The 55,419-nt window shown below is 66.6% G+C and carries 57 protein-coding genes and 1 tRNA gene (2 of these 58 running past the window's edge); 39 read left to right on the forward strand and 19 right to left on the reverse strand.

The annotated features are described in order from the left end of the window. Positions 1-71 carry the end of a transcription elongation factor GreA gene (gene greA, locus ACTFO6_RS09280; protein WP_439934178.1) on the forward strand. It extends 406 nt beyond the left edge of the window, so the window shows 71 of its 477 coding nt (coding positions 407-477); its start codon lies off the left edge, out of view; the stop codon is at positions 69-71. Here the strand turns inward: greA and ACTFO6_RS09285 are convergent. Then, entirely contained in the window at positions 62-442 is a 381-nt protein-coding gene (locus tag ACTFO6_RS09285) for a YhbY family RNA-binding protein (protein ID WP_439934179.1), read from the reverse strand. The genes greA and ACTFO6_RS09285 overlap by 10 nt on opposite strands. Positions 443-484: 42 nt before the next feature. Here ACTFO6_RS09285 and ACTFO6_RS09290 point away from each other — a divergent pair, with 42 nt between their 5' ends. The 26 genes from ACTFO6_RS09290 to ACTFO6_RS09415 all read left to right on the forward strand — a co-directional run bounded on the left by ACTFO6_RS09290 (position 485) and on the right by ACTFO6_RS09415 (position 26,442). After that, entirely contained in the window at positions 485-1,132 is a 648-nt protein-coding gene (locus tag ACTFO6_RS09290) for an RlmE family RNA methyltransferase (protein WP_439934180.1), read from the forward strand. A 60-nt stretch (positions 1,133-1,192) separates the two neighbouring features. Further along, positions 1,193-3,088, forward strand: a complete 1,896-nt coding sequence (gene ftsH, locus ACTFO6_RS09295; protein WP_439934181.1) for an ATP-dependent zinc metalloprotease FtsH — start codon at positions 1,193-1,195, stop codon at positions 3,086-3,088. Positions 3,089-3,179: 91 nt separating this feature from the next. Next, positions 3,180-4,013, forward strand: a complete 834-nt coding sequence (gene folP / locus ACTFO6_RS09300; RefSeq protein ID WP_439934182.1) for a dihydropteroate synthase — start codon at positions 3,180-3,182, stop codon at positions 4,011-4,013. Positions 4,014-4,234: 221 nt separating this feature from the next. After that, positions 4,235-5,590 (forward strand): phosphoglucosamine mutase, encoded by a 1,356-nt coding sequence (glmM, locus tag ACTFO6_RS09305; protein ID WP_439934183.1) that lies wholly within the window; start codon positions 4,235-4,237, stop codon positions 5,588-5,590. Between the two features lie 154 nt (positions 5,591-5,744). Beyond that, positions 5,745-6,752 carry a PstS family phosphate ABC transporter substrate-binding protein gene (locus ACTFO6_RS09310; RefSeq protein WP_439934184.1) on the forward strand — a complete coding sequence of 336 codons (1,008 nt, stop codon included), beginning with the start codon at positions 5,745-5,747 and terminating at the stop codon, positions 6,750-6,752. Positions 6,753-6,905: 153 nt separating this feature from the next. Then, positions 6,906-7,793: a phosphate ABC transporter permease subunit PstC gene (gene pstC / locus ACTFO6_RS09315; protein ID WP_439934290.1), complete on the forward strand. Its 888-nt coding sequence runs from the start codon at positions 6,906-6,908 to the stop codon at positions 7,791-7,793. Continuing rightward, positions 7,793-8,725 carry a phosphate ABC transporter permease PstA gene (gene pstA / locus ACTFO6_RS09320; RefSeq protein WP_439934185.1) on the forward strand — a complete coding sequence of 311 codons (933 nt, stop codon included), beginning with the start codon at positions 7,793-7,795 and terminating at the stop codon, positions 8,723-8,725. The genes pstC and pstA overlap by 1 nt, the downstream gene beginning before the upstream one ends. Before the next feature lie 17 nt (positions 8,726-8,742). Further along, positions 8,743-9,534, forward strand: a complete 792-nt coding sequence (gene pstB / locus ACTFO6_RS09325) for a phosphate ABC transporter ATP-binding protein PstB (RefSeq protein ID WP_439934186.1) — start codon at positions 8,743-8,745, stop codon at positions 9,532-9,534. Positions 9,535-9,727: 193 nt separating this feature from the next. Then, positions 9,728-10,483 carry a triose-phosphate isomerase gene (gene tpiA, locus ACTFO6_RS09330; protein ID WP_439934187.1) on the forward strand — a complete coding sequence of 252 codons (756 nt, stop codon included), beginning with the start codon at positions 9,728-9,730 and terminating at the stop codon, positions 10,481-10,483. 11 nt (positions 10,484-10,494) lie between these two features. Then, positions 10,495-10,842, forward strand: coding sequence for a preprotein translocase subunit SecG (gene secG / locus ACTFO6_RS09335; RefSeq protein ID WP_439934188.1), 348 nt, complete (start codon positions 10,495-10,497; stop codon positions 10,840-10,842). Between the two features lie 84 nt (positions 10,843-10,926). Beyond that, positions 10,927-11,011 (forward strand) — tRNA-Leu (locus tag ACTFO6_RS09340). 134 nt (positions 11,012-11,145) lie between these two features. After that, positions 11,146-11,514 carry an NADH-quinone oxidoreductase subunit A gene (locus ACTFO6_RS09345; RefSeq protein ID WP_439934189.1) on the forward strand — a complete coding sequence of 123 codons (369 nt, stop codon included), beginning with the start codon at positions 11,146-11,148 and terminating at the stop codon, positions 11,512-11,514. An 83-nt stretch (positions 11,515-11,597) separates the two neighbouring features. Further along, the gene (locus ACTFO6_RS09350) at positions 11,598-12,074 is read left to right on the forward strand and encodes a NuoB/complex I 20 kDa subunit family protein (protein ID WP_439934190.1); all 477 of its coding nucleotides are present in this window, start codon (positions 11,598-11,600) and stop codon (positions 12,072-12,074) included. 4 nt (positions 12,075-12,078) lie between these two features. After that, on the forward strand, positions 12,079-12,714 hold the full coding sequence (locus tag ACTFO6_RS09355) for an NADH-quinone oxidoreductase subunit C (RefSeq protein WP_439934191.1): 636 nt from the start codon (positions 12,079-12,081) through the stop codon (positions 12,712-12,714). A gap of 77 nt (positions 12,715-12,791) precedes the next feature. After that, positions 12,792-14,045 carry an NADH-quinone oxidoreductase subunit D gene (locus ACTFO6_RS09360; RefSeq protein WP_439934192.1) on the forward strand — a complete coding sequence of 418 codons (1,254 nt, stop codon included), beginning with the start codon at positions 12,792-12,794 and terminating at the stop codon, positions 14,043-14,045. A 22-nt stretch (positions 14,046-14,067) separates the two neighbouring features. Further along, positions 14,068-14,547, forward strand: coding sequence for an NADH-quinone oxidoreductase subunit NuoE (gene nuoE / locus ACTFO6_RS09365; protein WP_439934291.1), 480 nt, complete (start codon positions 14,068-14,070; stop codon positions 14,545-14,547). Next, positions 14,544-15,857, forward strand: coding sequence for an NADH-quinone oxidoreductase subunit NuoF (gene nuoF / locus ACTFO6_RS09370; protein WP_439934193.1), 1,314 nt, complete (start codon positions 14,544-14,546; stop codon positions 15,855-15,857). Before nuoE ends, nuoF begins: the two co-directional genes overlap by 4 nt. 31 nt (positions 15,858-15,888) lie before the next feature. Continuing rightward, positions 15,889-18,264 carry an NADH-quinone oxidoreductase subunit NuoG gene (gene nuoG, locus ACTFO6_RS09375; protein ID WP_439934292.1) on the forward strand — a complete coding sequence of 792 codons (2,376 nt, stop codon included), beginning with the start codon at positions 15,889-15,891 and terminating at the stop codon, positions 18,262-18,264. Positions 18,265-18,282: 18 nt separating this feature from the next. Next, the gene (nuoH, locus tag ACTFO6_RS09380; RefSeq protein ID WP_439934194.1) at positions 18,283-19,308 is read left to right on the forward strand and encodes an NADH-quinone oxidoreductase subunit NuoH; all 1,026 of its coding nucleotides are present in this window, start codon (positions 18,283-18,285) and stop codon (positions 19,306-19,308) included. A gap of 20 nt (positions 19,309-19,328) precedes the next feature. Beyond that, positions 19,329-19,817: an NADH-quinone oxidoreductase subunit NuoI gene (nuoI, locus tag ACTFO6_RS09385; protein WP_439934293.1), complete on the forward strand. Its 489-nt coding sequence runs from the start codon at positions 19,329-19,331 to the stop codon at positions 19,815-19,817. A 28-nt stretch (positions 19,818-19,845) separates the two neighbouring features. After that, complete coding sequence (locus tag ACTFO6_RS09390; protein ID WP_439934195.1) at positions 19,846-20,454, forward strand: NADH-quinone oxidoreductase subunit J; 609 nt, start codon at positions 19,846-19,848, stop codon at positions 20,452-20,454. A 60-nt stretch (positions 20,455-20,514) separates the two neighbouring features. Continuing rightward, positions 20,515-20,820, forward strand: a complete 306-nt coding sequence (gene nuoK, locus ACTFO6_RS09395) for an NADH-quinone oxidoreductase subunit NuoK (protein WP_439934196.1) — start codon at positions 20,515-20,517, stop codon at positions 20,818-20,820. A gap of 7 nt (positions 20,821-20,827) precedes the next feature. Next, positions 20,828-22,849, forward strand: coding sequence for an NADH-quinone oxidoreductase subunit L (gene nuoL, locus ACTFO6_RS09400; RefSeq protein WP_439934197.1), 2,022 nt, complete (start codon positions 20,828-20,830; stop codon positions 22,847-22,849). Positions 22,850-22,888: 39 nt separating this feature from the next. Then, positions 22,889-24,373: an NADH-quinone oxidoreductase subunit M gene (locus ACTFO6_RS09405; RefSeq protein ID WP_439934198.1), complete on the forward strand. Its 1,485-nt coding sequence runs from the start codon at positions 22,889-22,891 to the stop codon at positions 24,371-24,373. A gap of 12 nt (positions 24,374-24,385) precedes the next feature. Next, positions 24,386-25,831, forward strand: coding sequence for an NADH-quinone oxidoreductase subunit NuoN (gene nuoN / locus ACTFO6_RS09410; RefSeq protein ID WP_439934199.1), 1,446 nt, complete (start codon positions 24,386-24,388; stop codon positions 25,829-25,831). 38 nt (positions 25,832-25,869) lie between these two features. After that, positions 25,870-26,442, forward strand: a complete 573-nt coding sequence (locus ACTFO6_RS09415; protein ID WP_439934200.1) for an NUDIX domain-containing protein — start codon at positions 25,870-25,872, stop codon at positions 26,440-26,442. 18 nt (positions 26,443-26,460) lie between these two features. Here ACTFO6_RS09415 and ACTFO6_RS09420 read toward each other — a convergent pair whose 3' ends face one another. Both ACTFO6_RS09420 and ACTFO6_RS09425 read right to left on the reverse strand, forming a co-directional pair. Further along, on the reverse strand, positions 26,461-28,398 hold the full coding sequence (locus tag ACTFO6_RS09420; protein WP_439934201.1) for a putative bifunctional diguanylate cyclase/phosphodiesterase: 1,938 nt from the start codon (positions 28,396-28,398) through the stop codon (positions 26,461-26,463). Between the two features lie 54 nt (positions 28,399-28,452). Further along, positions 28,453-29,382: a crotonase/enoyl-CoA hydratase family protein gene (locus tag ACTFO6_RS09425; RefSeq protein ID WP_439934202.1), complete on the reverse strand. Its 930-nt coding sequence runs from the start codon at positions 29,380-29,382 to the stop codon at positions 28,453-28,455. 386 nt (positions 29,383-29,768) lie between these two features. On the opposite strand from ACTFO6_RS09425, the gene htpG reads away from it, so the two are divergent. Continuing rightward, positions 29,769-31,703, forward strand: coding sequence for a molecular chaperone HtpG (gene htpG / locus ACTFO6_RS09430; RefSeq protein WP_439934203.1), 1,935 nt, complete (start codon positions 29,769-29,771; stop codon positions 31,701-31,703). A 57-nt stretch (positions 31,704-31,760) separates the two neighbouring features. Here htpG and ACTFO6_RS09435 read toward each other — a convergent pair whose 3' ends face one another. From ACTFO6_RS09435 to ppa, 13 genes are all read right to left on the reverse strand, one after another. Then, the gene (locus tag ACTFO6_RS09435) at positions 31,761-32,567 is read right to left on the reverse strand and encodes a DUF2189 domain-containing protein (RefSeq protein WP_439934204.1); all 807 of its coding nucleotides are present in this window, start codon (positions 32,565-32,567) and stop codon (positions 31,761-31,763) included. Between the two features lie 21 nt (positions 32,568-32,588). Continuing rightward, positions 32,589-33,170 (reverse strand): histidine phosphatase family protein, encoded by a 582-nt coding sequence (locus ACTFO6_RS09440; RefSeq protein ID WP_439934205.1) that lies wholly within the window; start codon positions 33,168-33,170, stop codon positions 32,589-32,591. Between the two features lie 31 nt (positions 33,171-33,201). Further along, positions 33,202-34,197, reverse strand: coding sequence for a Vgb family protein (locus tag ACTFO6_RS09445; protein WP_439934206.1), 996 nt, complete (start codon positions 34,195-34,197; stop codon positions 33,202-33,204). A 15-nt stretch (positions 34,198-34,212) separates the two neighbouring features. After that, a complete protein-coding gene (locus tag ACTFO6_RS09450; protein ID WP_439934207.1) occupies positions 34,213-35,163 on the reverse strand; it encodes a zinc metalloprotease HtpX in 951 nt (316 codons plus the stop codon). Between the two features lie 98 nt (positions 35,164-35,261). Then, positions 35,262-36,065 carry an enoyl-CoA hydratase gene (locus tag ACTFO6_RS09455; protein ID WP_439934208.1) on the reverse strand — a complete coding sequence of 268 codons (804 nt, stop codon included), beginning with the start codon at positions 36,063-36,065 and terminating at the stop codon, positions 35,262-35,264. A gap of 90 nt (positions 36,066-36,155) precedes the next feature. Next, positions 36,156-36,536, reverse strand: a complete 381-nt coding sequence (locus ACTFO6_RS09460; RefSeq protein ID WP_439934209.1) for a DUF1850 domain-containing protein — start codon at positions 36,534-36,536, stop codon at positions 36,156-36,158. A 6-nt stretch (positions 36,537-36,542) separates the two neighbouring features. Next, on the reverse strand, positions 36,543-36,848 hold the full coding sequence (locus ACTFO6_RS09465; protein WP_439934210.1) for a hypothetical protein: 306 nt from the start codon (positions 36,846-36,848) through the stop codon (positions 36,543-36,545). Between the two features lie 221 nt (positions 36,849-37,069). Beyond that, positions 37,070-37,981 (reverse strand): CoB--CoM heterodisulfide reductase iron-sulfur subunit B family protein, encoded by a 912-nt coding sequence (locus tag ACTFO6_RS09470; protein WP_439934211.1) that lies wholly within the window; start codon positions 37,979-37,981, stop codon positions 37,070-37,072. A 10-nt stretch (positions 37,982-37,991) separates the two neighbouring features. Beyond that, positions 37,992-38,615 carry a 4Fe-4S dicluster domain-containing protein gene (locus ACTFO6_RS09475; protein ID WP_439934212.1) on the reverse strand — a complete coding sequence of 208 codons (624 nt, stop codon included), beginning with the start codon at positions 38,613-38,615 and terminating at the stop codon, positions 37,992-37,994. Positions 38,616-38,702: 87 nt separating this feature from the next. Further along, a complete protein-coding gene (locus ACTFO6_RS09480) occupies positions 38,703-40,925 on the reverse strand; it encodes a hydrogenase iron-sulfur subunit (protein WP_439934213.1) in 2,223 nt (740 codons plus the stop codon). A 20-nt stretch (positions 40,926-40,945) separates the two neighbouring features. Beyond that, entirely contained in the window at positions 40,946-42,226 is a 1,281-nt protein-coding gene (locus ACTFO6_RS09485; protein WP_439934214.1) for a CoB--CoM heterodisulfide reductase iron-sulfur subunit A family protein, read from the reverse strand. Between the two features lie 158 nt (positions 42,227-42,384). Further along, positions 42,385-42,900, reverse strand: coding sequence for a metallophosphoesterase family protein (locus ACTFO6_RS09490; RefSeq protein WP_439934215.1), 516 nt, complete (start codon positions 42,898-42,900; stop codon positions 42,385-42,387). 45 nt (positions 42,901-42,945) lie between these two features. Next, the gene (ppa, locus tag ACTFO6_RS09495) at positions 42,946-43,494 is read right to left on the reverse strand and encodes an inorganic diphosphatase (RefSeq protein ID WP_439934216.1); all 549 of its coding nucleotides are present in this window, start codon (positions 43,492-43,494) and stop codon (positions 42,946-42,948) included. Between the two features lie 70 nt (positions 43,495-43,564). Between ppa and ACTFO6_RS09500 the strand changes: the two genes are divergently transcribed. Genes ACTFO6_RS09500 through ACTFO6_RS09510 form a run of 3 tightly spaced genes read left to right on the forward strand, consistent with a single transcriptional unit; the run spans position 43,565 to position 45,686 of the window. Beyond that, on the forward strand, positions 43,565-44,386 hold the full coding sequence (locus tag ACTFO6_RS09500) for an alpha/beta hydrolase (protein ID WP_439934294.1): 822 nt from the start codon (positions 43,565-43,567) through the stop codon (positions 44,384-44,386). A 19-nt stretch (positions 44,387-44,405) separates the two neighbouring features. Next, a complete protein-coding gene (rssA, locus tag ACTFO6_RS09505; protein ID WP_439934217.1) occupies positions 44,406-45,314 on the forward strand; it encodes a patatin-like phospholipase RssA in 909 nt (302 codons plus the stop codon). A 51-nt stretch (positions 45,315-45,365) separates the two neighbouring features. Continuing rightward, a complete protein-coding gene (locus tag ACTFO6_RS09510; protein WP_439934218.1) occupies positions 45,366-45,686 on the forward strand; it encodes a hypothetical protein in 321 nt (106 codons plus the stop codon). A 10-nt stretch (positions 45,687-45,696) separates the two neighbouring features. On the opposite strand, the gene ACTFO6_RS09515 is transcribed toward ACTFO6_RS09510, so the two are convergent. Next, positions 45,697-46,806 carry an NAD(P)/FAD-dependent oxidoreductase gene (locus tag ACTFO6_RS09515; protein WP_439934219.1) on the reverse strand — a complete coding sequence of 370 codons (1,110 nt, stop codon included), beginning with the start codon at positions 46,804-46,806 and terminating at the stop codon, positions 45,697-45,699. A gap of 84 nt (positions 46,807-46,890) precedes the next feature. On the opposite strand from ACTFO6_RS09515, the gene ACTFO6_RS09520 reads away from it, so the two are divergent. From ACTFO6_RS09520 to ACTFO6_RS09530, 3 genes are all read left to right on the forward strand, one after another. Beyond that, positions 46,891-47,571: a hypothetical protein gene (locus ACTFO6_RS09520; RefSeq protein WP_439934220.1), complete on the forward strand. Its 681-nt coding sequence runs from the start codon at positions 46,891-46,893 to the stop codon at positions 47,569-47,571. After that, complete coding sequence (locus ACTFO6_RS09525) at positions 47,568-48,311, forward strand: DUF72 domain-containing protein (protein ID WP_439934221.1); 744 nt, start codon at positions 47,568-47,570, stop codon at positions 48,309-48,311. Before ACTFO6_RS09520 ends, ACTFO6_RS09525 begins: the two co-directional genes overlap by 4 nt. Positions 48,312-48,384: 73 nt before the next feature. Beyond that, positions 48,385-48,666, forward strand: a complete 282-nt coding sequence (locus ACTFO6_RS09530; protein WP_333843773.1) for a hypothetical protein — start codon at positions 48,385-48,387, stop codon at positions 48,664-48,666. A gap of 21 nt (positions 48,667-48,687) precedes the next feature. On the opposite strand, the gene ACTFO6_RS09535 is transcribed toward ACTFO6_RS09530, so the two are convergent. After that, positions 48,688-49,515, reverse strand: a complete 828-nt coding sequence (locus ACTFO6_RS09535; protein ID WP_439934222.1) for a phosphodiesterase — start codon at positions 49,513-49,515, stop codon at positions 48,688-48,690. 150 nt (positions 49,516-49,665) lie between these two features. On the opposite strand from ACTFO6_RS09535, the gene ACTFO6_RS09540 reads away from it, so the two are divergent. The 5 genes from ACTFO6_RS09540 (at position 49,666) to ACTFO6_RS09560 (ending at position 52,992) form a co-directional block, all read left to right on the forward strand. Then, positions 49,666-50,307 carry a tetratricopeptide repeat protein gene (locus ACTFO6_RS09540; protein ID WP_439934223.1) on the forward strand — a complete coding sequence of 214 codons (642 nt, stop codon included), beginning with the start codon at positions 49,666-49,668 and terminating at the stop codon, positions 50,305-50,307. A gap of 40 nt (positions 50,308-50,347) precedes the next feature. Next, positions 50,348-50,803 (forward strand): D-aminoacyl-tRNA deacylase, encoded by a 456-nt coding sequence (gene dtd, locus ACTFO6_RS09545; RefSeq protein WP_439934224.1) that lies wholly within the window; start codon positions 50,348-50,350, stop codon positions 50,801-50,803. 166 nt (positions 50,804-50,969) lie between these two features. Further along, positions 50,970-51,368 (forward strand): adenosylmethionine decarboxylase, encoded by a 399-nt coding sequence (gene speD / locus ACTFO6_RS09550; protein ID WP_439934225.1) that lies wholly within the window; start codon positions 50,970-50,972, stop codon positions 51,366-51,368. 24 nt (positions 51,369-51,392) lie between these two features. Then, entirely contained in the window at positions 51,393-52,346 is a 954-nt protein-coding gene (speE, locus tag ACTFO6_RS09555) for a polyamine aminopropyltransferase (RefSeq protein WP_439934226.1), read from the forward strand. Between the two features lie 16 nt (positions 52,347-52,362). Beyond that, positions 52,363-52,992 (forward strand): YbhB/YbcL family Raf kinase inhibitor-like protein, encoded by a 630-nt coding sequence (locus ACTFO6_RS09560; RefSeq protein ID WP_439934227.1) that lies wholly within the window; start codon positions 52,363-52,365, stop codon positions 52,990-52,992. A 6-nt stretch (positions 52,993-52,998) separates the two neighbouring features. Here ACTFO6_RS09560 and ACTFO6_RS09565 read toward each other — a convergent pair whose 3' ends face one another. Next, on the reverse strand, positions 52,999-55,419 hold the 3' portion of the coding sequence (locus tag ACTFO6_RS09565) for a winged helix-turn-helix transcriptional regulator (RefSeq protein ID WP_439934228.1). The gene runs 1,275 nt beyond the window's last position; the window shows 2,421 of its 3,696 coding nt (coding positions 1,276-3,696); its start codon lies off the right edge, out of view; the stop codon is at positions 52,999-53,001.

Consider the following 55,419-nt stretch of genomic DNA (forward strand, 5'->3'; position numbering starts at 1 on the left):
GAGACGTGGCGGAAGTCCTGGCTCCCGGGGGAATCCGGGAATACGAGATCCTGGACGTGCGCTACGTCTGAGGCGTTTTCCCCTTGCCCGGGAGCCTTCCGCTCCGGGAAGGCGCGCGGCGGGCCCGCGGCACCCGTCGAGGGTTTTTCCCCGGGGCGGCGGGCGGCGCTTGCGGCTTGGGCCGGTAGAGCACCAGCATCCTGCCGATCTGCTGGACCAGGCTGGCGCCCAAGGCGGCGCCCAGGGCCGCAGCCGAGGTGGCCCGCTCCCGCCGGTCCCCCGCGGCGAGGCGCACCTTGATGAGCCCGTGGCTCGCGAGCTGCCGGTCGATTTCCGCCACCACAGCCGCCGAGAGCCCGGCCTCGCCCGTGAGCACCACCGGCTTGAGCTTATGGGCCCGGGCCTTGAGCGAGCGCCGCTCGGCGGGGGTAAGCTCTGGCATGACGCTTTCTTTTCTTTCGCCGAAGGTGCGCGATCTTAGCCCATGGCCCGCTCCAAGACCAGCAAGGCGTGGATGCAGAAGCACGTGTCCGACCCCTATGTCCGGCGGGCCCGGGCCGAAGGCTACCGTTCGCGGGCGGCTTACAAGCTCCTGGAACTCAACCGGCGGGACCGCCTGCTAAGGCCCGGGCTCACGGTGGTGGACCTGGGGGCGGCCCCCGGGGGCTGGAGCCAGGTGGCGGCCGCCCGGGTGGGGGCCGCGGGCCGGGTGCTGGCCGTGGATCTTTTGGAGATGGTCCCGATCCGGGGCGTGGAGTTCATTCTCGGGGATTTCCGCGCCCCGGCGACCCTGGATCGGCTCGCTGGCGCCCTGGGCGGCCGCCCGGCGGACCTTGTGCTCTCGGACATGGCCCCCAACATAAGCGGTATGGCCGAAGTGGATCAGGCCCGCAGCCTGGAGCTGGCCCAGGCGGCGGTAGAATTCTGCGAGGGCCATCTGAAACCGGGCGGCACCCTCTTAGTCAAAGTGTTTCAGGGGGCTGGGTTCGAGGAATTCGCGGCGGGGTTGCGGCGGCGGTTCTCGAAGGTGGCCGTTCGCAAACCCGGCGCGTCCCGCAACCGCTCGGCGGAAGTGTACCTGCTGGCGAGGGGTTTCGGCGGGCTCTTGCGAACCACGGAAGGGGGCATTTAGGGTTAAAATAGCGCTTGGGGCCCGGAGATGGGCCCTTAAGCATCTTTTTCAGGAGCAGCTTTGAACAATCTCGTCAAGAACATCGCCATCTGGCTGGTCATTGCCCTGGTGCTGATGACCGTGTTCAACCAGTTCAGCACCCGCCAGCAGCCCCAGGCCCAGATGAACTACTCCCAGTTCATCGAGGAGGTGAAGGCGGGGCACATCGCCAAGGTGACCATCGAGGGGCGCACCCTCAAGGGGGTGAAGACCGACGGCAAGCGCTTCGTCACCTATTCCCCCTCCGACCCGTGGATGGTGAGCGATCTGCTCAAAAACGGCGTGATCATCGAGGCCAAGCCCGAGGAGGAGCCGTCGCTGCTCATGAATATCTTCGTCTCCTGGTTTCCCATGCTGCTCCTCATCGGCGTGTGGATTTTCTTCATGCGCCAGATGCAGGGCGGCGGCCGGGGCGGGGCTTTCTCCTTCGGCAAGAGCCGGGCGCGGATGCTGGATGAATCCCAGAACACCGTCACCTTTGCCGATGTCGCGGGCTGCGAGGAGGCGAAGGAGGAGGTGGCGGAGCTGGTGGAGTTCCTGCGCGACCCGGGCAAGTTCCAGAAGCTGGGCGGGCGCATTCCCCGCGGGGTGCTCATGGTGGGCAACCCGGGCACCGGCAAGACCCTGCTCGCCAAGGCGATCGCCGGCGAGGCCAAGGTGCCCTTCTTCAGCATCTCGGGCTCCGACTTCGTTGAGATGTTCGTCGGCGTGGGCGCCGCCCGGGTGCGCGACATGTTCGAGCAGGCGAAGAAGCACGCTCCCTGTATCGTGTTCATCGACGAGATCGACGCGGTGGGGCGCCAGCGGGGTGCCGGCTTGGGCGGCGGCAATGACGAGCGGGAACAGACCCTGAACCAGTTACTGGTGGAGATGGACGGTTTCGAGTCCACTTCCGGCGTGATCGTGATCGCGGCCACCAACCGGCCCGACGTGCTGGACCCGGCCCTGCTCAGGCCCGGTCGCTTCGACCGGCAGGTGGTAGTACCCCTGCCCGACATCCGCGGGCGCGAGCAGATCCTGATGGTGCACATGCGCAAGGTGCCGGTGGCGCCGGACGTGCGCCCCGACGTGATCGCCCGGGGCACGCCGGGCTTTTCGGGCGCGGACCTCGCCAACCTGGTGAACGAGGCGGCCCTCTTTGCGGCGCGGGCCAACAAGCGGCTCGTGGACATGGAGGATTTCGAGCGGGCCAAGGACAAGATCATGATGGGTGCCGAGCGGCGCTCCATGGTCATGCCCGAGCACGAGCGCAGAAACACCGCCTACCACGAGGCCGGCCACGCGGTGGTGGCCAAGCTCCTGCCCAAGACCGACCCGGTGCACAAGGTGACCATCATCCCGCGGGGGCGGGCGCTGGGGGTGACCATGCAATTGCCGGAAGAGGACCGCTACAGCTACGACCGGGAGTACATCCTCAACAAGATCGCCGTGCTCTTCGGCGGCCGCATCGCCGAGGAAATCTTCATGAACCAGATGACCACGGGGGCGTCCGACGACTTCCGCAAGGCTACCGACATGGCTCGGCGCATGGTCACCGAGTGGGGCATGAGCGAGGTGATGGGTCCCATGGTGTATGGCGAGAACGAGGGTGAGGTGTTTCTCGGCCGCTCCATCACGACTCACAAGAACGTGTCCGAGGCCACCATGCAGAAGGTGGACCAGGAAATCCGGCGCATCATCGACCAGCAGTACGCTTTGGCGCGGCGGCTGATCGAGGAGAACCGGGACAAGGTGGAGCTGATGGCTAAGGCGCTCCTCGAGTGGGAAACCATCGACGCCGACCAGATCAACGACATCATGGAAGGCCGCCCGCCGCGGCCGCCCAAGCCGGCCGTGGCCCCGGCGCCCGCGGCCCCCGCGTCCCACGATAACAAGCCCAGCGCTTCTCCCACCACCCGGCCGGCCCAGGAGACCTGAGCGCCGGGAAGCGACGGCTGCCAAGGAGGGAAGGTGGCATGAACTCGAGCCTCCAGCCCGGTTCCTCCTTCCTCCCGCCGCTCTCCTCCCTATGAACCGGTCTTTGCGCTGCGGCGGGTTCACCCTGGACCTTTCGCGCCCCCTGGTCATGGGGGTGGTCAACGTCACCCCCGACTCTTTTTCCGACGGCGGTCGATACCTGTCGGCCCAGGCCGCCATCGATCACGCCCGCCGACTGGTGGAGGAGGGGGCCGATCTCCTGGACATCGGCGGGGAGTCTTCCCGGCCGGGAGCCGAACCGGTGCCGGTGGAAGAGGAGTTGCGGCGGGTGATGCCGGTGCTGGAGGCGGTGGTGGCCCTGGGGGTGCCGGTGTCGGTGGATACCATGAAGCCCCAGGTCATGCGCGCCGCGATCGGCGTCGGCGCGGCCATGGTGAACGACATCCTGGCGCTGCGGGCCCCGGGGGCGCTGGAGGCAGTGGCGGGAAGCGACGTGGCGGTGTGTCTCATGCACATGCAGGGCGAGCCGCGCACCATGCAGGTGAACCCTACCTACGGGGACGTGGTGCGGGAGGTGCGGGACTTCCTGGCCGAACGGGTGGCGGCCGCCGAGGCGGCGGGCATCGAACGCAGCCGCATCGTAGTGGATCCCGGCTTCGGCTTCGGCAAGGACCGCTCCCACAACCTGGCTCTATTCCGCAACCTGCCGGTGTTCGCCGCCCTGGGCGTCCCGGTGCTGGTGGGGCTGTCGCGCAAGTCGGTGCTGGGCAGGCTCACCGGCCGGGACGTGAACGAGCGCCTGGCCGCGAGCCTCGCCGCCGCGGTCCTGGCGGTGGAGCGGGGCGCCCACATCGTGCGGGTCCATGACGTGGCCGCCACCCGGGACGCCCTGGCGGTCCTGGCGGCCGTTGCCGGCGCTGCCTGAAAAAGTGGCATCCGCAGCCGCCTTTCCCTTACCTCCCCATCATTTCCCGCCCGGTCTTGAAGGGACGCCCCGGGCCCAGCCGGCATGAATTCCGGGCCAGGCCGGGATGGGGCGGACCGGCCCTTGCGCCTGACGGCGGCTCGCCGGGAAGTCAGGCGATTGTTCCCGGAAGGCGGGTAGAGTAGATTGATGCCGTTCGTCAGTCACGGGCGGCGCGGCGTATGAAAAGAAAGTATTTCGGAACGGACGGAATACGGGGACGGGTCGGGGAGGCGCCCATCACCCCCGATTTCGTGATGCGGCTGGGCTACGCGGCGGGAAGAACGCTTCTCGCCCGCTCTTCCCTCCCCAAGGGGGAGCGGCCGGCGGTGCTGATCGGCAAGGACACCCGCATTTCCGGCTACATGCTGGAGGCTGCCCTGGAGGCGGGCTTCTCGGCCGCGGGAGTGGACGTGATGCTCTCCGGCCCCATGCCCACGCCGGCGGTGGCCTACCTCACCCGGGCCTTGCGCTTGCAGGCTGGGGTGGTGATCAGCGCCTCCCACAATCCCTACGATGACAACGGCATCAAGTTCTTTTCCGCCGACGGCTTCAAGCTCGCCGACGAGACCGAAGAAGCGATCGAGGCCGCCCTGGAGGAGCCCCTGGACACCATGCCTTCGGCGGGCCTGGGAAAGGCGCGGCGGGTGAACGACGCGGCCGGGCGCTACATCGAGTTTTGCAAAAGCACCTTCCCCTCCCGGCTCGACTTGCGGGGGATGCGGCTGGTGGTGGATTGCGCCCACGGCGCCACCTACCACGTCGCCCCCCACGTGTTCCATGAGTTGGGGGCCGACGTGGTGGCCATCGGCGCCGATCCGGACGGCCTGAACATCAACCAGGAGGCCGGTGCCTTGTACCCCCAGGCCCTCCAGCGGGCGATCCGCGACCAGGGGGCGGACCTGGGGATCGCGTTCGACGGAGACGGGGATCGGGTGGTGATGGCGGACGCGGAAGGGCGACTCTACGACGGGGATCAGCTCCTCTACGTGATCGCCCTGTTGCGCCGGGCGCTGGGGACCCTGGACGGGGGCGTGGCGGGCACCCTCATGACCAACTACGCCCTGGAGCGGGCCTTTGCCGAGCGCGGCGTTCCCTTCAAGCGGGCGAAGGTGGGGGACCGCTACGTGCTGGAGCTCTTGCTGCGGGAAGGGTGGGAGCTGGGGGGCGAGAATTCCGGCCACATCATCTGCCTGGACAAGCACACCACCGGCGACGGCATCGTCTCCGCCCTGCAGGTGCTGCACGCGATTCGCGGGCGGGGACAAAGCTTGGCCGAGCTGACCCGGGAGCTCCTCCTCTATCCCCAGGTCTTGGTCAACGTGCGAGTGGAGCGGGGGTTCGATTTCCGCCGCGACCCCCGGGTCCAGTCGGCGGTGGCGGAAACCGAGCGGCTGCTGAACGGGGACGGCCGGGTGCTGCTGCGGGCCTCCGGCACCGAACCCGTCATCCGGGTCATGGTGGAGGGCCGCTCCCGGGAGCAGGTGGCCCGGCTCGCCCAGAACCTGGCCGACGCGGTGCGGGAAGCGGCGGGCTGAAGCCCCCCCATCATAAAAATTAAATTTAAATTCAATAGCTTATATACACACCCGGGCGCTGGACGCTACGGCCTTCCGTTTGTCACGAAACTGTAACCGGGCAGGCGTAGGATTCGGTTTGCACGTTTACGTAACCAGACGAGGAGAACGATTCATGCATATAGCGACAGGGTACAAATGGCTCGGTGCGGCGGCGTTTCTGGCCGGCTCCTTCGGCGCGATGCCCTTCGCCCATGCCGACATCGTGAAGGTCGACGGCTCCAGCACGGTCTACCCCATCACGGAGGCGGTGGCCGAAGAGTTTCAAAAGTCCACCAAGGGCAAGTACAAGGTGACCGTCGGCATCTCCGGCACCGGCGGCGGCTTCAAGAAGTTCTGCCGCGGGGAGACCGACATCTCGAACGCCTCCCGTCCCATCCTTAAGAGTGAGATGGAGCAGTGCCAGAAGAGCGGCATTCGGTACATCGAACTACCGGTTGCCTTCGACGCCCTCACAGTGATCATCAACCCGAAGAACACCTGGGCCGAAGAGCTGACCGTAGGGGAGCTGAGGAAGATGTATCACCCGGATTCCCAGGGCAAGGTAACCAGCTGGAAGCAGGTTCGCGAGAGCTTTCCCGACGCGCCCCTCAAACTGGCCGGCGCCGGGGCGGACTCGGGCACCTTCGATTACTTCACCGAGGCGGTCAACGGAAAGGCGAAGGCCAGTCGGGGCGATTACCTGGCAACGGAAGATGACAATGTGACGGTGCAGTTCGTCAGCCGCGATGTGAACGCCATCGGTTACCTGGGGCTTGCCTACTACGTGGAGAACAAGGACAAGTTGAAGGCGGTCAAGATCAAAATGGACGAAAAGAGCCCGGCGGTCGCTCCCTCCATCGAGACGGTCAACAAGGGCACTTACCAGCCCCTCTCCCGTCCGATCTTCATCTACGTGAGCGAGAAGTCGCTGGCGAAGCCCGAGGTCCGGCAATTCGTCGAGTTCTACCTGACCCACGCCGGCAAGCTCGCCAAGGAGGTGGGCTACGTGGATCTTCCCAAGGCGGCCTACGAGCTGGCCATGCAAAACTTCAAGAACAGGAAGCTGGGGACCGCGTTCGGCGGCGAAGCCGAAGTGGGGGTGGCGGTGGAAGATCTCCTCAAGCGCGAAGCCAAGCTGTAACTGCCAGTGACAAAAAGCCGGGGGAGCATCCCCCGGCTTTTTACTACCCCGCGCCGTCTGCCATAATAACGACTTCGCTTGTCATCCCCCATGAGCACCGTGGTCCCCGCGACGTCAGAACAGACGGCTGCTGCCCTGGCGAACAATCGCCTGATGCACCGGCGCTTCCGGAACATCAAGGAGCGACTTATCGAATCCGCGCTCTTCCTGGCGGCGTTCTCGGCTGTTGTGACCACCATTGCCATCGTAGTCATCCTGGTCTACGAATCGATCGGCTTCTTCGAGCAGGTTTCCATCGTTGAATTCCTGACTGATACCCAATGGACGCCGCTTTTCACCGAGAAACACTTCGGGATCCTCCCCCTGCTCTCGGGGACGCTGGTGGTGGCGGGCGTGGCGCTGGCGGTGGCGGTTCCCCTCGGGATCGTGATCGCGCTTTACTTGAGCGAGTTCGCGCCGCATTCGGTGCGGGAGGTGGTAAAGCCTTTTCTCGAGATGCTCGAGGGCGTGCCGACCGTGGTGTATGGTTATTTCGCCTTGCTGTTCGTGACGCCGCTGCTGCAGAAGTTCATCCCCGACCTGCAGGGGTTCAACATGCTCGGCCCCGGCATCGTGATCGGGATCATGATCATCCCTTACGTCTCGTCGGTGTCCGAGGACGCCATGCGGGCCGTGCCCATGGCCATGCGCGAGGGCAGCTTCGCCATGGGGGCGACGCGACTGCAAACGGCCCTGCGCGTCGTGCTGCCGGCGGCCGCCTCCGGAGTAGTTGCCGCATTCGTGCTCGGCATATCGCGGGCGGTCGGGGAGACCATGGTAGTCGCCATCGCCGCCGGGCAGCAGCCCAACTTCACCTGGAATCCGATGGAGCCGGCGGCGACGCTGACCGCCTACATCGTGCAGGTTAGCCTTGGCGATCTCCCCCACGGTTCTCTTGAATACCAGACCATCTTCGCCGCCGGGCTGACGCTGATCGTGCTGACACTCGGGTTCAACGTGCTTGGACACCTTTTGCGCCAACGTTTCCGCGAGGCCTACTGATGGCGCATCCGCACCCGCGAGACCTGGAAGCCATCCGCCGGATGATCGGCCGCCGCAAGCTGGGAGATCATCTGTTTGTGCTGCTCGGAATCCTGGCGACCATGGTGGGCGTGCTGACCCTGTTGGCGCTGTTCATCGATTTGCTGATCGACGGGGTGCCAAGGATTTCCTGGGATTTTCTTACCAGCTTTCCGTCGCGCCGGGCCGGGCAGGCCGGCATCCTTTCGGCATGGGTCGGCACCTCCCTGGTGATGCTGGTCACTTTGTTCGCCGCGGTCCCTCTCGGCGTCGCAGCAGGAATCTATCTAGAGGAATACGCGCCCAAGAACTGGATCACGGCCCTGATCGAGATCAACGTGACCAACCTGGCCGGAGTCCCGTCCATCGTCTACGGCTTGCTCGCGCTGGGGCTCTTCGTTTACGCGCTGGGATTCGGGCAGAGTATCCTGTCTGCCGGACTGACCCTCGCCCTGCTGATTCTTCCCGTGGTCATCGTGGCCACCCGCGAAGCGATCCGCTCCGTCCCGCAAGCCATCCGGGAGGCGGCCTACGCAGTGGGCGCCACCAAGTGGCAGGTGGTGTCGGACCATGTCCTGCCGTATTCGTCGGCGGGGATTCTCACCGGCGTGATCATCGGGCTCGCCCGGGCGATCGGGGAGACCGCGCCGGTCATCACCATCGGTGCGCTCACCTTCATCGCCTTCCTGCCCCCATCGCCCATCTCTAGCGAGCCGCCGTTCATCAATTTCGAGTGGCTGTTTTCCCCATTCACCGTCCTTCCGATCCAGATGTTCAACTGGGTGACGAGACCGGAATCCGCGTTCCTGGTGAACGCGGCGGCCGCCGGCGTCGTGCTCATCGTCATGACCTTGCTCATGAACGCCCTGGCGATCTATCTGCGCTACCGGATCCGCCAGAAGATCAAGTGGTAAGCAGGAGGAACGCCCCGATGACGGTCATGACTCCGCCCCCCGCCGGCACCCCGATCAAGGCCGAGGTGCGGAATTTCAACTTCTACTACGGCACCTATCACGCCCTCAAGAACATCAACATGCCGATCGCCGAGTACCAGATCACAGCGCTGATCGGCCCATCCGGCTGCGGCAAGTCCACTTTCCTGCGGTCGTTCAACCGCATGCACGACCTCTACCCCGGAAACCGGTACGAAGGCGAGATCCACCTGCACCCGGACAACGTGAACATCCTGAGCCCCAAGGTGGACCCCATCGAGGTGCGGATGCGCATCAGCATGGTGTTCCAGAAGCCCAATCCCTTTCCCAAGTCGATCTACGAAAACGTCGCTTACGGCCTGAGGGTGAGGGGCGTACGGCAGAAGGCGGTGCTGGACGAGAAGGTGGAAGAGGCGCTGCGCAGTGCGGCCCTGTGGGAGGAGGTGAAGGACCGCCTGGACGATCTGGCCTTCAACCTCTCCGGCGGCCAGCAGCAGCGCCTGTGCATCGCTCGGGCCCTGGCCACGAACCCGGAGCTGCTTTTGTTCGACGAGCCCACCTCCGCCCTGGACCCCATCGCCACCGCCAGCATCGAAGAGCTGACCGCCGAGCTTAAAAGAAAGGTCACGATCCTCATCGTCACCCACAACATGCAGCAGGCGGCCCGCATTTCCGACTATACCGCCTACATGTACCTGGGCGAGCTGATCGAGTTCGGCCCGACCGACGAGCTGTTCATCAAGCCCAAGAACAAGCAGACCGAGGACTACATCACGGGCCGGTTCGGCTGAACCGGTCGCCCACGCTCCGCAGCGGGAGGTCACTCCCCTACGGCATCCCGGCGGCGCCGCCGAGGCATGCGCCGACCTGTCCCGATCTCGGGAGAAGAACTTTGGGGACCGCGGACGGCGACCTCCCGGCTTTTCGGTTGACCCTATATAGCTGAGCGGGTAACATTTCTTAGTTTTAAGGGATCGGGTCCGAATGCGCCGAAAGCTCGTTGCAGGCAACTGGAAAATGCACGGAAGCCTGGCCGAGAACCGGTCGCTGCTGACGGCCGTCGTGCCTGCGACCCGAGGGCTCAACCGGGTCGACGTGGCCGTCTGTGTTCCGTTCCCCTACCTCCAGCAGGCCCAAGAGCTGCTGTCTGGGACCCACATATTGTGGGGGGCGCAGGATGCCAGCCGGCACGCGAAGGGGGCTTTCACCGGCGAGGTTTCGGCCCGGATGATCGCCGAGTTTGGTGCCCGCTACGTGATCGTCGGTCACTCGGAGCGCCGCACCTACCACGGCGAATCGGACGCCCTGGTGGCGGCCAAGGGCGAGGCGGTGCTGAAAGCTGGGTTGACCCCCATCGTCTGCCTGGGGGAGAGGCTGGAGGAGCGGGAGCGAGGTGAGACCGAAGCGGTGGTGGCCCGCCAGCTCGAGGCGGTGATGGACAGCTTGGGCGTCGCGGCCTTGAGCGGTTGCGTCCTGGCCTACGAGCCCGTGTGGGCGATCGGCACCGGCAGGACGGCGACACCCGAGCAGGCCCAGGAGGTCCACGCCTACCTGCGTCGCCGAGTGGCGGAGCGTGACGGCGCGGTGGCCGCCGGCCTCATCATCTTGTACGGCGGCAGCGTGAAGGGCTCGAACGCCCGGGCCTTGTTCTCCATGCCGGACATCGACGGAGGGTTGATCGGCGGCGCGTCCCTGGTGAGCGAGGAATTCGTTGCCATCTGCCGGGCTGCCCAGGCGTAGAGAGGTAAAGCGTGAAAATCTTGATCCTGGTCATTCACGTGCTCGCCGCGGCGGGTATCATCGGGCTGGTTTTGCTCCAGCACGGCAAGGGCGCGGACATGGGCGCGGCGTTCGGTAGCGGTGCTTCGGGCAGCCTCTTCGGCGCCACCGGTTCGGCCAATTTTTTGAGCCGCAGCACCGCGCTCCTGGCGGTGGTTTTCTTTCTGACCAGCATGGGGCTTGCCTATCTCAGCGGTCAGAAGGCCGAACGCCAGGGCGTGATGGCCGACCAGCCGATGCAGAGCAAGCCGGTGGCGCCGCCGTCCGAGGTGCCGGCGCCGGGCACGGAGGCGTCCAAGGCGAAGGAGATACCGAAATAGGGGTCGCCGGTGGCGAGCAACAGTGCCGGTTGCCGGGATTCCTGGCCCGGGCGGGTCCCCATCCAGCCTACGAATAACAATGTCGCCGACGTGGTGAAATTGGTAGACACGCCGTCTTGAGGGGGCGGTGGCGAAAGCCGTGTGAGTTCGAGTCTCACCGTCGGCACCACAGGTTTCTCCCCGGCGTTCCTCGGAACTTCCCGGGTGCGGGCGCGGCTCTAAATTGATGCTGTGGTGCTCTGCGGCCTTGCCGCCGGACGGTAGGGCGCGCCGGGCCCGTGCGGCGGCGAGAAGCGGAAGCGGATGCTCGAAAACTATTTTCCGATCTTGATGTTCATCCTGGTGGGGCTCGCGGTGGGCGTGCTGCCCATCGCCCTAGGCTGGTTCGCCAGCACGGCCCTCGGCGTCAACCGCCCGGACAGCGAGAAGCTCTCTCCCTACGAGTGCGGCTTCGAGGCCTTCGAGGACGCCCGGATGAAGTTCGACGTGCGCTACTACCTGGTGGCGATCCTGTTCATCCTGTTCGACCTGGAGATCGCCTTCCTTTTCCCCTGGGCGGTGGTGCTGAAGGAGATCGGGATGTTTGGCTTCGTCGCCATGCTGTTGTTCCTGGGAATCCTCGTCGTGGGGTTCGTTTACGAGTGGATGAAGGGCGCGCTGGAATGGGAGTAGGCGGTGCGGTGACGAGCGGAAAGGCCCGGAGTCGCGGGCAGACGGCGGGCCGCTTCCCACTGGCGATCCGGAGGTAAGAGGCCATGGGCGCTGAGAACCTGCTGGAGAAGGGCTTCATCACGACGACGGCGGACAAGCTGATCAACTGGACCCGCACCGGGAGCCTGTGGCCCATGACCTTCGGGCTCGCTTGCTGCGCGGTCGAGATGATGCACGCCGGCGCCTCCCGCTACGACCTGGACCGGTTCGGGGTCGTGTTCCGACCCAGCCCGCGCCAGTCGGACGTGATGATCGTGGCCGGCACCCTGTGCAACAAGATGGCCCCGGCCTTGCGCAAGGTCTACGACCAGATGGCGGAGCCGCGCTGGGTGATTTCCATGGGGTCCTGTGCCAACGGCGGCGGCTATTACCACTATTCCTATTCGGTGGTGCGCGGCTGCGACCGCATCGTGCCGGTGGACATCTACGTTCCCGGCTGCCCGCCCACCGCCGAAGCGCTGCTCTACGGCGTGATCCAGTTGCAGAACAAGATCAAGCGCACCAACACCATCGCCCGCTGAGCCTATGACCTCCCGGCTCGACACGCTTGCCCAGGCCCTGCGGGATGTCCTCGGGGCGAGGCTCAAGTCCCTGAAAAGAGCGCTGGGAGAGTTCACTCTCACCGTCGTCGCGACGGACTTGCTGGAAGCGATGCGCACGCTGCGCGACGATCCGCGGTTGCGTTTCGAGCAGCTGATCGACCTGTGCGGCGTCGATTACCGGGACTACAAGAACGGCCTGTGGGAGGGCCAGCGTTTCGCCGTCGTCTATCATCTCCTCTCCCTGACCTACAACTGGCGGCTGCGGGTGCGCGCCTTCGCCGAGAGCGACGAATTCCCGGTGCTCGATTCGGTAGTGGAGCTGTGGCCCGCAGCCAACTGGTACGAGCGCGAGGCCTTCGACCTGTACGGCATCGTTTTCACCGGCCACCCGGACCTGCGCCGCATCCTGACCGACTACGGCTTCATCGGCCATCCGTTCCGCAAGGACTTCCCCCTGTCCGGCTACGTGGAGATGCGCTACGACCCCGACCTGCAGCGGGTGATCTATCAGCCCGTCACCATCGAGCCGCGGGAGATCGTGCCGCGCATCGTCCGCGAAGAGACCTACGCGGACATCGGCGGGAACCAGGAAGCGCCCCGGGCACCGGGTGCCCAGTGAGGATAACGGCGGCCCATGGCTGAGATTCGCAATTACACGCTGAATTCAGCCGTGCTTTCGGGGAAGGATTACTGAGCATGGCCGAAATCAGGAACTACACGCTCAATTTTGGTCCCCAGCACCCGGCCGCCCACGGGGTGCTGCGCCTAGTCCTGGAGCTGGACGGGGAGGTGATCCAGCGGGCCGACCCCCACATCGGCCTCCTGCATCGGGCCACGGAGAAGCTCGCCGAGCACAAGACCTATATCCAGTCGGTGCCCTACATGGACCGCCTGGATTACGTCTCCATGATGGCCAACGAGCATGCCTACGTGCTGGCCATCGAGAAGCTCCTGGGGATCGAAGTGCCGATCCGGGCCCAGTACATCCGGGTCATGTTCGACGAGATCACGCGCATCCTGAACCACCTGCTGTGGCTCGGGGCCCACGGCCTGGACATCGGCGCCATGACCGTGTTCCTCTACTGCTTCCGCGAGCGCGAGGATTTGATGGACTGCTACGAGGCGGTGTCCGGGGCCCGGATGCACGCGGCCTATTACCGCCCGGGCGGCGTCTACCGGGACCTGCCCGACCGCATGCCCCAGTACCAGCCGTCCAGCATCCGCAGCGAAGCGGAGGTGAGAAAGCTCAACGAGAACCGGCAGGGGTCGCTGCTCGACTTCATCGAGGACTTTACCGAGCGCTTCCCCAAGTGCGTGGACGAATACGAGACGCTGCTCACCGACAATCGCATCTGGAAGCAGCGCACCGTGGGCATCGGGGTGGTATCCCCGGAGCGGGCGCTGGCCCTGGGCTTCACCGGCCCCATGCTGCGCGGCTCGGGTGTCGCCTGGGATCTGCGCAAGAAACAGCCCTACGAGGTGTACGACCGGCTGGAGTTCGACATCCCGGTCGGGGCGAACGGCGACTGCTACGACCGCTACCTGGTGCGCATCGAGGAGATGCGTCAATCGAACCGCATCATCAGGCAGTGCGTCGACTGGCTGCGCAAGAACCCCGGGCCGGTGATGATCGATAACTACAAGGTGGCGCCGCCTTCGCGGGTCAAGATGAAGGAGAACATGGAGGAGTTGATCCATCACTTCAAGCTCTTCACCGAGGGCGTGCACGTGCCCGAAGGCGAGGCGTATGCCGCGGTGGAGGCGCCGAAAGGGGAGTTCGGCATCTACCTGATCTCCGACGGCGCCAACAAGCCGTACCGCATGAAGATCCGCGCCCCGGGCTTTCCGCACCTGGCGGCGATGGACGAGATGGCCAGGGGTCACATGCTCGCCGACGTAGTGGCGATCATCGGCACCATGGACATCGTGTTCGGCGAGATCGACCGGTGAGGGCCAGATGAACGCTCCCATGGTGCTTTCCCCAGCGGCCCTGGCGAAGATCGACCGGGCGCTGGCCAAGTACCCCCCCGACCAGAGACGCTCGGCAGTGATGGCGGCGCTCACCGTCGCCCAGGAGGAAAAGGGCTGGCTCTCCAAAGAAACCATGGAATTCGTCGCCCAGTACCTGGGCATGCCGCCTGTCGCGGTCTTCGAGGTGGCCAGCTTCTACACCATGTACAACCTGGAGCCGGTGGGGCGCCACAAGATCACTCTCTGCACCAACCTGCCGTGCGCCCTGCAGGGCGCCCTGGAGGCCGCCGAGCGCTTGAAGAAAAAGCTCGGCATCGACTTCAACCAAACCACCCCGGACGGGCAGTTCACGCTCAAGGAAGGCGAATGCTTCGGCGCCTGTGGCGATGCGCCGGTGTGCCTGCACAACGACAAGCGCATGATGTCGTTCATGACCCCGGACAAGCTGGATGCCTGGATCGAGGAGCTGCGCAGTAAATGAACGCGCCCCTGCCTCCGTTCCCGCCAGACGTCTACGGCCCCGACGCCGTCATCCTCAAGGGCCTGAACGGCTTGAACTGGCGCCTCAGGGACTACGAGAGCCGCGACGGCTACAAGGCCTTGAGGAAGATCCTGGCCGAGAAGATCCCGCCGGAGGCGGTGATCAACGAGGTGAAGAAGTCCGCCCTGCGCGGTCGGGGCGGCGCGGGCTTTCCCACGGGCCTCAAGTGGAGCTTCATGCCCAAGGGCTACCAGGGCCAGAAGTACCTGGTGTGCAACTCCGACGAGGGGGAGCCCGGGACCTTCAAGGACCGGGACATCCTGCGCTACAACCCCCACATCGTGATCGAGGGCATGGCCATCGCCGCCTACGCCATGGGCATCAGCACGGGCTACAACTACATCCACGGCGAGATCTGGGAGATCTACGAGCGCTTCGAGGAGGCGCTGGAGGAGGCCTATCAGGCGGGCTACCTGGGGAGGAACATCCTGGGCTCGGACTTCAGCTTCGATCTGTACGCCCACCACGGCTGGGGCGCCTATATCTGCGGCGAAGAGACCGCCCTGCTGGAATCCCTGGAGGGCAAGAAGGGCCTGCCCCGGTTCAAGCCGCCGTTCCCGGCCACCTACGGCCTGTACGGCAAGCCCACCACCATCAACAACACGGAGACCTTCGCCGCCGTGCCCTGGATCGTCCTCCACGGCGGCGACGCCTTCGTGGCGCTGGGGCGGCCCAACAACGGGGGCACCAAGATCTTCTCGGTGTCGGGCCACGTGAATCGCCCCGGCAACTACGAGGTGCGGCTCGGCACGCCGTTCGCCAAGCTCCTGGAGATGGCCGGTGGGGTGCGCGGCGGGCGCAAGCTCAAGGCGGTGATCCCGGGCGGCTCCTCCATGCCGGTGCTGCCGGGCGAGGTGATGCTCGCCACCGACATGGACTACGATTCCATCGCCAAGGCGGGCTCCATGCTCGGCTCCGGCGCGGTGATCGTCATGGACGAGACTACCTGCATGGTGCGGGCCCTGCGCCGTCTGTCCTACTTCTACTTCGAGGAGTCCTGCGGCCAGTGCACGCCTTGCCGCGAGGGCACCGGCTGGCTTTACCGGGTGGTGGACCGTATCGAGACCGGCCGCGGCAAGCCCGAGGACCTGGACCTGCTGCTCTCGGTGGCGGACAACATCCTGGGGCGCACCATCTGCGCCCTCGGGGACGCGGCGGCGCTGCCGGTCAAGAGCTTCGTGACCCATTTCCGCAGCGAGTTCGAGCACCACATCGAGCACAAGCGATGCTTGGTGCAGTCGTCGATTTGAGGGGGTGCGCCGGGTGGATCGACCGAACGTGATGATCGCGCTGGAAATCGACGGCAAGCCGGTGGAGGTGCCCGCTGGCAGCACCGTGATGGAGGCGGCCAACCAGCTCGGAATCTACATCCCTTACTTCTGCTACCACAAGAAGCTGTCGATCGCCGCCAACTGCCGCATGTGCCTGGTGGAGGTGGAGAAGGCGCCCAAGCCTTTGCCCGCGTGCGCCACGCCTGTCGCCTCCGGCATGAAGGTGTACACCCGTTCGACCGTGGCGCGCAAAGCCCAAGCGGGAGTCATGGAGTTCCTGCTCATCAACCACCCCCTCGATTGCCCCATCTGCGACCAGGGCGGTGAATGCCAGCTCCAGGACCTGGCGATGGGCTACGGCATGTCCGCGTCCCGGTACGAAGAGCCCAAGCGGGTGGTGACCAACAAGAATCTGGGCCCCCTGATCGCCACCGACATGACCCGCTGCATCCACTGCACCCGCTGCGTGCGCTTCGGGCAGGAGATTGCCGGGATCATGGAGCTCGGCATGGCCCACCGGGGCGAGCACGCGGAGATCCTCACCTTCATGGGCAAGACGGTGGACTCCGAGCTCTCCGGCAACGTGATCGACCTCTGTCCTGTCGGGGCCCTCACCAGCAAGCCCTTCCGCTACACGGCGCGCCCCTGGGAGCTAGCCCGGCGCCGTTCCGTGAGTCCCCACGACGGGCTCGGCGCCAACCTGGTGGTGCAGGTGAAGGGTGACCGGGTGATGCGGGTGCTGCCGCGGGAGAACGAGGAAGTGAACGAGTGCTGGCTGGCCGACCGGGACCGGTTCTCCTACGAGGCGTTGCACGGCGAGGAGCGTCTCACCGAACCCATGGTCAAGCGCGGCGAGGACTGGGTCCCGGCAAGCTGGCAGGAGGCGCTGGAGCTCACGGCGCAGGCCTTCGACCGGATCCGCCGAGAGCACGGGCCGGAGGCCCTCGGGGCGCTCCTTTCCCCCCACAGCACCCTGGAGGAGCTCTACCTGGCGCAGAAGCTCGCCCGCGGGTTGGGCTCCGGCAACGTGGACCACCGGCTGCGCCAGTCGGACTTCAGCCTGGATCCCCACCTCAAGGGCGCCCCCTGGCTGGGCCGTCCGGTGGCGTCCCTGGACCGGCTGAAGGCGGTGCTGGTGGTGGGCAGCACGCTGCGCAAGGATCATCCGCTCCTTGCCCACCGGTTGCGCCAGGCGGTGAAGCGGGGTGGCGAGTTGAGCCTGGTGAATCCCGTGGGCGACGACCTGTTGACCCGGGTTGCCCAGGAGATGATCGTGGCGCCCCAGACCATGGCCCAGGCTCTGGGGCAGATCCTCAAGGCCCTAGCCCAGGGGAAAGGCGGGAGGCTTCCCGCCGAGGTGGAGCAGGCCATCGCGCCCCTGGAAATCTCTGCGCAGGCGCGGGCCATCGCCGAAAGCCTGGCCCGCAGCGACGCTTCCGCCGTGCTGCTGGGCAACCTGGCCCAGCACCATCCGCGTTACGGCACACTGCACCTCCTCGCCCAGTGGATCGCCGAGCTCTCTGGCGCGAGCTTCGGCGTGCTGGGGGAAGCGGCCAATAGTGTGGGCGCCTACCTGGCGGGGGCGATTCCCCATCGCGGCGCTCTGGGCGCCGCCGCCTCCCCGGGAATGAACGCCCGGGACATGCTCCTCGCGCCGCGCCGTGCCTACCTGGTGCTCAACTTGGAGCCGGCGCTGGACGCCTACGACGCTCGCCAGGCGGACCTCGCTCTAGCGAGCGCAGAGTTTACGGTGGCCCTTACGAGCTTCCGCAGCCCGGCTCTAGAGCGAGCCCATGTATGGCTGCCGATCATACCGTTCACCGAAACCCCGGGCACCTTCGTCAACACGGAGGGGCGCATCCAGTCGTTCCACGCCGTGGTACGCCCCCAGGGAGACGCCCGCCCGGCGTGGAAGGTGTTGCGCGTGCTGGGGAGCCTGCTAGGGCTGCCGGGCTTCGATTACGAAACCATCGAGGAGGTGCGCGCCGAGGCGCTCCCGCCGGATGGGGACGTGTCGGCCTACCTGGACAACGGGGCCGAGGGCCTTCCCCTGGGAGACCTGGACGGCCCGGCCGAGGTCCTGTATCGGATCGGGGAAGTGAGGATCTACGACGCCGACCCGATCGTGCGCCGGGCGCGCAGCCTGCAGCGAACCCGCGACGCGGCGCCGCCGGTGGCGTCGATGAGCGGCGCGTTGATGCGGCGGCTCGGGCTCAAGGAAGGCGACCGGGCGAGGATCGTCCAAGCGGGGGGCAGTGCGGTGCTGGAAGTGGTGCGGGATGATCGCCTCCCGGACGCCTGCGTGCGGGTGCCGGCGGCCCATTCCCTCACCCGGGATCTGGGCGGCATGCTCGACCCGGTGAGCATGGAGCGCGTGCCGTCGTGAGACGCTAGGGCGAAGCCGATGACCTTTTTCGAAGACCTTTTCGGACCCACCTGGCCCGCGGTCTGGACCCTGGCCAAGATCGTGGCGATCGTGGTGCCGCTGCTCCTGTGCGTGGCCTACCTCACCTACGCCGAGCGCAAGCTGATCGGCTACATGCAGGTGCGCATCGGCCCGAACCGGGTGGGCCCCAAGGGGTGGCTGCAGCCCATCGCCGATGCGTTGAAGCTGCTGCTCAAGGAAATCGTCATCCCCAGCGGGGCCAACAAGGTCCTGTTCGTGCTGGCGCCGGTGCTGTCCATCATGCCTGCCCTGGCGGCCTGGGCGGTGGTGCCTTTCGATCCGGACCTGGTGCTGGCCGACATCGACGCGGGATTGCTGTACGTGATGGCGCTCACCTCCATGGGCGTCTACGGCATCATCGTCGCCGGCTGGGCGTCCAACTCCAAATACGCCTTCCTGGGCGCCATGCGCTCGGCGGCCCAGATCGTCTCCTACGAGATCGCCATGGGCTTCGCTCTGGTGGGTGTGTTGATGGTGGCGGGCAGCCTCAATCTGGTGGAAATCGTCAAGGGCCAGCAAGGGGCCGGCTTCTGGTCCTGGAATCTGATCCCCCTGTTCCCCCTGTTCCTGGTGTACTTCATCTCCGGGGTGGCGGAGACCAACCGGCTGCCCTTCGACGTAGCGGAAGGGGAATCGGAGATCGTGGCCGGCTTCCACGTGGAGTACTCGGGCATGGCTTTCGCCGTCTTCTTTCTCGCCGAGTACGCCAATATGATCCTAGTGGGGGCGCTCGCCTCGGTGATGTTCCTGGGAGGGTGGCTGCCACCCTTGAACGTCGCCCCGTTCACCTGGATACCAGGCTTCGTCTGGTTCCTGATCAAGGTGGCGTTCATGGTGTTCCTGTTCCTGTGGTTCCGCGCCACCTTCCCGCGCTACCGCTACGACCAGATCATGCGCCTCGGCTGGAAGGTGTTCATTCCCGTGACGCTGGTGTGGATCGTGCTGGTGGGGGCGCTCATGCAGACGCCCCTCTGGGTGTGGTGATTGCGGGAGGAAGGATCGTGATCGAGCGCATTCGGGATTTCTTCAAAACCTTCCTGCTCCTGGAGCTGGTGAGGGGCATGATGCTCACCGGCCGTCATCTGTTCGCGCGCAAGATTACGGTGCAGTTCCCCGAGGAGAAGACGCCCCAATCCCCCCGCTTCCGCGGGCTGCACGCCTTGCGGCGCTATCCCAACGGGGAGGAGCGTTGCATCGCCTGTAAGCTGTGCGAGGCGATCTGCCCGGCGCTGGCGATCACTATCGAGTCCGAGCAGCGCGCCGACGGCACGCGCCGCACCACCCGCTACGACATCGACCTCACCAAGTGCATCTTCTGCGGTTTTTGCGAGGAGTCGTGCCCAGTGGACTCCATCGTAGAGACGCGCATCCTCGAGTACCACGGGGAGAAGCGCGGCGACCTGGTGTACACCAAGGAAATGCTGCTCGCCATCGGCGACCGCTACGAGGCGCAGATCGCGGCGGACCGGGAGGCGGACGCGCCCTATCGCTAGCCCGGACATTTCACGAAGACGCCCCGAGATGACTTTCCAGCAATTCGTGTTCTATTTCCTGGCCGCCATCCTGGTGTTCGCGGCCCTGCGGGTCATCACCGCGCGAAACCCCGTGCACTCGGCCCTGTTCCTGGTGCTCGCCTTTTTCACCTCGGCCGGGCTGTGGCTGTTGCTGGAGGCGGAATTCCTGGCCATCACTTTGGTGCTGGTGTACGTGGGGGCGGTGATGGTGCTGTTCCTGTTCGTGGTGATGATGCTCGACATCAACATCGACCGGCTGCGGGAGGGCTTCCTGCGCTGGTTTCCGTTCGGGGCCGCCCTGGCGGTCCTGATGGTGCTGGAGATGGGGCTGGTGTTGTGGGGCAAGTATTTCGCCCCCGAAGCCATGCCGGCTCCGGCCCCGCGACCCGCCGGGTACAGCAACACCAAGGAGCTGGGCCGCGTGCTCTACACCGAGTACGTGTACCCGTTCGAGCTGGCGGCCGTGCTGCTGCTGGTGGCGATCGTCGCCGCCATCGCGCTGACGCTGCGCCGGCGCAAGGACACGAAGTACGTGGATCCCGCCAAGCAGGTGGTGGTGCGCCGGGAGGAGCGGGTGCGGCTGGTGTCGATGCCGGCGGAAAAAGAACGCGGCTGAAAGCCCGGACCCGGGTGCCGGTCCGGTTCATTCTTTCTTGAAAGGAAAAGGGGAGCGCCGTTGATAACGCTGTCCGAGTACCTCGTTCTGGGGGCGATCCTGTTCGCCATCGCCGTGGTGGGGATATTCCTCAACCGCAAGAACGTGATCATCCTGCTGATGGCGATCGAGCTTATGCTGTTGGCGGTGAACATGAACTTCATCGCCTTCTCGCACTTCCTCGACGACATCGCCGGGCAGGTGTTCGTGTTCTTCATCCTGACCGTGGCGGCCGCCGAGTCGGCCATCGGTCTCGCGATCCTGGTGGTGCTGTTCCGCAATCTGCGCACCATCAACGTCGAGGACCTGGATCACCTGAAGGGCTGAGGCGTCCATGACCGGCATGCAGCAGATCTATCTCCTGGTGCCGCTGGCACCGCTCGTCGGCTCCCTCGTGGCGGGCCTGTTCGGCTGGCTGATCGGGCGCACCTGGTCCCACCGGGTGACCATCGCCCTCATGATGGTGAGCTTCGCCGCCTCGGTGGCGGTGTTCGTGGACGTGCTCCAGGGCAACACCTTCAACGGCACGGTCTACACTTGGGCCACCTCCGGGGAAGCGCGTTTCGAGATCGGCTTCCTGATCGACCGCCTCTCGGCCCTGATGATGGTGGTGGTGAACGCGGTGTCCCTACTGGTGCACATCTACACCATCGGCTACATGGAGGAGGACCCGGGCTACCAGCGGTTCTTTAGCTACATCTCCCTCTTCACCTTCTCCATGCTGATGCTGGTCATGTCCAACAACTTCCTGCAGCTTTTCTTTGGCTGGGAAGCGGTGGGCCTGGTTTCGTACCTGCTGATCGGCTTCTGGTACACGCGCCCGAGCGCGATCTACGCCAACCTCAAGGCGTTCCTGGTGAACCGGGTGGGGGACTTCGGCTTCCTGTTGGGCATCGGCATGGTGTTCTACCACTTCGGCACCTTGGATTACGTCTCGGTGTTTCAAAAGGCGCCGGAGCTGGCGGGGAGCGTCGTGGAGATCTTCCCCGGCTCGCCCTGGCTGCTCATGACGGTCATCTGCGTGCTGCTGTTCATCGGCGCCATGGGCAAATCGGCCCAGTTTCCCCTCCACGTGTGGCTGCCGGATTCCATGGAGGGCCCCACGCCCATCTCGGCCCTGATCCACGCCGCCACCATGGTGACCGCCGGCATCTTCATGGTAGCCCGCATGTCGCCCCTGTACGAGCTGTCGGAGACGGCGCTGTCTGTGGTCCTGGTGATCGGCGCCATCACCGCCTTCTTCATGGGACTGGTGGCCATCGTGCAGAACGACATCAAGCGGGTGGTGGCCTATTCCACCCTCTCCCACCTGGGCTACATGACGGTGGCGCTGGGCGCCTCCGCTTATTCGGTCGCCATCTTCCACCTCATGACCCACGCCTTCTTCAAGGCGGTGCTGTTCCTGGGCGCTGGCTCCGTGATCATCGCCATGCACCACGAGCAGGACATGAGGCGCATGGGCGGCCTGCGCAGATACATGCCCATCACCTACCTGGCGGTACTGATCGGGGGACTGGCCAACGTGGGTTTCCCGGGCTTCGGCGGCTTCTTCTCCAAGGAGGCGATCATCGAGGCGGTTCATTTGGCCGACCGTCCGGGCGCCACCTTCGCCTACTGGGCGGTTACGCTGGGCGTGTTCGTGACGGCGCTCTACACCTTTCGGCTTCTGTTTCTCACCTTCCACGGCCCGGAGCGTTTCCGCCACCCGCAGCCCCACGGGGCCCACAGCGGCCATGGGGGCGACGAGCACCACGAGGTGCACGTGCCCCACGAGTCCCCCTGGGTGGTGACCTTGCCCCTGGTGCTGCTTGCCGTGCCGTCGGTGGCGGCGGGCTGGCTGATCGGGCCGATCCTGTTCGGGGATTATTTCGGTCCGGCGATCCGCATCTCCCCTGAACACGGGGCGCTGGCGCACATGGCCGAGGAATTCCGCGGGGCGTTCGCCATGATGGCCCACGCCGTGTTCACGGCCCCGTTCTGGCTGATGGCCGCCGGCATCGCCACCGCTTGGTACCTGTACATCGTCCGCCCCGACCTGCCCGGGCTGGTCAAGGAGCGGGCCGGTCTGCTGTACGCGATCTTGGAGCGCAAGTACGGCTTCGACGAGTTCAACGACTGGTTCTTCGCCGCCGGCGCCCGCCGGCTCGGCGCCGGTCTGTGGAAGGTGGGGGACGTGAAGGTGATCGACGGCTTCATGGTCAACGGCTCGGCGTACATGGTGGCCTGGTTCTCCTCGGTCGTCCGCCGTCTGCAGTCGGGCTACATCTACCACTACGCCTTCACCATGATCATCGGCGTTTTCCTCTTGCTCACCCTGCGCGACTACCTGGGTCGCTGGCTGGGTTGGGGGGTTTGAAGGGGCTTTCGAACCCGCCGCGACGATAACCGGACCACCATGATTTTTGGCCTTCCTTTGCTCAGCGTCGTCATCTGGCTGCCCATCCTGTTCGGCGTGGCCGTCCTCGCCACCGGCGACGACCGCAGGGCGGCGCTCGCCCGCCGCCTGGCCCTGGCGGGGTCGGTGCTCGGGTTCCTGGTGGCGCTGCCCCTCTACACCCAGTTCGACCCGTCCATGGCCGGCATGCAGTTCGTGGAAAAGCACCTGTGGATCGAGCGCTTCAACGTCCACTACCACCTGGGCATCGACGGCATCTCCCTGTGGCTGATCCTGCTCAATTGCTTCACCACGCCCCTGGTGGTGCTGGCCGGCTGGCGCGTGATCGAGGAGCGCGTTTCCCAGTACATGGGCGCGTTCCTGCTCATGTCGGGGTTCATCAACGGCGCCTTCAGCGCGCTGGACGCGGTACTGTTCTACGTGTTCTGGGAGGCGCTGCTGATCCCCATGTTCATCATCATCGGGGTCTGGGGCGGCCCGAACCGGGTGTATGCGGCGGTCAAGTTTTTCCTCTACACGCTGCTCGGGTCGCTGCTCATGCTGGTGGCCTTCATCTATCTGTATCTCAAGTCCGGGGGCAGCTTCTCCATCCTGGATTACCACCGGCTGCCGCTGCCGCTCACGGTCCAGATCCTGATATTCATCGCGTTCCTGGCTGCTTTCGCGGTCAAAGTCCCCATGTGGCCGGTGCATACCTGGCTTCCGGACGCCCACGTGGAGGCTCCGACTGGCGGCTCCGTGGTGCTGGCGGCGATCCTGCTCAAGCTCGGCGGCTACGGCTTCCTGCGCCTGTCGCTGCCCATCGCTCCCGACGCGAGCCAGGTTCTGGCGGAGTTCATGATCGCCCTGTCGCTCATTGCCATCGTCTATATCGGTTTCGTGGCGCTGGTGCAAGCGGACATGAAGAAGCTCATCGCCTATTCTTCGGTCTCCCACATGGGCTTCGTCACCCTGGGCTTTTTCTTGTTCAACGCCTACGGCGTGGAAGGGGCGATCGTGCAGATGATTTCCCACGGTTTCGTCTCCGGGGCCTTGTTCCTTTGCGTCGGCGTCCTGTACGACCGGCTGCACTCCCGCCTCATCGCCGACTACGGCGGCGTGGTCAACACCATGCCGGTGTTCGCCGCCTTGTTCATGCTCTTCGCCATGGCCAACGCCGGCCTGCCGGGGACCAGCGGCTTCGTGGGCGAGTTCCTGGTCATCATGGGCGCGGTCCAGGTCAACTTCTGGTATGCCTTCTTCGCCGCCATGACCCTCGTCCTTGGGGCCGCCTACACCCTGTGGATGTACAAGCGGGTGGTATTCGGCGCCATCGCCAACGCCAAGGTGGCGGCGCTCAAGGACATTTCGGCCCGGGAGGGGCTGGTGTTGGGGCTGGTGGCTGCGGCGGTGCTGGCAATGGGCGTCTATCCGCTTCCCTTCACCGAGGCGATGCATGCCTCGGTGAACGAGCTGCTCGCCCACGTAGCGCGCGGCAAGCTGTAAGGAGGATTCGGCGTGAGCTTCGAGGTGCCCAACCTGATTCCCGTCCTTCCGGAGCTGCTGGTCCTGGCCGCCGCCTGCACGATCCTGCTGGTCGATCTTCTGATCAAGGACGAGCGCCAGGCGGCGACCTACGCCCTCACCCAGCTCACGCTGCTCGGCGCGGCCGTGCTCAGCGTCGCCACCGCCGGCGCCGAGCGGGCCTACACCATGAACGGCATGTTCGTGGACGATCCCATGGGGGACGTGCTCAAGGTCACGGTCTATATCACGGTGGCGGTGCTGCTCACCTACTCCCGCGAGTATCTGTCGGCCCGCGGGCTGCTCAAGGGCGAGTTCTTCGGCCTGGCCCTGTTGGCCACCCTGGGCATGATGGTGATGGTCTCCGCCAGCCACTTCCTAGTCCTGTACCTGGGGCTGGAACTCCTTTCCCTGAGCCTGTATTCCATGGTGGCCCTGCAGCGGGACTCCGCCGTGGCGACCGAGGCGGCGATGAAATACTTCGTCCTGGGGGCGATGGCCTCGGGGATGCTGCTGTACGGCATGTCCATGCTCTACGGCGCCACCGGCACCCTGCAGCTCGACGAGGTGCTGGCGGCCATCCAGGGCGGCGCGGCTCAGCGCACCGTGCTGGTGTTCGGCCTGGTGTTCGTGGTGGCGGGGCTGGCGTTCAAGCTGGGGGTGGTGCCTTTCCACATGTGGGTGCCGGACGTGTACCAGGGGGCGCCCACGGCCATGACCTTGTTCATCGCCTCGGCGGTGAAGCTGGCGGCATTCGGCTTCGTCATGCGCCTCCTGGTGGATGGCCTGCAACCCCTGTTCGCCGACTGGCAGGGCATGCTGGTGATCCTGGCGCTCGCCTCCATGGCGATCGGCAACGTCACCGCCATTGCCCAGAGCAACATCAAGCGCATGCTCGCTTATTCCACCATCGCCCACATGGGCTTCATGCTCCTGGGCTTTCTCTCGGGGGAGGTGAACGGCTACAGCTCGGCCATGTTCTACGTGGTGACCTACGTGCTCACCACCCTCGGGGCTTTCGGCATGGTGATGCTCCTTTCCCGGGAAGGTTTCGAGGCGGACAACCTGGACGATTTCAAGGGGTTGAACCAGCGCAATCCCTGGTATGCCTTCATCATGCTGATCCTCATGTTCTCCCTGGCCGGCGTGCCGCCTACGGTGGGCTTTTTCGCCAAGCTCTCGGTGCTGCAGGCCGCCCTGGAGGCGGGCTTCGTGTGGCTGGTGGTCGCGGCGGTGGTGCTCGCCCTGATCGGCGCCTTCTATTACCTGCGCATAGTCAAGCTCATGTATTTCGATCCGCCGGCCACCGGGGAGCCCTTGCGCCCGCAGGCGGACGTGCGCCTGATGATGGGTGCCAACGGGCTGGCGGTGCTCGCGTTAGGAATCCTGCCCCAGCCCCTCATGGCGCTGTGCGTCTTCGCCGTACAGCGGGCCTTCTGACACGGCATCCCTGCCGGGCTTGAAAAGAGCAGAGCTCGATGACCAAGCGGGACTTCACCGAAACGCGTCTGCGTTCCCGCCGTGCCTTCGAAGGCAAGCTCTTGCGGCTCGAGGTGGACGAGGTCCGCCTGCCCGACGGGACAACCGCCGTGCGCGAGCACGTGGTGCACCCGGGGGCGGTGGTGATGATCGCCTTCGTCGACGAGCGCCGGCTGCTGCTGGAGCGCCAGTACCGCTATCCTCTGGGCCGGGAGTTCTACGAGCTTCCAGCGGGGAAGATCGATCCTGGGGAGGACCCGCTGTGCACGGCCGAGCGGGAGCTCAAGGAGGAGACCGGCTACCGCGCCCGCTCCTGGGTTTGGGTGGCCACCCTGCACCCCTGCATCGGCTATTCCAACGAGCGGCTCGTCTATTACCTGGCCCGGGACCTGAGCTTCGAAGGGCACCAGCCCGACCAGGGAGAGTTTCTGGAAACCTTTGCCCTGGATCTGGGCGAGGCCCTGGAGTGGGTGCGGACCGGCCGCATCACGGACGGCAAAAGCGTCGCGGGGCTCTTCTGGGCGGAGAAGATCGTGCGCGGCGAATGGCCCCTGCCCGAGCCGGCGCGTTGAATCCCGGATCGACTTTCCTCAGCGGGATTTGAGGGCGCCGGCGGCCGGCGCTTCGGACAGGTCGACCAGGGGCACCGGGCGGCTGAAGAGGAAGCCCTGGCCGTACTGGACCCCCATGTCGAGGAGCAGCCGGACCACTTCCGCGTGCTCCACCCACTCGGCTACCACCTGGCGGTTCATGCCCCGGGCGACATCGCACACGGCCCGGATGAAGATCCGGCTGCCTTCGTCGTGGAGCAGGTCCCGGACGAACCCGCCGTCGATCTTCAGATAATCCACCGGGAAGCGCTTGAGATAGTAAAACGAGCTGAACCCCGCCCCGAAGTCGTCCAGGGCGAAATGGCAGCCCCGCTCCTTCATGCGCTGCATGAAGGAAAGGGTCACGTCCAGCTCCGACATGGCGGCGGTCTCGGTGATCTCGAACACCAGCCGCTCGGGATCGACCCCGGATTCCCCGAGCGCCGCGAGCAGGCGCCGCGTCCAGTGCTCGTCGGAAATGCTGGCGCGGGAGAGGTTCACGAAATAGCGGGCGTTGCGAGGGGCGGCGCCGCTCGCCAGGAAGCGGGTGAGCTTGCGGATCACGGCGAGATCGATGTCGCGCACCACGCCCAGGGTTTCCGCGATCTCGATGAACTCCGACGGCGGGATCAGGCTTCCGTCCTGCTCGCGGATGCGGGCCAGCACCTCGTGGTGCACCGGTTCCCCGCTCGCCAGCGCCACCACCGGCTGGGCGTAGAGCACGACCCGGTCCTCTTCCAGGACTTCCCGGAAACGCCTGGCCCAGTGCACGCGCTTGTGGGTGCTGCGCAGGCTGTTCGAATCCTGGTCGAACAGGACGCAGCGGTTGCGGCCCTGGTCCTTGGCGTGATAGAGGGCGATGTCCGCGGCCGCCAGCAGGCTGGAAAGGTCCGCCCCATGGAACGGGTACAGGGCGATGCCGATGGAAGCGGTGAGGTTGGAGAGCTTGCCCGTCCCCGCCTCGGGGGCGAACTTGTAGTGGCGCACCGCTTCCAGCACCCGTTCGGCCACGTGGTGGGCCTCAAGGCGCAGCGCCTCGGGGACCAGGATGGCGAATTCGTCGCCTCCTAGGCGGTAGACCTGGCCCGGCAGCTCCTGCAGGAGTTGTTTGAGAACCCCGGCGACGCCGACGATCAACTGGTCCCCGACCCGGTGCCCCAGGTTGTCGTTCACGTACTTGAAGTGGTCGATGTCGATGAACAGCAGCGCCCCCACGCCGCCGCCTTCCATGGCGGCCGCCAGCTCCTCTTGCAGGGACAGCCGGTTCGGCAGGTCGGTCAGGGTGTCGAACTTGGCCAGTCGCTCGATGCGCTGGGCGGCGAGCTGTTGCTCGGTGATGTCCCGGGCCGTGCCCCGGATGCCGACGATCTGGTGGCTTTCGTCGTAGGAGACCCGGGCGTTGATCCCGACCCAGCGGTCGTGACCCCGGGCCGACACGATGTGGGTCAAGTAGTTGCGTACCTCCCCCTGGCGCTTGAGCAGGGCGAGGAAACGGCGGTTGGAGATGTGGGAGGGGCGGGTTTCGAAGTCGAAGAAACAGCGCCCCAGCAAGGCCTTGGGCGGGAGCCCGAAGATGTCCTGGGCGGCGTTATTGAGGTAAGTGAAGCGGCCCAGGGCGTCGGTGGCCCAGATCAGGTCGTGGGAGGTCTCCACCAGGTCTCGGTAGCGCTGCTCGCTGTCCACCAGAAGCTGGACGATGCGCCGCTTTTCCTTGAGTTCGCGCCGAATCGTCGCCAGCTCGTCGGCCTGCTGGCGGCCCTCGCCTGCCCCCAGGCTCGCAAGTCGGTCGATGAGTTCTCGCGGATACCGGCGGTGTCCTCCCCGCGTCCGGGTCGCCACCAGGACGCCCTGCTTGTCCCAGCGACGCAGCGTCCACACGGGAATCCCCAGCCGGGCTGCGGCCTCCCGGGCGCTGTAGCCCGGGTCCTTCTCCCCCATGGAATCCTCCCTGTACTCCTCCAGGTCCCATGGTGGGGCAAACCTCGTGCCCGGTCAATGCAATTGGCGGGGAACCCCCAGGTCGTTCTGGCGAGAGACCAGCTTCTGCATGAGCCGCATGTCCCGGGAAGTGAGGCGTAAGGCGCTGTCGACCCAGATTTCCACCACGTCCAGCAGCTCGGAGAAGTCCAGCCGGTGCACCCGCCGCCGGGCGCGGTACATGGCGTTCAGGCCGTTGCGGTTGCGGGACTGGCTGCGGATCAGGGCCGCCACCTCGGCCGCTCCCTGGCCGTCTTCGCATACCACATCCACCACGCCCATTTCCCGCATTTCCTGGGCGCTGTAGACCTTGCCGCTGGCGATCAGTTGCTCGGTGAGCTTCTGCCCCACCTTGCGCTCGAGGAACGAGTAGGCTCCCATGCCGGGGAAAAGGTTGAAAAGGATCTCCGGAAAGCCGAACCGGCTGCTCGCCTCGGCCACGATGAGGTCGCTGGAGAGGGCGCACTCGAAGCCGCCGCCCAGGCACTCCCCCTGGACCAGGGAGATGGTGGTGATGGGAAGGTCATAGCCCACGTAGTTGCGGTACAGCACGTCGATGCAGGCACGCCCGTACATGAGGAGCCCCTGCCGGTCGCGGCGCTCGATCAGGGCCACGAACAGGTCCAGGTCCCCGCCCAGGTTGAATACCCCCGGCGTTGCCGAGCTGAGGACGGAGTAGGCGATGGGGAGCTTTTCCCCGTCCACCGAGAGCTCGGCGCCGCTCATGTCCACCAGGTCGCAGTAGCTGCGCAGATCCCGCAGGAGGGCTGGATTGAAGCAGGGCCTGGGGGAGGGTTTCCACTGCAGCCAGAGCGCTTGCTGCTCTCGCTCGTAGCGCGCCGCCAGCTGGGGCGAGAAGCGGATTTCCCTCTGATTGTTAAATGCCGGGCCGACAACCCCCTGGCGCGGCGCTTCCAGCAGTTGGACGGGGATGTTCATTTCCATAAGGGAGCTCCTGGGATTTGTGGGATGGAATTGTCATGGGGGCCGCATAAAAAGGTGGGCACCCTCAATCATTTAAGAGCAAGCTCCGGCGGATTGCAAATCTAACAATTTGTTAAGTTTTGATTTCGGATGAGCGGACGGATGGTGATTGGCGGGCTGTTTCGAGCCGGACGCCCTGGGGAATGTGAACGATTTGATAAATTTAAAAAATTTGTGGCTCGCGCCGCATCAGTGCACGGGCGGGCAAGAGGCTCGTCATCACAAAGGCAGGCCAGGGCGAATCAGCGAGGCCACAGAAGTTCAACGGCATCTAGGGAGATCTTGAAGTTTTCCGATTCGCCCCTAATTCTTTAAATTATTTGATAAAAAAGGAACAAGGCGGTCCCATGCCCCCGGTCAAGGAAACCCTGGGCTTCCAGGCGGAAGTCAAGCAGCTCCTGAATCTCCTCGCCCATTCCCTGTACTCCCAGAAGGAGATCTTTCTGCGGGAGCTCATCTCCAACGCCTCCGACGCCTGCGACAAGCTGCGCTTCGAGGCCATGGGCGACCCGGTGCTGTACGAAAACGACCCGGATCTCTACATCCGGGTGACCTACGACAAGGCTGCCCGCACCATCACGGTGGCCGACAACGGCATCGGCATGTCGCGCCAGGAGGTGATCGAGAACATCGGCACCATCGCCAAGTCCGGGACGCGGGAATTCCTCGAGCGGTTGACCGGAGATCAGGCGCGGGATGCCCACTTGATCGGCCAGTTCGGGGTGGGCTTTTACTCGTCCTTCATCGTGGCGGACCGGGTGACCCTCATCACCCGGCGCGCGGGGCTCACCCCGGAGCACGGGGTCCGGTGGGAGTCCACCGGGGAAGGGGAGTACACCATCGAGACGGTGGAGCGACCCCAGCGGGGCACGGAAGTGATCCTGCACCTGCGGGAGGGGGAGGACGATCTCCTCTCCGGGGAGCGGCTGCGGGCCATCATTCGCAAGTACTCGGATCACATCACGCTGCCTATCCGCATGCCCAAGGAAGAGTGGGACAAGGACCGGCGCGAGTACCTGCCCAAGGGGGAGGACGAGACGGTCAACCGGGCCTCCGCCCTGTGGACGCGGCCCAAGGGGGAGATCTCCCGGGAGCAGTACGAGGAGTTCTACAAGCACGTGGCCCACGACGTGGAGCCGCCCCTCGCCTGGGTGCACGCCCGCATGGAAGGCAAGACCGAGTACACCCTGCTCCTCTACATTCCCTCCCGGGCACCGTTCGACCTGTGGGACCGGGAGCATCGCCGGGGCGTGAAGCTCTACGTGCGCCGCGTGTTCATCATGGACGACGCCGAGCAGCTCGTGCCTTACTACCTGCGCTTCGTCCGCGGTGTGGTGGACGCAGCCGACCTGCCCCTCAACGTCTCCCGGGAGATGCTGCAGCAGTCCAAGGACATCGAGACGATCCGCGCGGGTTGCGTGAAGCGGGTGCTCGGCTTGCTGGAGGAGCTGGCGCAGAACGAGCCCGAGAAATACGCCGTCTTCTGGGGCGAATTCGGGCGGGTGCTCAAGGAAGGCGTGGGCGAGGATCCGGCCAACCGGGACCGGATCGCGCGGCTGCTGCGCTTCGCTTCCACCCACGCGGACACCGACGCCCAGACGGTGTCCCTGGCCGACTACGTGTCCCGCATGAAGGAGGGGCAGGAAAAAATCTATTACCTCACCGCCGAGAGCTTCCCCGCGGCGAGGAACAGCCCCCACCTGGAGATCTTCCGCAAGAAAGGCGTGGAAGTGTTGCTCCTGTACGACCGGGTGGACGAGTGGGTGGTGGCCAACCTGCCAGCCTTCGAGGGCAAGCCGCTGCAATCGGTGGCCAAGGGCGAGCTGGATCTGGGCAAGCTGGAAGACGAGACGGAGCGAAAAGGGCGCGAGCGGGAGGAGCGGGAGTCCAGGGAGCTGGTGTCCCGCCTCCAGGAGGCCCTGGGCGAGCGGGTGAAGGAAGTGCGGGTGAGCCACCGCTTGACCGAATCCCCCGCCTGCCTGGTGGTGGATGCCCATGCCATCGGCATGAACCTGGAGCGGTTGCTCAAGCTCGCCGGCCAGAAGGTGCCGCCCGCTCGGCCCATCCTGGAGATCAATCCGCGCCATCCCCTGGTGGAGCGCCTGAAAAAAGAGCCGCCGGGGGATCGCTTCACGGACTGGGCTCACCTGCTGTTCGAGCAGGCCCTGCTCGCCGAGGGCGGGCAGCTCGACGATCCCGGGGCCTTCGTCCGGCGGCTCAACCAGTTGATGCTGGCCTTGGCCGGCGAGGAAAGCCGCATCTGGGTCCCGGGGAAGGATTGACGGTTTGACGCTCGTGCGGGAAAGGTGAAGGGGCGCAGAGAAAAAATTTCAAGAAAACTAGCCGGGCGCCACCAGGTCCCGGTAGGCGTGCCACAGGGCGTGGCCGGCGAGGGGGGCGGCGAACACCAGCCCCACGTAGAACGGCAGCATGCCGGCGCCGAGGAGGGCGGCGAGCATGGCGGCCAGCAGCGCCATGGCTCTCGGGTTGCGCCGGCAGGCGCAGAGGCTGGCGCGGATGGCGGTGAAGGCGTCTACCCGGCGGGCGAGCAGCAGGGGCAGCGCGACGGCGCTGCCGGCGAAGGCGAACCCGCCGAACAGGGCCGCCGCGCCCCAATAGACCACCAGGAACTCGTAGGTTAGCCTGGAAAAAATTCCCTCTCGCAGGAGCCCTCCCGGTGCCGGCTCGGCGCCGGAGAAGGAAAGGGCCGCGATTCCCGCCGACAGGCGAAGCCAGAGCGTCGCCCCGAGGGCGCACAGGACGGCGAACGTGCAGACGCCGGCTGGATTGCCGCGCCAAGCGGTGAGGGTCGCGGCGAAGTGTACTGGGAGACTGCGCTCCAGGCGCCTGCTCGCCTCCTGCAGCCCGATGACGAGCAGGGGCGTCACCAGGGCGAAGGCGACGGCTAGGCCCCGCGCCACCTCGGGCCGTTCGTGGAAATAGATGTGGAGAAGGATTCCCATCATGGCGAACAGGGCGCCGTGGGACAAGCTGACCGAGGGCGAGCGCTTCAGGTCGTTCCAGCCCGCCCGCACCCAGGCGAAGGGGGATTCCGGCGGCACGGAGCGAACGGTAAAGAACGCGCCGGGCGGGCGGCCCGGCATGGGGGCGTGGGGCGGCCAGGTCTCCTTCGCCGGCTCGGGCACGGGCGGCTCCCTGCGCGGGTTTCAGCGGGGCACGGCGAGGGTTCCCAGGACCCTCAGCCCGCCGGTCCCATCCGGTTCCACGACCACCATCTCTGCCGAGGCCGGCGAGACGCCGGTCAGGTCGCGGATGTTGAAATTGTGGGTCACCAGGACGCGGTTGCCGCCCCTGGGCGGGTTTGCCAGGAGATATTCCAGCACAGCCCGGTTCTTGTCCTCGCGCCTTTGGGCGCGATCGTTATAGGTGGAGTCAAGCGCCGGCCACGGGTCGGCGTTGCCGAAGGCGAGCCGGGCGGTCTCCAGGCACCGGCACCACCGGCTCGAGCGCACTTCCCCCACCGGGATCTGCCGGCGCCGGAACGCTTCGCCGATGCGCCGAGCCTGGGCCTGCCCTTCGAAGGAGAGATTGCGCTGGGTGCGGCAATCTTCCAGTTTAAAGTTTTCCGGGTCGCCGGTGCCTGGGGCGAGGGAATGACGAACGAATATCGTGTAGCGGCCCTCCTGGAGCTTCAGCCACAACGCTTCTTCGCCGGCGCCCGCCGCTGCGGCCGCGAGGCAGAGGGCAAGGAGCAGAGCCCAGGTCCTCAGCCCAGGGAATTTAGTCATCACAGCTACCCGATACTCGGCCGAAAGGGCGTCAGTTCACCCTCCCCAGGCGCCCGTTGTGGCTGCCCATGTACCACAGCCGGCCCTCACCATCCACCACCATCTTGCGGATGCCCAGCCCACGGGACGGAAGCTTCACCACCTTGAGGTCGCCGGTACGGGGGTCGAGCCGCACCACCGTGTCGGTGTGGATCTCGTTGGCCCACACCACGCCCGCCCCGTCCACGGTGACCGCGTACGGGCCGCCGTTGTCCCCGGCCGGCAGCCGGACCTCCTGCAGCAGGCGGCCGGCGGAGGGATCGATCCGGACGAGCTTCCCTGCACCGTACAACGTCACCCACAAGGTGCCGTCGGGGCTGGCCGCGATCCGCCGGGGCCGGGAGCCCGGAGGCATGTCCAGGGTGGCGAGCGCCCCGGTCCGGGGATCGATCTTGGCGAGCTTGTCGGCCCGGATGAGGCACACCCAGACGTTTCCCGCCTTGTCCAGGGCGATGCCGTAGGGCCCTCCCTTGGCCGGGTATTCCATGGTCTTTCCGGTGGCCCGCTCCAGGCGTCCCACCCGGTCGCCGCCCTGCACCGTGAACCAGAGGTGCTTTTGTTCCTCGTCGATCACGATAGTGTGGGGATCGCCGCCGGAGGGCAGCTTGAACTCGGTGACCCGGCCCGTCTTCGGGTCGAGGCGCCCGATGGTGCCGTTGCCGTTGCCCGTATACCACACCATGCCGTCCCGGTCCACCAGCAGGCCGTGGGGATGGGCGCGGGGCGGCAGCTCCCACTCGGTGAACTGCTCGCTCCGGGGATCGAAGCGGGCGATCTTGTTTCCGTGCATGACGGCGATGAACACCGAGCCGTCCGGCGCGATGGCAGGATCCCGGGCGAACTCGGGAGTGGGCACCGCCCATTCGGACACCTGTCCCGTGAAGGCGGGGGCGATACCCGGGGACACGCCGTAATTGGAACCCCCGGCGTGAGCGGGGGCGGTGGCCGCTAGCAGGGCGGCCGTGGCGGCGAGCACAGCAGCTTTCACGGCGTTCTCCGCGGGTTAATGCCAGTGTCCATGGATGCGCCAGCGGGGCGAGCGCGTCACCGGAGGCAGCTCCCGCAGCAAAGGCAGGTCCCATGAAGCGCTCCACGAGGCGGAAGGGGTCTGGGCCAGGGCGAGCAGCCGCCGTATCCGTTCCCGGGTGGGGGGGTGGGTGCGCAGCACGGCGGGCTCCGGCGCGTGGCGGCCCGGGAAAAAGATCTGCTCGAACCAGGAACGGGGGTGGCGTTCCAGCTTTTCCAGGGCGGAGGCGAGCCCCAGGGGATCGCCGGTCAGCTCCGCGGCCAGGCGGTCGGCGTCGTATTCCCGCACCCGGGACAGGCCCAATTGCAGCAGCGTCGCCAGGTGGGGAGCCGCGGCAAGCACCAGTAGCGCCGCCCACGGTGTCTCGTAGCCGGCGACGAAGGCGGCCGGGAGCGCCACCACCAGGAGCATCAAGCCGGTGAGGGAAAGAAACGCGGTCATGCGGTTCACCACGTCCGCAAGCTGCATCACCCAGATGTCGTTGTTGACCACGTGGGCGATCTCGTGGGCGAGAACGCCCGTCAGCTCCCGGGGGGTCATGGTCCGCAACAGCCCGTCGGTCAGGGCGATGGCCGCGCCGGAGCGGCTGCCTACCGTGAAGGCGTTGAGGGCAGCCGAAGGCACGTAGTAGAGCCGCGGGACGGCGGGCAACTCCGCGCGGCGGGCGAGGGTCTGGGCCAGCGCGTAGAGATCCGGCGCAAGGAAAGGCGCGATCTCCCGCGCCCCGTAGGCCCGCAGGACCCATTGGGGCGAAAGTTTAGGCCCCAGGACCAGGGCGAGGGGCACCAGGGCCGCGAACCAGACGAGCCCTTCCACGCCGGCGATCAGCCAGCCCACCAGCCCGGCGATCGTCGCCATCGCGGCGAGCAGGGCCGCTGACTGTAAGGCGTTATAGAGGCGATGCCGGAAAGCTTGGCCGCGGTCCATGGCGCTTCACGAATTGAGAGTGGAGACGGGCGCTGCGGGTTTCCAGCCCGAAGGGCCGCGCCGGACCCGGGCGGCTCCCGGGGCGGTCGCCCGCCGGATCAGCGGCCCCGCCAGCGGGGGGTGCGCTTCTCGATGAAGGCGTCGATACCTTCCATGGCGTCCTCGGCCATCATGTTGCAGGTCATGGCCTCGGACGCGAGCCGGTAGGCCTCCTCCAGCCCGGTCTCCAGTTGCCGGTAGAACAGGCGCTTGCCGGTGGCGACGGCCACGGGGGACTTGGAGACGATGGCCTGGCACAGCCGACCCACTTCCTCGTCCAGCTTGTCCGCCGGCGCCACCCGGTTCACCAGCCCCCGCGCCAGGGCGGTGTGGGCGTCGATGAACTCGCCGGTCATCAGCATCTCCATGGCCTGCTTGCGGGAGACGTTGCGGGACAAGGCCACGCCCGGGGTGGAGCAGAACAGCCCGAAGTTGATGCCGGAGGTGGCGAAACGGGCTTCTTCGGAAGCCACCGCCAGGTCGCACTGGGCCACCAACTGGCAGCCGGCGGCCGTGGCCAGCCCGTGGACTCGGGCGATGACCGGCTGGGGAATGCGGGTGAGGGTGAGCATCATGCGGCTGCACTGGTCGAAGAGGGCGCGGATGAAGGCCGGGTCGGGATTGGCGCGCATCTCCTTGAGATCGTGGCCCGGGCAGAAGGCCTTGCCCGCGCCGGCAATGACCACCACCCGGACGGTCGCATCGGCGGCGATGGCGTCCAGGGCCTCCTGCAGCGCTTCCAGCAAAGCTCGGTTGAGGGCGTTGTAGGCCTTCGGGCGGTTGAGGGTCAGGGTGGCGACGCCTTCAGCGTCATGCCGCAGCAGGAGGGGCTCTTCGCTCTGGAGGACGGGGACGGTGCTCACGGGAAAATCCTCCTCTGGTCTGGGACAAAGCCCATTATAAAAAGGCGAGCCAGGGCAGGACCAGCGGGGCTTCAGCGAAGCGCCAGGGCGCTAGCGAGCGTTCCCAGGCCGATCCCTGCAGGGAGCGAGGGTCACCGGCCCCTGGTGTCCCCCCACGTAGCGGGCCAAGGGCCGACAGGCCCCTTCCAGGCAGAGCTGGTAGTCGGGCGTGAACTCGGAATTGGCGAGGGTCAGCCGCTCCAGGGGCGGCAGCGTCCCGGCGTAACGCCACCATCCGCCGGCGTAGCGGGCGTGGGGTGGCGGTTCCATGCCCGCGCCGGAGCCCTGGACCCGGGCTTCCACCAGCACCAGCCGGCCGTTCACCGCCCGGTAATCTTCTTCCCAGCGGATCTTTTCCACCGAGTGGTCCCAGGCCAGGGTCAGGGCGGGGCCCAGCAACCACCAAGTGCCGCCGGCGATCAGGCAGATCATCGCCCGTCAGAAGCCCTCGCGGTAGACCCGGACCACCTCCCGCAGCATGGGGCGGATGGGCACGTCGGCGGCCAGGGCGTCGATGTCGTCGAAGAAGGGCGGCGAATCGGCGCCGGGAGGCCGGCAGGTTCCCCCCTCGAGGCCGGCCAGCAGTCGCCGCAGCCCCGCCAGGATACGCTCCATGGGCGGGCGATAGCGCTCCCAGTTCTCCTCGGGATCGGCGTCGTCGATGCAAGCGAGAAAGTCATCCGCCTCCTCGATGGCCTCGGCCACCAGGGCGATATAGGCTTCCAGGGTGCGCGGGGACTCCATGGCTACTTCTTCACCACCTTCACCGCGATTTCCTCGAGCTTCTTCGCTCGGACGACTGACCGGAGAGGCAGGCCAGCGACACGGAGACCGCGGGAACCCACCCCCACCTCTTCCTCCTCCCCCTGAAGGGGAGGAGAACGATCCAGCCCCTTTCTGCCCCGGGCAGAAAGGGGAAACGGAGACCGCGGCCCGGCGCGGGAGCGGGCCGGGAAGGCCTCGACCTACTTCTTCACCACCTTGACCGCGATCTCCTCCAGCTTCTTCGCTCGAATGACCTGACCGTCGAGGCCGGCCTCCTTGATCCCGCCCCCGTAGGCCACCGTCATGAGCTGGCTATAATAGGTGACCGGCATGTTGAACTTGGTGCCGTAGCGCTTGTTGATCTCCGATTGGTAGATCTCTACGTTGGCCTGGCACAGGGGACAGGGGGTGACGATCATGTCGGCCCCGTGGTCGTAGGCCGACTCTACGATGTCCTTGATTTGCTTCTGGCTCTTCTCCGGCTCGGAGAAGGCGAGGGCCCCGCCGCAGCAGGTCACCTTCTGATCGTAGTCGGTCAAGGCTTCGCCGCCCAACGTTTCCACCAACTTATCCAAGTACATGGGATTTTCGAACGACTCGCCGGCGATGCCGAAGGGGCGGTTGGTCTGGCAGCCCACGTAGCCGGCGAACTTGAGGCCTTCCAGGGGCTTCACCACGGGCTTCCCCAGCGCCTCATAGCCGAAATCCTCGATCAAGACTTCCACCATGTGGCGGATCTCGGCCTCGCCCTTGTAGCTGAGGCCCGCTTCCTTCAGCGCCTCCTGGGTGTCGGCGAGGAGGGTGCTGGACGCGGCGAGCTTCTCCTTCGTCTCCCGCGCCCCCAGCCAGCAGGCGGCGCAGGTGGCCACGATGTCCTGGCCCGGCAGGTGCTGCTCCGACAGGGCGAAGTTGCGGGCGTTCAGCACGTGGCGCGCTAGCTCGCCCGAGCCGGCGTAGCCGATGGAGGCGCCGCAGCAGTTCCAGTCGGGGATCTCGGTCAGCTTCACGTCCAGCACCTTGCACATGGCGTTGACCGACACCATGTAGTTCGACGCCGAGGCCCGCAACTGGGAGGAGCAACCTGGATAGAACGCGTATTCCTTTTTCGCCATGGCGGCCTCCTCAACTGGTAAATCCCTTCCTGCGATTCTCGATCTCGTACGCCTTCTTGAGCATCGCGTGGATGCCCTTCTTGTCCTTGCACTCGTGGCCCTTGATCAGCTCCAACGGGTTCAGCCGCTTGGCGCGCAGCAGACCGAGACCGATGTGGCGCAGGGCCCAGGCTTTCTTGACGCCGGCGACGAGGCCGTCGCTGAAATACAGCCCCAGGGTGAGCTTCAGCTCGTTCACCCGGCCGGTCTTGATGCAATTCTCCCAGAACTGGACGGAAAACTTGCGCGTGGGCTGGTTCTTGGGGGCGAGGCCCAGCCGGTGGGCGTAGGTGGCGAGCCCGTGCATGATCTGGGTGATGGGAAGCTGCCGTGGGCAGCGCACCACGCAGTTGTAACAGGAGGTACACATCCACATGGAGTCGGAGGTCAGAACCTCCTCGCGTTTGCCCGCCCGAATGAGCATGAAGATCTCCTGGGGCGGGTGGGCCCAATGGGGCCCGAACGGACAGGATCCCGAACAGACCCCGCACTGCATGCACATCTTGACCCAATGGCCTTCCTCGACTCGCTCTTCCACTTCCTTCAGGAAGTTGTTGCGGTAGCGTTCGATGGCCTCGATGTTCAGGTCGCCCATACCATGCTCCTCCGCGGGTGGCCGAAAGCGGGAGGCCGCTTAGCGCACCCCTTGCCCTTCACCCTGATGCATTCCCCATCGGCCGGCTCAGCCGAACCCCTTCATCGGGGAGAGACCGATTTCGTTGATCTTGGCCACATAGTCATTGATGAGTTGCGGCACGCGGGCAATGTCGGTGATGGCGACCTCGTAGCTCGCCACCCGCTCGGTTTCCAGGGCAAGTTGTTTCAGCGTGTCGTCGATCTTGCTCATGCGGTAGTTGGCGAGCTCCGAGCCCTTCACGAAATGGCACTGGTAGTCGTCGCCGTGCTTGCAGCCCATGAGCATCACTCCGTCATAGCCGGCGTTCAAGGCGTCGGTCACCCAGATGGTGTTGACCGAACCCAGGCAGCGCACCGGGATCACCCGCACGAACGCACTGTAGTGGTGGCGGCTCATGCCCGCCATGTCCAGCGCCGGGTAGGCGTCGTTCTCGCAGGCCAGCACCAGGATGCGCGGCTTCTCAGAGAACTCGTCGGGGATGTCCACCGCTTTGATCTGGGCGCCCACCGTGTCCACCGAATAGTTCTCGAAGGAGATCACCCGTACCGGACAGGCGCCCATGCACGTGCCACAGCGCCGGCAGCGGCTCTCGTTGAACACCGGGTAGCGCTTTTCGTCCTCGTCGATGGCGCCGAAGGGGCACTCCACGGTGCAGCGCTTGCACTGGGTGCAGCCGTCGAGCCGCACGATGGGGTACGAGAGATCGCCGGAACGGGGATGGGCGGCGCGCCCGAGGGCCGCGTTCTCCATGGCCTGGATGGCCTTGAGCGCCGCCCCGGTGGCGTCCTCCACCGCCTGGGGGATGTCCATGGGCCGGCGCACCGGGCCGGCGGCGTAGATGCCGGTGCGGCGCGTCTCGTAGGGAAAACAGATGAAGTGGGAATCGGTGAAGCCGTACTTGAGCTGGGGCAGATCCGGCCCCTGGCGGTAGTTCAAGTTGAGCACCGAGACGGCCTTGCGCTGCGCCTCCGGTACCTCGCCTTGCTTTTCGCTGTCGACCCCGGACACCGGCACCTGGCCCGTGGCCAGCACCACCAGGTCCGCGTCCACCTGGGCGTTCTTGTCGTCCAGGATCAGGTCGTGGAACTTGACCCTACAGCGCTCGCCGCTCACTTCCACTTCCCTCACCTTGCCTTTGGCGAAGGTGACGCCCTTGGACTGGCCACTGCGGTAGAAGTCCTCCCCGTTGCCAGGCACACGCAGGTCGGTGTAGATCACCACCGTGTCCACATCCGGGTTGGCATCCTTGAAGTACATGGCCTGCTTGATGCTGGTGGCGCAGCAATGGCCGGAGCAGTAAGGCAGGTGCTTGCCCGTATCGTCGCGTTGACCAGCACACTGAATGAAGACGACCGTTTTCACCTCCGCCCCGTCGGACGGGCGGCGGATGGGCTGGCCGTTTTTCGCCGCCTCCTGCGCCAGCTTCTCGAGCCCGGCCTGGTCTACCACGTTGGGGCTGTTGCCGCCGCCCAGGTGGGGTAGCTTGGCGATATCGTAGGCGGTGAAGCCCGTCGCCTGGACGATGGCGCCGAACTCCTTCTTGACCGCGGCGCCGCTTTCCGAGGCGATCTCCACCGTGAACCTGCCCGGTGCGCCGCTGGTGGAGGCGACCACCGAGTTCAAACGCACTTCAATATTGGGATCCTGCTGGATGGACTCGATAAGCTGCTGCACTCCGGTGTCTATCGGGTCCCGGTAAGGTTCCCGATCGGGCACCCGCTTCCACAGCCGCGCCGCCCAACCGCCCAGGGCGCCGCTCTTTTCCACCAGGGTCACCGAGTAGCCGGCCTTGGAGGCTCCCAGCGCCGCGGTCATGCCGGAGACGCCGCCGCCCACCACCAGCAGCCGCTTCGATTGCCCGACGTGGGGGTTGCCGGCCGGCTGTTTCATTTTCTTCACCTCCGCGCAGGCCATGCGCACGTAGTCGTCGGCCATCTCCTGCCTGACCTCGCGCTGGTCCTCGCCCTCGGGCTGGCTCCAGATGACGCCTTCGCGGATGTTGGCCCGGGCCACGGCTACGGTTGGGAAGTGGAACGCTTCCGTCTTCGCCCGTCGCGAGCAGGCAGCGATCACGAGGTGGGTGACGCCTTCTTTCTCGATATTGTCCCGGATCACCTTGACGCCCTCGGCGGAACACAGGAAGTCGTGCTCCCGCACCAACTGCATCTTGCCTTCTTTCTGCGCGATCTTGGCCATCTGAGCGGTATCCACCCGCTCGCCGATGCCACAGCCCCGGCAGATGTACGCAGCGGCCTTCATCTCCGACATTGCACTTGCCTCCCGCCGTCCTATGCTTCAGCCCGAGCGGCCTGATTGATCACCTGGATCGCCCGCAACGCCGCCGCGGTGGCGCTCTGCACCGCCCGGTTCACGTCCAAAGCATTGGTGGCGCAGCCGGCGCCGAAGATGCCGCCGCTCGCCGACGCTTCGATAAAGCCGCTGGAGTCGGCGACTACTTCCGCGGGAATCAGGCTGGCAGGCACGCTCGGCTCCATGCCGATCGCCAGCACGACCAAGTCATGGGTATTGGCGTAGCGGTGGTAGCCCTCGGTGTCCACGCCGTGCAGCACTAGATCGCCGTTTTTCTCTTCGGTGATCCGAGCGACTTTGGACTTCACGAACCTCACCGTCGGATCCTTCTGGACCTTCTGGTAGAAGTCCTCCAGACGGTCGATGGCGCGGATGTCGATGTAGTAGATGGTGGAGCGACCCTCGTCCCCGTAGGCCTCGCGCACGTACTGGGTCTGCTTGAGGGAGGCCATGCAACAGATGCGCGAGCAGTGGCGCAGGTGGTTCTCGTCCCGGGAGCCGGCGCACTGGATGAAGGCGATGTTCTTCGCCTCCCGGCCGTCGGAAGGCCGCAGGATCTTGCCGCCCGTGGGCCCGTGGGGATCCGCCAGCCGTTCGAACTCTACGCTGGTGATCACGTTGGGAAAACGGTCGTAACCGTACGGCTGGATCTTGGCCGCGTCATAGGGTTTCCAGCCAGTGGCCCAGATGACAGCGCCGGCCTTGAGTTCGACGATCTCCTCTTTCTGATCCAGGTCGATGGCGTTGTACTTACAGGCGGCCTTGGCCCGCTCCGCATCGGGCGTGCCGATGATGGAAGGGTCCAGCACGTAGCGCAGGGGATAGGCCATGGCGAAAGGCAGGTACGCCGCCTTGATCGTGTTCAGGTTGTAGTTGTACGGGTTGGGGATTTCCGTCTCCACCGCCTCCGCACAGGCGCCGCAGGCGGTGCAATTTTCGTTCACGTAGCGCGGCGAGAGTTTCACCGTGACCGTGTAATCGCCGCGTTTGCCCGAGATGCCGGTGACCTCGGCCAGCGTCAAGACGCGGATTTTGGGGTTGGCCTTGAGGCGACGCAGGTTGATTTCCAGCCCGCAAGTGGGGTGACAGAGTTTGGGGAAATAGCGGTAGAGGAGCGCGGTGCGGCCGCCCAGCATAGGGCTCTTCTCCACCAGCACGACGTCCTTGCCGCACTCCGCGGCTTCCAGCGCCGCGGTCATGCCGCTGATGCCCCCGCCGACGACCACGATAGCCTGCTGGGTGGCGATGGTGGCTGTCATCCTATTCCTCCGCCGTTATGCTTGTGTCCAACCGCGATCGATTCTACTCCAGCCGGATGGACGTCCGCACGGACGCCGGACGCAAATCGGATTCAAAATTCTTATGCGCCGATAAGAGCTGCCCGGTTTCCGGTGGGGATGGCGGGAAGACGGGACGATCAGCCGCGGGGGAGTGGCCGGATGGCGAACTCGAGGCGGTTCAAATCGCCGAAAGCGTAGGTGGCGGGGGCGCCGATGCCGGCCACCGTGCCCGGGTTCACCAGCAGGGTGTGATCGCCTTTGACATTGCGGACGCGGCGGATTTCGGCCTGGTGGCTGTGGCCGCAGCACACGAGATCCCACTCCCCGGTGGTGGCCATCGCCAGGCCGTAATCCGGATAGTGCACCACGAACACCCGGCGCCCCGCGAGATCCAGCCGGGCATCCGTGCCGTGGTAATGAAGGAGGCCCCCAGAGGTCGCGGCAAGACGCATCATAGCGAGCGGGTCCCCTAGGTTGTTGCCATGGATCACATGCACCGGAAGCCCGATTGGCAGCAGGGCCCGCAGCGTGTGGGGGCCGATCACGTCGCCGCAATGGATCACCGCTGCGGCGCCTTCCTTCTTGGCTGCGGAGACCGCGGCGGCGAGCGGCTCCGAGCGGTCGTGGCTGTCGGAGACGATGCAGATCTTCATCGGTGCGGGCGCTCCGAGCCTGAGGCGGGGCTCGCTCGCGGCCTCTCAGAAGGCCGGCTTTTTCTTCGCCGCGTTGTAACGCTTGACCCCGTCCAGGATCTCGGCCTTCGCCTCCTCCGGGCCGACCCATCCCCGGACCTTGACCCACTTGCCCGGCTCCAGGTCCTTGTAGTGCTCGAAGAAGTGGCTGATCTGGGACAAGGTGAAGTCGGGCAGGTCCCGGGGCGTCTCGATGTCCCGGTACATGCCCGAGAGCTGGTCGATGGGCACCGCCAGGAGCTTCGCGTCCTCGCCCGCCTCGTCCTCCATCTTGAGCATGCCGATGGGCCGGCAGCGCACCACCGCCCCGGGGATGACGGCGATGGGGCTAACCACCAGCACGTCCACGGGATCGCCGTCCTCCGCCAGGGTGTGGGGGATGTAGCCGTAATTGCACGGGTAGTGCATGGCGGTGGCGAGGAAGCGGTCCACGAACATGGCGCCGGTTTCCTTGTCCACTTCGTATTTGATGGGGGCTCCGTGCATCGGGATCTCGATGATGACGTTGAAATCGTTGGGCAGATCGCGGCCGGACGGCACCCGGTCGAGATTCATTGCGGACCTCCTCGAGGGCTCGGGCGAACCCGCTTATTATAGCGGGAGCGCTTGAGTTGCCTGGGTGAGAATGTTGCTGCAGATCCTGCTCCTGCTGGCGGCGGGATACGGCGCCCTGGTCGCCGTGGCCTACTTCGCCCAGGCGAAGCTCGTGTATTTCCCCGAGGTGGGGCGAGAGCTTCTCGCCACGCCCCGGGACCGGGGCCTGCCCTACGAGGAGCTGACCCTGCGCACCGACGACGGCCTGCGCTTGCACGCCTGGTACGTGCCGGTGCCCGAACCCCGGGGTGTGGTGCTGTTCTTCCACGGCAACGCCGGCAACCTCTCCCACCGGCTGGACTCCCTGGCCATGTTCGCCCGGCTGGGGTACGCCACCCTGATCGTCGACTACCGGGGCTACGGCCGGAGCGAGGGCGAGCCTTCGGAGGAGGGCACCTACCTGGACGCCCTGACGGCCTGGCGCCACCTCACGGCGGAGCGGGGCGTGGCCCCCGGGGACGTGGTGCTCTTCGGCGAATCCCTGGGCGCGGCCGTGGCGGCCTGGCTCGCCGCCCGCACCCGGCCCCTGGCGCTGGTGATTCACTCGGGCTTCGTCTCGGTGCCCGAATTGGGCCAGGACGTCTACCCGTGGCTTCCGGTCAAGTGGCTTGCCCGTATCCGCTATCCGACGGAAGATTACCTGAAGGCGGTCTCTTGCCCGGTGCTGGTGGCCCACAGCCGGGAAGACGAGATCGTGCCGTTTCGCCACGGCGAGCGGCTGTACGCCGCGGCGCCCGAACCGAAGCGTTTTCTCGAGCTGACAGGCGGTCACAACGAGGCTTTCTTCTTCGTCCGGCCCGAGTGGCAGCGTGCCCTCGGGGAGTTCCTAGACAGGGCGCAGGCGCACCGGTAACGTGCCGCGGGGATATTCCATGAGCAGTCCGCGCAAACCCAAGATCGGCCTCGCTCTGGGCAGCGGCTCGGCCCGGGGCTGGAGCCACATCGGCGTGATCCGGGCCCTAGAGGGGGCGGGCGTGGAGCCGGAGGTGGTGTGCGGAACCTCCATCGGCGCGCTGGTGGCCGCGGCCTATGTGGAAGGAGAGCTCGACCATCTGGCCGCTTGGGTCGGCGGCCTCACCTGGCAGACGGTGGTGGGCTTTCTGGACGTGAGCCTGGTGGGCGGGCTGATCAAAGGCGAGCGCCTGGTGGAATTCTTCCGCGAAAACTTCGCCGACGCCGACATCGCGGATCTCCCCCGGGCCTACGGGGCGGTGGCCACCGACCTGGAAACCGGCAACGAAGTGTGGCTGCGGGAGGGCCGGGTGATGGATGCAGTGCGGGCTTCCATCGCCCTTCCGGGGCTGTTCACGCCGGTGCAACGCGACGGCCGCATCCTGGTGGACGGGGGCCTGGTGAACCCGGTGCCCGTCTCCCTGTGCCGGGCCATGGGGGCGGACATCGTGATCGCGGTGGACCTGAACGCCGACCTCCTGGGCCGGCACCTGCGGCGGCCGCGCCCCGGCGCGGCCGCCAGGGCCGAGCCGGACTCCTGGCTCCAGCGCATCCGGGAAAGCCTGGCGGCACTGGACTTCATGCCCGCCGGCAGCCCCGAGGCCGGCCCGTCCATGCTGGAGGTGATCGCCTCCAGCATCAACATCATGCAGGTGCGCATCACCCGCAGCCGCCTGGCGGGAGAGCCCGCCGACCTGATGATCGCCCCGCGGCTGGCCCACATCGGGCTCATGGAGTTCCACCGGGGGGAGGAAGCCATGGCGGCGGGGCGGCGCGCGGCGGAGCAGGTCCTCCCCCGCTTGCGGGAGATCACCGAGGGTGACACCTGACGCGCGCCGGATCGCTCCAGGCTACAATCCCCATCGGGAGGTGGAAACCCCATGATCCAGAACGTCACGGTGCGTTTCGGCGAGGGCGAGGAGTACCGCTTGCGCGTCCACGAGGCGGAGACGGCGGGGCTCACGGCGGAAGCCGCCCATCGCTGGCTGGACGGGGAGCTCGCCAAAGGGGGCGACGAGGGCTTCAACCCGGTGGGCAAGGCCCTGGCCGCGGACAAGGTGTTGTTCCTCGCCAGGTCGGCCGGCCCGGAGGAGTTCAAGCGCAACTCCGCCTGGGCCCGAGAGCTGGCGCGCGCCGTCGCGGTCCTCTTCGGCCGGCCCCACGTAACCGTGGACGTGGCGGGCGGGAGCGTGGGCTATTGAGGTTTCTGCGCTACTGGGCGATCGCGGCCGCCACCCGCTCGGCGATGGCTAGCGAGGCCGTGAGTCCCGGCGACTCGATGCCGAACAGGTGGACCAGGCCCGGCACACCGTGGGTTTCGGGGCCCTGGATGAGGAAATCCGCCGCCGGTTCTCCGGGACCCGCGATCTTGGGCCGGATCCCGGTGTAGCCGGGCAGGAGGGCATCCTCCGGCAGCGCCGGGTAGTAGCGGCGAATGGCCTCAAAGAAGCGCCGGGCCCGGCTCGCGTCGAAGCCGTAGTCGATGGCATCGACCCACTCCACATCGGGGCCGAAGCGCGCCTGGCCGCCCAGGTCCAGGGTCACGTGCACGCCCAGCCCCCCGGGCTCCGGCACCGGATAGATGAGGCGATCAAAGGGGGAGCGGCCCTTGAGGACGAAGTAATGGCCCTTGGCGTAGCACTCCCGCGGTACGCGCTCAAGGGGCATACCCTCGATGGAGCGGGCCACCCGGGGGGCCGTGAGCCCCGCGCAGTTCACCACCGCCCGGCACGTGAGCGTCACCGCCTCGCCGCCGCTCTCCACTTCCAGCCCGATGCCCGAGGGCAACACGCGACCCGAGCGCACCGGGTTGCGCAGGGCGATCACCGCGCCGTGGTGCTCGGCCTCCCCCTGCAGGGCCTGCATGTAGGCGTGGCTGTCCAGGATGCCGGTGGACGGGGAATGGAGGGCGGCGACGCAGCGCACCGCGGGCTCGAGCCGCGCGACCCCTCGAACGTCCAGCCATTCCAGGTCCTGGACCCCGTTCGCCAGGGCGTTGGCGCGATAGCGCTCCAGCGTCTCCACCTCCGAATCCCGGGTGGCGACGATCAGCTTGCCGAGGCGCCGGTGGGGCACGCCGCGCTCGGCGCAGAAACGGTAGAGCCGCTCCCGCCCTTCCACGCAGAGCCGGGCCTTGAGGCTGCCGGACGGATAATAGATTCCGGCGTGGATCACTTCCGAGTTGCGCGAGCTGGTCTGGGTGCCGACGGCGCCGGCCGCCTCCAGCACGACGACCTCCCGGCCCGCCAAGGCGAGGGCCCGGGCGACCGCCAGGCCGACGACGCCCGCGCCGATCACCGCGCAATCGATGCTTTCCGCCATTCCGCCTTCCGCCGCGCCGTATATTAACCGAACATGAATCGAGCGCGCGCCACTTACGGCCGGGCCGCGCGCGGCATCGCGTCGATGAGCCTGGCGATTGCCCTCTGCCTCCCTTGGGCCGCCCCCGGGGCCGGAGACGAGCCCCGCTGGCTGGGCACCGCCGTGCTCTATCCTCGCTCTTCCGGGATCCCGCTCCCGGGCCGCGAGCCGGTGCTGGTCCTGGAGCCCACCTTCGTCCACCTGGCCGGCAGCCGCTGGAACCAGGCACGCATCGCCCAGGCCGCCGAGACCGCCGCCGCCGTCCTAGCCCAGTGCGGCGTGGCGATCCCGAGAATCGCCCTGCATCGGGTGGAGGTGCCGGAGCGCTACCAGGACTTTCACGTGCCCGCCTCGCGGGAGCTCGCCCGGCGGCTCGGCTATCCCAAGCCCACGGTCTACTTCGTCCGGGATACCCGCCAGCGGATCGCCTTCGACGCCGAGGCCATCGGCCGCGCCAACAGCCAGGGACGGCCAGAGCTGCAGGACACGGTGTGGATCACCGAAGGGATCCGGGACCCGGGCATCGCCCTGGCCCACGAGCTCGCCCACGTGCTCATGGACAGCGGCGAGCACGTGGATCTGCCCGGCAATCTCATGCGGGACGAAACCGCTCCCGAGAATCGGGAGCTCACGCCTGCGCAATGCGCCCGGCTGCGGGCCACGGGCGAGGCCCACGGGCTGCTCCAGGCGGCGGGCTCCCGGGCCCCGGCGAGGAGGGCCCGGTGAGCGGGCGGCTGTACGTGGGCACCAGCGGCTGGAACTACGCCGCTTGGGCCACGGGGTTCTACCGGGGCGTGCCCCGGCGGGCCTGGCTGGCCCATTACGCCAGGCGCTTCGGCGCGGTGGAGGTGAACGCTTCTTTTTACCACGAGATCCGCCCGGCCACCTACGCCGCCTGGAGGGACGAGACGCCGGAAGCGTTCCGCTTCTGCGTCAAGGCGCACCGCTATCTCACCCACGTGAAACGGCTCGCCTTTCCCCCCCAGTCCCTGGAGCGCCAGCGCCGGAACCTGCGCGCCCTCGGATCCAAGCTTTCCGTGGTGCTGTGGCAGTTGCCTTCCTCCCTGCCCTGGGAGAAGCGGCGGCTGGAAGATTTCCTGGCGGCCATCGACTGCTGGGGGGAGGCGCGGCACGCGGTGGAGTTTCGCCATGCCTCGTGGTTTCGGGACGACGTGGCGGAGCTCTTGGCCAGCCACCGGGTGGCCAACTGCCTGTCGGACGCCGCCGACTGGCCCATGTGGGAAGCGGTGACCGCCGAGCTCATCTACGTGCGGCTGCATGGCCACACGCGCACCTACGCGTCGCGCTACGCGCCCCGGGCGCTGGATGCCTGGGCGGCCCGCATCGCCGCCTGGCTCGGCGAGGGGCGGACGGTGCACGTCTATTTCGACAACACGGATGCGGGGGCCGCCCCCCGGGACGCGCTGGCCCTCGCCGCGCGTCTCGCGGACGCGGCGCAGCACTGATCAGGGTTGCAATTGAGCGGCGCTGGTGCTTTGATAACGGTACTCGCCTTGAGAACAGGTCGAGGAGGATCCCATGAAGGCGCCGATCCCCGAAACCCCGCCGGATTACGACAAGACCCGCATCATCGAGCGCCCGGACGGCTTTTACTGGCAGGACAAGGAAACGGAGGAAGTGTTCGGTCCGTTCCCCACGCTGCTGGAGGCCATCCGGGACATGGAATACAACGCCGACGCGGACATGGAGACGCCCGAGAGCCTGGAGGAGGTGGAAGCCGAGCTGGGGATTTCGGGTTGGATCGAACCGGAGACGGGGGAGCCGGCCGAGGACACCTTCACCCGTCTCGAGGACCACTAGCCCGACGCCCGCGAGAGCGGTCTATGGTTCGTCAACCATTGACCGGAGGCTCATAGAAAAGGGATACGGTCCGGGAAAAGGGTCCACCAAGCAGAGGTGGGTCGCAAGGCCCACCCCGGGACGCCACAGGTGCAGCAGAAAGGCCGGCGGCTCCAACACGAAGCCCGTTGATGCGCCGGGCCGCAAGTCCAAGGCGAGCTGATGGGCGCAGCTCGGCGCGACGCAACCGCAGGTGCCTGCCCAGCGCACAAAGACCGGGCGGTGCAGGTGCCCGCAGCACACCCGCTCTACCTGGGGATTGCGTTGCAGGAGCGCCGCCAGCGCTTCCGCTCCCGCGCAACCCGTCCGGTCCATGGCGTCCAGCCCGCTGGCGAAGGGCGGATGGTGCATAAAGAGCATAGTGGGCGTGTTGGGCGCTTCCTGGAAGCGCGCCTCCAGCCAGGCGAGCCGGGCCGCGTCCAGGCGCCCTTCCTCCCGCCCCGGGTCCAGGGTGTCGGCGAACACCAGGCGCACCGGGAAATCGTCGATCACGTAGTGGATGAAATCGGGATCCCGTCCCAGGTGGGCGTGATCCTTGAACGCAGCCCGCAGCGCGCCGCGGTGGTCGTGGTTTCCGGGAATCAGCACCCAGCGCAGCTCCAAAGGTTCGAGCAGGGAACGCAGGTGTCGGTACTCCTCGGGATCGCCCGCGTTCACCAGATCCCCCGTCAACGCCACCAGGTCCGGACGCGGGGTGAGCCGGTTGAGCCGGGCGACGCAGCGGCGCAGGCAATCGGCCGTGTCCACCCGGCCGCCCACGCGTTCGCCGGGGCGGCCCACGTGCAAGTCGCTAACCTGGGCGATGAGCATGGGCAAACGGGGCGGCAGTCGAAAAGCTCATGGTATATCCGCGGTGGCGGCGTTGTCAGCGGCCTGCAGAACAGGGCGCCCCTCTTGCGGTCGAACAGGCAGTAGGGCGGTTGTTTTCGCGGTTTCCTATCCAGGAGGAGGAGCTATCTCATGATGAAAAGGCTTTTGATCGCGATGGCGGCGCTGCTCGTCGTCCCGGCGGCGCTGGCCCAACAAGTGCTTGAGGAAGAGGTGCAGCGCGCCCTCTCCCAGCCGACGCCGCAGGAGGTGGTCAGGCGGCTGGAGAGGGCCGTTAACTGGGGCAACGTGCTCGCCGCCTACGAGCTGGGGCTGATCCTGCGGGACGGGCGGGAAGGCGTCGAACCCGATCCGCCCAGAGCGCTCAAGCTGTTCAAATGGGCGGGCGAACCGTGGCTCGCCCGCAACTGGTTCAAGCTGGGAGTGCCCGAGGCCCAGTATGCCGCCGGCATGATGTACCTGGAAGGCAAGGGGACGCAGCCCGACGTGGAGACCGCGGTGAAGTGGCTGCTGCGCGCCGCGGAGCAGGGCCACGGCCAGGCCCAGGTTCAGCTCGCCGAGATCTACGCCTCGGATGGCGCACCGGTGGACATGCGGGAAGCCTATTTCTGGGCGTCCCTGGCCCTCACCCAGTTCCTCCTCCCGAAGGAGGAAAAGGACAAGGCGGCGCAGATCCAGGAGCGGGCGGCGCAGGCGCTGGGGGCCGGCGCGGTGGAGGAGCTAAAGATCGCGGTCGAGAACTGGAGCCCGCGCCGCATGACTTCCGGCTGGTAAGAGGCCGGACGGGGAATTCCGTCGCGCCGGAGTCCGGAACGTGATCGGATTGCTGCAGCGGGTGAGCTCGGCCCGCGTGATGGTGGACGGACAGACCGTGGGCGAGATCGGCCCCGGGCTCGCGGTGTTCGTCGCCGTGGAGCGGGGCGACGCCGAAGCCCAGGCCGACCGGCTGCTTGAGCGTCTGCTCGGCTTCCGGGTGTTTCCCGACGGGGAAGGACGCATGAACCGGAGTCTCGCCGACGTGGGGGGCGGGCTCCTGCTGGTGCCCCAGTTCACCCTGGCGGCGGACACCCGCAAGGGCACCCGGGCGAGCTTCACGCCGGCCGCGCTACCCGAGGAGGCGAAGCGGCTGTTCGGTTACCTGCTCGCGCGCGCTCGCGCGGTCCATCCCCGGGTGGCCGCCGGCCGTTTCGGCGCCGCCATGCAGGTGCACTTGGTCAACGACGGGCCGGTCACCTTCTGGCTTCGCGCTGCGGCGCAAGAGAACGGCTGAGACGCGTCCGTTTCTATTGAATCCCCGCGCGATTTTGCTAAAATGCTCCGCTTTCCGCTTTGCTGCCAACCACCTTACGGGAGGCGGGTAAAGCTGTTCCATGGGGGGGCAAAGGCGTCGCCTGCGCCCGTGAAACGGTTCTACTTGTGTACTGAAGGAGGGTGCTATGGGGCTTGCAGCAGCAAAGGCGCTCGAGCCGGAGCCACGACCGAAAGGCCTGCATCTGCTCGGCGACCTGTACGGTTGCAAAGGGGAGGATCGGTACTTCTTCAGCGCCGATCTGCTGCGGGAGCACTGCTTGAGGTTGGTGGCGGAAGCCGGCCTGACCCCGGTCGGCGATTATTTCCACCAGTTCGGCACCGACGGCGGCGTGACCGGCATGGTGGTGCTCGCCGAATCCCATCTCTCCGTCCATACTTGGCCCGAAAAGCGCTACGTCACGGTGGACGTGTTCGTGTGCAACTACACCAGCGACAACCGCCACAAGGCGCACAAGCTGTTCGACGCGCTGGTGGACACGTTCCGTCCGGACGAGCCCCGCGTGCGCTCGGTGGAGCGCGAATAAGGCCGCTAGCCGCGTCGATACGCCATGACCGAGAAAGTCCAGGGGCGGTTCCACATCGAGCTGCTCAATCCCGATTACGGTTGCGCGGTGCGGGTGACCGAGACCATCGCCCGTTTCCGCACCGAATACCAGGACCTGGAAGTGGTGGACACGCCCATGTTCGGGCGCATGCTGCTGCTCGACAAGGTCATGATGACCACCGAGCGCGACGAGTTCTTCTACCACGAGAACCTGGTGCACGTGGGCGCTCTTGCCCATTCCGGGCCCGCTTCCGCCCTGGTGATCGGCGGCGGCGACGGGGGCTCGTCGGAGGAGCTGCTCAAGTATCCCACCATGCAACGGGTGGTGATGGCGGAGCTGGACCGGGGCGTGGTGCAGGCTTCCAGGCAATACCTGGAAAAGGTGCATCGGGGCGCCTTCGACGACCCGCGCTTGAGCGTGATGATCGGCGACGGCAAGGCCTTCGTCGAGCGCACGGACGAGCGCTTCGACCTGGTGGCCCTGGACCTCACCGATCCGCTGGGCCCCTCGGTGCAGCTCTATACCCGGGAGTTCTACGAATCCTGCAAGCGCATCCTGAATCCCGGCGGGGTACTGACCCTGCACGTGGAGTCGCCGATCACCCGGCCTCGGGCGTACCAGCGCATCGTGGCGACCCTGAGGGCGGTCTTCCCCCTCGTGCGACCTTACCTGGTGTACGTGCCGATCTATTGCGCCTGGTGGGGCATGGCGACCGCCTCCGAGGCGGTGGACCCCCTCGCCCTCTCCGAGGCCGAGGTGGAAAAGAGGATCGCCGAGCGGAAGCTCAAGGACTTGCAGTACGTGAACGGCGCCGTCTACCGGGCCGGATTCGCGCTTCCCAACTTCGTGCGCCGGCTCCTGGCGGAACCGGCGTCGCTGATCACCACGGATTCCCTCCTCGTTGACGAGGTGGGGGACCCCACATTTAAATACGACCTGGTGCCGCGCGTCTCTTGACCGGGAGGATGATGCCGTGAAGCTCAGCAGCCAAAGCTTTGCCGATCAGCAGAAGATCCCTGCCGAATGCGCTTTCTGCGCGCCCGACCCGACGAGCCACGTCAAGCTGGGCGGCAACAAGAATCCCGATCTTTCCTGGAGCGATCTGCCTGCGGGCACCCGCTCCCTCGTGCTCATCTGCCACGACTACGACGTGCCCTCCAAGCCCGACGACGTGAACAAGGAGGGGCGCGTCATCCCGGCCGATCTGCCCCGGGTGGATTTCTTTCACTGGGTGCTGGTAGACCTGAAACCGGATGCCGCGCCCATCGCCAAGGGCGAGTTCTCCGATGGGGTCACGCCTCGGGGCAAGAAGGGCCCGGAAGGCCCGCGAGGAACGCGCCAGGGGTTAAACGACTACACGGCCTGGTTCGCCGGCGACAAGGACATGGAGGGGCAGTACTTCGGCTACGACGGACCGTGCCCTCCGTGGAACGACACCCGGGTCCATCACTACGTCTTCACCCTGTATGCCCTGGACGTGGACCGCTGCCCGGTGGAAGGCGTGTTCCGGGGGCCGGACGTGCTGCGGGCGATCGAGGGGCACGTGCTAGGGAAGGCCACCCTGACCGGGCGCTACAGCCTCAACCCGAGCGTAAAACTCTAGCCCGGGCTAGGGCCGGGCGACCGGCTGGGTCGCGGTGCCTTTTAGCACTAGGAAGCCGCGCAGCGGATTGGTTTCCGAGCGGATCTCCACCTGGGCGCCCCCCGAAAGGGAGCGGTCGGGAGCCACATCCAGCATGCCGGCCGCGCTCAGGATGCCGGCGGCAAGCCTCAGGTTGCGGAATTCGTAGCGGTTCCCCGCGAGGGCCATGGAACCGGCGAGCTGTTGAAAGGCGGTCTCGCCCCGGGAGGATGCGGCGGCGTCCCCCCGTAGAGCCTTGGAGAGATCCACGCCGGTGAGCGCGCCCCGTTCCACGACGAAGTCGCCCCTCACCCGGGGCGCGTCGAATAGGCTATGCAGGCTCTGCCCCTCGAGCTCGAGCTGCATCCGGGATTTGAGGGTGCCGGTGACCGGGGCATCGCCCAAGTAGGCAGATAGCAGGGCGGCAAGGTCCACGCTCACCAGCTCGGCCTCGCCCCGTGCCGTCCAGACGCCGTTCCAGGCGAGGGCGCCGCTGCCCACTATGCGGCCGCCGTAGAGCAGGGCGTCGAACTGCTCCACCTCCAGCCGGCCGGGCGCCGCGGTGGCCTTGACCTGCAGGTTCTCGAAGACGAGGGGTCCGCCGAGGGGCGCTTTCCAGACCCGGCCGTTGGCCTGGATCTTGAGGCCGCCGCCCGAAGGCACGATCTCCCCGCTCAAGTTTCCATCCACCGCCCGGACGGCGATGTGCTGCACCGTGCCGTCGGAAGCCAAGGACAGCTCGGCGTCGAAGGGCGGGACTTCCATCCCCGCCCCCTCCAGCCGCACCTGGCGGGCCGAAATCCTTTCCAGGGCAGTCCCGGCGCCGGCGGCCACCGGCCGGTTCCAGGCCTTGAGGCGTTCCAGGGCGGCAGCGCTCAAGGCGACGTTTTCGATCCGGACGGCGGAAATCTCGTCGCCGCGGCCGAGCAGCCCGGCGAACCCCGCCACGGTGAGGGCCTCCGCGGTGAGGGCCCCGTCTCTGCCCACCTTGATGCCCTGCAGGCGTAGTTGGGGCGCGGGGAAGAGGGCTCCGTGCACTTCCTCCACCCTGACCGGCTCTCCCAGCCTGGCCGAGAGGACCGCCTGGGCGGCGGGCACGGCGAATTCCCAGGGAAGCACGTGGGCGAGGGCTACGGCGCCCGCTACCGTCACCGCGACGCCGAGGCCGACCCATCGCCCCAGGACCACGTTCCGGCGGCGGGGCCGGGGTGGGGCGGACACCGCTTCGCCAGCGGACAAAGGTGCGGATTCCCCTTCAGTCGCGGGCACGGTGGAAGGCACCGACGGGGTGCGGGTTTCGGCTTCGGCCCACAGGGCCCGTTCGGCTTCCGCCTGGGCTCGGAACAACGCCTCCTGGCGCGCCCGTTCCTCGGCTTCCAGGCGCTGGCGCTCCGCCTCCAGCCGCAGGCGTTCGTCCTCCTCTCGCTGTTTGCGGGCTCGCTCCTGGGCCTCCTGTTCCAGCTCCCGCTCCAGTTGGGCCGCGCTGGGCAGTTGCTGGGTGGTCTCGGGGTTGAACAGCTTGGCGTCCACCACTTCGATGCCCAGGGCGGCGAGGGCCGCCGTGTCCTCCGTCGCGGAGGGGGAGACCTCCGGGGCGCCGCGCTCGGCTTTCGGCGGGGAGCGCCGTTCATCTTCTTCCTGGGCCTGGGGTTTCGCCTTTTCCTGCGCGGCCGTTTCCTGGGGGAAGGGCTCCGGCGCTTCCTGAGGGCGCCCTTCCTCCTGGACCTCGGGTTCCGCTTGCTCCCTCCTTTGCCCCTCGGCCGCTTCCCGGGTGTGTCGTTGCACTTCCTCCTGGGCCCGTCGTTCTGCCTCTTCTCGGGCGAGGCGCTCCGTCTCTTCCCGCCGCCTTTCTTCCTCTTCGCGGGCCCGGTGTTCCGCCGCTTCCCGCGCCTGGCGTTCTGCGGCCTCCTGGGTGAGGCGCTCCCGCTCCTGGCGCCGGCTCTCCTCTTCTTCCCGCGCCCTTCGTTCCGCTTCTTCCCGGGCCAGCCGCTCGGCCTCTTCCCGGCGCTGGCGTTCTTCCTCTTCCCGGGCGTGGCGTTCGGCCGCTGCACGGGCTTGCCGCTCCGCCTCTTCTCTCGCCTGCCGTTCCGCTTCCTCTCGGGCCAACCGCTCGGCCTCGGCCCGGGCGTGGGCGGCGAGATCGGCGAACGCCTCCGTCTCTGCCATCGCCTGGGCGCGGGTGCAGTGAAGGGCATCGAGCCGGGCGGCCACGGTGGTGAGTTCCTGGTCCAAGGCGGCGGTCTCGGCTTGGACCCGCTGCAGGGTCTCTCGGAGGGGCTCGGTGTCCCCTTCGTTCTCTCCAATGGCCTCTTCGAGAGCGGCGGCCTGATTCCGTCCCCGGGCGAGGGCCTCGCGCAATGCAGGGATCATGGCCTCCAGCCCAGAAGCGGCGCTAGCCAGGGCCTCGGC

Origin of the sequence: Pelomicrobium sp. G1 (assembly GCF_051905455.1) — a bacterium.
In the GTDB taxonomy this organism is placed as follows: Bacteria; Pseudomonadota; Gammaproteobacteria; order Burkholderiales; family UBA6910; genus Pelomicrobium.

Bases quoted from the DNA above. Each gene is read 5' to 3' on its own strand.
- tpiA (WP_439934187.1), top strand. From the start codon at position 9,728: ATGCGCCGAAAGCTCGTTGCAGGCAACTGGAAAATGCACGGAAGCCTG.
- ACTFO6_RS09530 (WP_333843773.1), top strand. From the start codon at position 48,385: ATGAAGGCGCCGATCCCCGAAACCCCGCCGGATTACGACAAGACCCGC.
- ACTFO6_RS09465 (WP_439934210.1), bottom strand. From the start codon at position 36,848: ATGGAGTCCCCGCGCACCCTGGAAGCCTATATCGCCCTGGTGGCCGAG.
- pstC (WP_439934290.1), top strand. From the start codon at position 6,906: ATGCACCGGCGCTTCCGGAACATCAAGGAGCGACTTATCGAATCCGCG.
- ACTFO6_RS09450 (WP_439934207.1), bottom strand. From the start codon at position 35,163: ATGGACCGCGGCCAAGCTTTCCGGCATCGCCTCTATAACGCCTTACAG.
- ACTFO6_RS09425 (WP_439934202.1), bottom strand. From the start codon at position 29,382: ATGGAAATGAACATCCCCGTCCAACTGCTGGAAGCGCCGCGCCAGGGG.
- rssA (WP_439934217.1), top strand. From the start codon at position 44,406: ATGAGCAGTCCGCGCAAACCCAAGATCGGCCTCGCTCTGGGCAGCGGC.
- pstB (WP_439934186.1), top strand. From the start codon at position 8,743: ATGACGGTCATGACTCCGCCCCCCGCCGGCACCCCGATCAAGGCCGAG.
- ppa (WP_439934216.1), bottom strand. From the start codon at position 43,494: ATGAATCTCGACCGGGTGCCGTCCGGCCGCGATCTGCCCAACGATTTC.
- ACTFO6_RS09355 (WP_439934191.1), top strand. From the start codon at position 12,079: ATGACCTCCCGGCTCGACACGCTTGCCCAGGCCCTGCGGGATGTCCTC.
- nuoL (WP_439934197.1), top strand. From the start codon at position 20,828: ATGACCGGCATGCAGCAGATCTATCTCCTGGTGCCGCTGGCACCGCTC.
- ACTFO6_RS09500 (WP_439934294.1), top strand. From the start codon at position 43,565: ATGTTGCTGCAGATCCTGCTCCTGCTGGCGGCGGGATACGGCGCCCTG.
- ACTFO6_RS09460 (WP_439934209.1), bottom strand. From the start codon at position 36,536: ATGATCTGCCTGATCGCCGGCGGCACTTGGTGGTTGCTGGGCCCCGCC.
- ACTFO6_RS09485 (WP_439934214.1), bottom strand. From the start codon at position 42,226: ATGACAGCCACCATCGCCACCCAGCAGGCTATCGTGGTCGTCGGCGGG.
- ACTFO6_RS09510 (WP_439934218.1), top strand. From the start codon at position 45,366: ATGATCCAGAACGTCACGGTGCGTTTCGGCGAGGGCGAGGAGTACCGC.
- ACTFO6_RS09390 (WP_439934195.1), top strand. From the start codon at position 19,846: ATGACTTTCCAGCAATTCGTGTTCTATTTCCTGGCCGCCATCCTGGTG.
- ACTFO6_RS09535 (WP_439934222.1), bottom strand. From the start codon at position 49,515: ATGCTCATCGCCCAGGTTAGCGACTTGCACGTGGGCCGCCCCGGCGAA.
- ACTFO6_RS09285 (WP_439934179.1), bottom strand. From the start codon at position 442: ATGCCAGAGCTTACCCCCGCCGAGCGGCGCTCGCTCAAGGCCCGGGCC.
- nuoG (WP_439934292.1), top strand. From the start codon at position 15,889: ATGATCGCGCTGGAAATCGACGGCAAGCCGGTGGAGGTGCCCGCTGGC.
- ACTFO6_RS09475 (WP_439934212.1), bottom strand. From the start codon at position 38,615: ATGGGCGACCTGAACATCGAGGCCATCGAACGCTACCGCAACAACTTC.
- ACTFO6_RS09345 (WP_439934189.1), top strand. From the start codon at position 11,146: ATGCTCGAAAACTATTTTCCGATCTTGATGTTCATCCTGGTGGGGCTC.
- speE (WP_439934226.1), top strand. From the start codon at position 51,393: ATGACCGAGAAAGTCCAGGGGCGGTTCCACATCGAGCTGCTCAATCCC.
- ACTFO6_RS09415 (WP_439934200.1), top strand. From the start codon at position 25,870: ATGACCAAGCGGGACTTCACCGAAACGCGTCTGCGTTCCCGCCGTGCC.
- folP (WP_439934182.1), top strand. From the start codon at position 3,180: ATGAACCGGTCTTTGCGCTGCGGCGGGTTCACCCTGGACCTTTCGCGC.
- nuoF (WP_439934193.1), top strand. From the start codon at position 14,544: ATGAACGCGCCCCTGCCTCCGTTCCCGCCAGACGTCTACGGCCCCGAC.
- ACTFO6_RS09405 (WP_439934198.1), top strand. From the start codon at position 22,889: ATGATTTTTGGCCTTCCTTTGCTCAGCGTCGTCATCTGGCTGCCCATC.
- ACTFO6_RS09350 (WP_439934190.1), top strand. From the start codon at position 11,598: ATGGGCGCTGAGAACCTGCTGGAGAAGGGCTTCATCACGACGACGGCG.
- ACTFO6_RS09290 (WP_439934180.1), top strand. From the start codon at position 485: ATGGCCCGCTCCAAGACCAGCAAGGCGTGGATGCAGAAGCACGTGTCC.
- ACTFO6_RS09470 (WP_439934211.1), bottom strand. From the start codon at position 37,981: ATGGCGAAAAAGGAATACGCGTTCTATCCAGGTTGCTCCTCCCAGTTG.
- ACTFO6_RS09360 (WP_439934192.1), top strand. From the start codon at position 12,792: ATGGCCGAAATCAGGAACTACACGCTCAATTTTGGTCCCCAGCACCCG.
- ACTFO6_RS09540 (WP_439934223.1), top strand. From the start codon at position 49,666: ATGATGAAAAGGCTTTTGATCGCGATGGCGGCGCTGCTCGTCGTCCCG.
- glmM (WP_439934183.1), top strand. From the start codon at position 4,235: ATGAAAAGAAAGTATTTCGGAACGGACGGAATACGGGGACGGGTCGGG.
- speD (WP_439934225.1), top strand. From the start codon at position 50,970: ATGGGGCTTGCAGCAGCAAAGGCGCTCGAGCCGGAGCCACGACCGAAA.
- nuoH (WP_439934194.1), top strand. From the start codon at position 18,283: ATGACCTTTTTCGAAGACCTTTTCGGACCCACCTGGCCCGCGGTCTGG.
- ACTFO6_RS09520 (WP_439934220.1), top strand. From the start codon at position 46,891: ATGAGCCTGGCGATTGCCCTCTGCCTCCCTTGGGCCGCCCCCGGGGCC.
- ACTFO6_RS09490 (WP_439934215.1), bottom strand. From the start codon at position 42,900: ATGAAGATCTGCATCGTCTCCGACAGCCACGACCGCTCGGAGCCGCTC.
- ACTFO6_RS09420 (WP_439934201.1), bottom strand. From the start codon at position 28,398: ATGGGGGAGAAGGACCCGGGCTACAGCGCCCGGGAGGCCGCAGCCCGG.
- ACTFO6_RS09480 (WP_439934213.1), bottom strand. From the start codon at position 40,925: ATGTCGGAGATGAAGGCCGCTGCGTACATCTGCCGGGGCTGTGGCATC.
- ACTFO6_RS09440 (WP_439934205.1), bottom strand. From the start codon at position 33,170: ATGACTAAATTCCCTGGGCTGAGGACCTGGGCTCTGCTCCTTGCCCTC.
- ACTFO6_RS09310 (WP_439934184.1), top strand. From the start codon at position 5,745: ATGCATATAGCGACAGGGTACAAATGGCTCGGTGCGGCGGCGTTTCTG.
- pstA (WP_439934185.1), top strand. From the start codon at position 7,793: ATGGCGCATCCGCACCCGCGAGACCTGGAAGCCATCCGCCGGATGATC.
- ACTFO6_RS09515 (WP_439934219.1), bottom strand. From the start codon at position 46,806: ATGGCGGAAAGCATCGATTGCGCGGTGATCGGCGCGGGCGTCGTCGGC.
- htpG (WP_439934203.1), top strand. From the start codon at position 29,769: ATGCCCCCGGTCAAGGAAACCCTGGGCTTCCAGGCGGAAGTCAAGCAG.